This window comes from Segetibacter koreensis DSM 18137 (assembly GCF_000374045.1).
GTDB lineage: Bacteria > Bacteroidota > Bacteroidia > Chitinophagales > Chitinophagaceae > Segetibacter > Segetibacter koreensis.
This window is the reverse complement of the sequence record NZ_KB893315.1, coordinates 173,015-230,685: the sequence shown is the minus strand read 5'-3', so window position 1 is coordinate 230,685 and position 57,671 is coordinate 173,015. Positions and strand designations below refer to the sequence as shown.

Genomic DNA, 57,671 nt, shown 5'->3' with positions numbered 1-57,671 from the left:
TATGTAAATACTTATGGAACAGCGAAAGTTAAATTGACGGATGGAGAAATAGCAAAAAAGGTTGAACACATTTTTGATATGCGTCCATATTTTATTGAACAACGCCTAAAATTAAGAGCACCTATTTATAGCGAAACAGCGGCTTACGGACATATGGGCCGTGAACCGGAAGTTAAAATAAAGCAATTTACTACCCCCACAGGCGAAATTAAATCTATAGAGGTTGAGCTTTTTACTTGGGAAAAGCTGGATTATGTAGATGCAATAAGGACGGAGTTTGGAATAAATTAAGTATAATTTTAAGCAATCTCAATATATTACAACCTCCTGCTTTATGCGGAGGTTATTTTATTTTTAAGACATGGATGAAAAACATAATCTGTGGAAAGTCCTGGCAGAAAGAAAAATCTACGACAATCCCTGGATAAACGTCACAGAGTTTGATGTTATTAATCCTTCCGGCGGAAAGGGTATTTATGGAAAAGTTCATTTTAAAAACCTCGCCATAGGTATTATTCCCCTTGATGAAGATTTGAACACCTACCTGGTCGGCCAATTTAGATTTACTTTAGACCAATACAGTTGGGAAATACCAGAAGGAGGAGGACCTCATGGTGTTGATATTTTAGAATCTGCTAAACGTGAGTTGAAAGAAGAAACCGGTTTGGTGGCAGAAGAATGGACAAAAATATCAGACTTTCATCTTTCGAATTCCGTGTGTGATGAGCATGGTGCCATTTTCCTGGCAAGAAAATTAAAACAGGAAGAAGCTATGCCGGAAGATACAGAGCAACTTGTTGTAAAAAAAGTGCCTTTCGAAGAAGCTTATCAAATGGTTGAAAAGGGAATTATTACAGATTCACTTGCAGTAGCTGCTATTTTAAAAGTAAAGATCTTATTACTTGAGGGAAAATTAAGTAAAGCGGGCTAAACATAAAATTAAGTATCACTGTCGATTTTGGTTGTCATGTCTTTGACTTTAGTCAATCTGAATTTTTTAACCTATTGAATTATAAAAATAATTGCTCCTAATATAATCTCTCACTTTTAATTTGTTACTATGAATTTTCGAAACCAGCAACATAAGCCTCGCCCCAAAAAGAACACTTTAATAGTCGGTCGTAATAAAGTGATTGAAGCAATACAACAAGGCAAGCAGTTAGAAAGAATTTTCCTCGTTAGTACCATACATGGAGAAGTGATTGAGGAAATAAAAAAACTGGCTGAGGAAAATAAAATACCCATAAATAAAGTACCTGTTGAAAAATTAAATGGCTTCAACGTAAGTAATCATGAAGGTTGTGTAGCTGTAATATCGAAAATTCAATACCACGATCTGCAAGAGATAATATCTTTCGTTGTAGATAAAGGAGAAACTCCACTATTCTTAATTTTGGATGGTATAACAGACGTACGGAACATTGGGGCACTGGCAAGAACTGCCCTTTGCACTGGTGTTCAAGCTATCATTATTCCTGATAGGGGGGTAGGGGCTTTAAACGAAGATGCCATCGCAACATCTGCAGGTGCTTTGGAAAAAGTGGCAGTTTGCCGGGTGAATAGCCTGATGAAAGCTGTTGACGAATTGCATTTGAACGGTATAAAGGTATTTGCCAGCGAAATGAAAGCAGAAAAAAACATTTTTGACCTAAGTTTTGCAGAACCGTGTGCAATTGTAATGGGCAGTGAAGACAAAGGGATTTTTCCTGCATTAATAAGAATCTGCGATGAGCAATTTAAAATACCGATGAAGGGAGATTTCGAATCTCTGAACGTATCGGTAGCGGCAGGAATGATTTTATATGAAGCAATGAAGCAAAGAATGATTTAAGATGTATAACTAAAAAAAAGCAGTAGCTATACTGTCTGCTCTTTGGTAATCAACCTGGATATTTTGAAGAATAGTGTTAGCATACGCTTTCACATTCATTTGCTGGCCATTTTTCACTTCATCGGTAAAAAGGTTCATGAAAGCCTTTTGCTCCAGCAGTTGAGTATGAATATAGGTTGAGTCAAGACTTCTTCCTGTTAATGTATCTAGTTGCCCAATAATTGTTTGATGAGCAGCGTCAATTGAATCTCTAACACTAAACCCAACTACTGTACCCATAATCTTAAGATCACTTTGTGCATTTGTATGAGTAGTAAGTAATTGCTGGGCAAATGATAACACTACAGAGTCCCTAGTTTTTGAAACTGCAATCTTTGCCGACTGTATCTCGAACGAATTACTATTACTGGCCACCACAATAAAATTCTTATCAGCATCATTTAATTGATTGTTGAGGTTAATATTATTTTCTTTTTTGCACGACAAAATAGTTATAGCAGTTATAAGAGATGCTCCTAACAGTTTTGCAATATTCATGGGGCTTCGTTTAATGGAAAGATAATGATTTTCAAAAATCGGGTAATGAATATTAATTGAAGAATTTTTTCTGATTCCAATTTTACAGAGAAGCTCATACTTTAGTTTGTCTTTTTATAATTGTTGTAATTCATTCAAAAAAATCCTCCACCAATTCTGTTTTTACTTTTATTATGTCAAATCCAGAAAGCCTCAATAAATATGTAATAACGGTATATAGTAAGTATATCTTTTTCGAGCTTATTCCTTTCTGATCACCACTTGTTAGCGGTTAAAAACATTAGAGGCGAGATGTTTTTTTTTAATGAATTTTTCTTTAAAATTCTTTTTATGTATTCGTTTTATCCCTAAATACTTTCGCTGACTACATAAAGACAAATCCATACCCGCAAAGGTCATCATTGGTTTTTTAGGATAATAAAATTTTTATTGGAACGCTTATATCACTGTAATCCAGTATTCAAGCTTCATTAATATATCCAATACAAATTTTATGAAAAACCTTTTTACACTATTATTATTTGTCTTCTTCTTACATTCTGCGAGGGCAACTAATTATTATTTTTCAACAGTTTCCGGTGATGATTCCAGAACTGCAGCCCAGGCACAAAATCCTTCCACTCCATGGAAGACAATAGGTAAACTAAACAGTTATTTCAGCAGCCTTCAAGCCAGTGACTCTGTTTTATTTAATCGTAGTGAAACCTTTTACGGGTCAATTACTGTAAATAAATCAGGAACTGCAAGCTCACCAATTGTTATTGGTGCTTATGGTACAGGTGACAAACCGGTTATAACTGGTTTAACTACCCTAACTAATTGGGTTTCTGTTGGTAATGGTATTTACGAAAGCTACAATGCCTCTTTAGGTTCAAATCTTAATCTTTTACTTTTAAATGACGAGCAGCAGCCGATGGGCCGTTATCCTAATACAGATTATTTAACCCTTGAATCTCATTCCGGCAAAACATCTATAACTGATAATGAATTATCATCTGACCCGAATTGGACAGGCGCTGAATTAGTAACACGTCCTGCACATTGGTTATTAAACAGGTCTGTAATTACATCTCATTCAGGAAACACTCTATATTATTCAGGTATTTCAGAACCTAACAATAACTTCGGTTATTTTATTCAAAACAGCATTAAAACCCTCGACCAGTTTGGCGAGTGGTATTATGACAAAGCCGCTAAAAAAGTAAGCGTTTACTTTGGAGAAAAATCTCCCTCATCTTGCAAAGTTACCGCCAGTGCCATTGACTACGTTATATATTCATCTAATAGAAGTTATGTTGTAGTTAACAATTTAACTTTAAAGGGTGGAAATAAAAATACCGTGGACATTAATAGTGGTAACAATTTTCAGTTTAGCAATTGTAATGTTTTATTTTCAGGAATAGATGGGGTAAATGTTTCAAATCATTCATATTTCAAGATTGAAAACTGTGCTGTTTCAAATTCTTATAACAATGGCATATCAGTGGGTACTTCAAACCCTTATGCTATTGTAAGAAATAATATCATAAGAAATTCATATGCTGTACCGGGTATGGGTCAAAGCGGCGAGGGACAGGGTGCAGGCATCAGGGTTAATAAAAGCTCAATCGCAGAATATAACCAGGTTATTAATTCCGGTTTCATTGGCATACAAATGGGCGGCGATTCTTGCATAGTTAAGAATAATTATATCGATAGCTTTTGTTTTGTAAAAGATGATGGAGGCGGAATTTATACCTATAATAACTCTGATGTTACAAATTACGGAAGAAAAGTAACAGGCAATATAGTATTAAATGGTATAGGAGCGGGGGCAGGTGCAAATACAACTAATTCTTCTGCTGAAGGCATTTATATGGATGGATTGGTAAATGGGGTAGAAATTGCCGGTAATACTATTGCTAATTCTAACAAGGGACTTTTTCTAAATAATGCGAGGGATGTTATTGTAAAAAACAACACTTTATTTAATAATGGCCACGGGCAGCTTCATATGCAGCATAATATACCCAGCGGCTTCAGAAACAATACAATTACTAACAATATATTCTTTTCTAAAACATCAAACCAGCCGGTTTCTGCTATTGTAAGTAAATTTGATAACAGTGATATAAATAGTTTAGGGAGACTCGATAGTAATTATTATGCTAGACCAATTGATGATAAAACCGTTATTTCGAATACTATTTATGCTAATTCGTCAGGTGAGACTTTAGTTAACCTTGATCTGGAGGGATGGAAAACACAATCTAGCCTTGATCCGGCTTCAAAACGAAGTGCTAAGCAGATTTCTCCATATACATTTAACTCTCTTATAGGTTCAAATAAGTTTCCTTATGGAAGTTTTAGTGCCAGTACTGATATTAAAAAAGCATTTCCAAACAGTTGCACTTTAACATGGGGAAATTCTGGATTATTAGATGGAGGCTATTTAGAGGTTGCACCATCAGCGAAAAGTTCTTCTATTGTAATGGGGGTAGGAACTCTTTCTGCTAATAAAAATTATATTTTAAAATATAGCTTAAAAGGTTCGTCCAGTATGAGTATAGGTGCCTATTTAAGAGCATCATCTACTGGTTCTTATAAGCCTCTGACGACAAACCAGATCAGGACGGTAAGCATAGCGCGAAGCGAAAATGAAATGGTATTTACTCCTTCACAAGATGAGGCAAACGGCTCTGTAGTGTTATTTGTCGATGCTCAAAGTTCTTACTACCTTGATAATATACAGTTATTTGAGGTAGAAGCTACTGTAACAAATCCTGATGACTCGATAAGGTTTGTATTTAACCCAAACCCGGTAAACAAAATTGTTCCTTTAGATGGAAAGTACGTAGATGTGAAAAATAATAAATATTTAAGCAGTATCAAACTGCAGCCTTACGAGTCGGCAATATTGATTAAAGATGGCAAAGCTCCGGTTGTAAGTCTAGCCATCCCCGCAGCTTATACAAACTTCGCTTCGACTTCATCAGTTACTTTCAGTGCCGCTGCCGTTGACAGTGATGGTACAGTAAGTAAGGTAGATTTTTATAATGGCGATACATTGTTAGGAACTGCTACTGCAAGTCCTTATACCTTCACCTGGAGTAAGGCTCCAGCCGGAACCTACTTTATCATAGCAAAAGCAACTGATAATGACTCACTTGTTGCAACTTCTGATGCTGTTGCCGTATCTGTATACGTTCCAAATGTTGCACCTTCTGTAAGTCTTACAAGTCCTGTTGCTAATGCAAGTATTGGTGCACCTGCATCAATTACTCTTAGCGCTGATGCCGCTGATACAGATGGTACAGTAAAGAAAGTTCAATTTTATAATAATGATACTCTGCTTGGAACCGCAACTGTAAAGCCTTATACTTTTACCTGGAACAATGTACCTAAAGGAAGATATTCTATCACAGCAAAAGCTACTGACGACAGTTCAGCTGTTACTACTTCTACAGCTATTGCCTTTTCTGTGTACAATCCAAATGTTGCGCCTTCTGTAAGCCTTACAAGTCCTGTTGCTAATGCAAGTATCGGTGCCCCTGCATCAGTTACTATTAGCGCTGACGCTGCTGACACAGANGGTACAGTAAAAAAAGTAGAATTTTATAATAATGGAATTTTGCTTGGCACNGCTACAACACGACCTTATACTTTTACCTGGANNAGNGTACCNAAGGGNACNTATTNTATCACAGCAAAAGCTACTGACGACAGTTCAGCTGTTACNACTTCTACAGCTATTGCCTTTTCTGTGTACAATCCAAATGTTGCGCCTTCTGTAAGCCTTACAAGTCCTGTTGCTAATGCAAGTATCGGTGCCCCTGCATCAGTTACTATTAGCGCTGACGCTGCTGACACAGANGGTACAGTAAAAAAAGTAGAATTTTATAATAATGGAATTTTGCTTGGCACGGCTACAACACGACCTTATACTTTTACCTGGAACAGTGTACCCAAGGGGACCTATTTTATCACAGCAAAAGCTACTGACGACAGTTCAGCTGTTACCACTTCTACAGCTATTGCCTTTTCTGTGTATAATCCAAATGTTGCGCCTTCTGTAAGCCTTACAAGTCCTGTTGCTAATGCAAGTATCGGTGCACCTGCATCAGTTACTATTAGCGCTGACGCTGCTGACTCAGATGGTACCATTAAAAAAGTAGAATTTTATAATAATGGAGTTTTACTTGGAACTGCTACAACAAGACCTTATACTTTTACCTGGAACAGTGTACCCAAGGGGACCTATTTCATAACAGCAAAAGCTACCGACGACAGTTTAGCTGTTAACACTTCTACAGCTATTGCATTTTCTGTATACAATCCCAATGTTGCGCCTTCTGTAAGTCTTACAAGTCCTGTTGCTAATGCAAGTATCGGTGCACCTGCATCAGTTGTTATCAGCGCTGACGCTGCTGACTCAGATGGTACAGTAAAAAAAGTAGAATTTTATAATAATGATACGCTTATTGGCACCGCTTCTGCAAAGCCTTACACTTTCAACTGGAGCAATGTTAAAGCAGGAAACTATTCTATCACAGCAAAAGCTATTGACGATAGTTTGGCCGTTACTGCTTCTGCCCCTGTTGCCTTCTCTGTTACAGTTCCTAATATCGATCCTACTGTATATCAATCTTATGACACGCTTTCGCCTATTGCTGATGCTTTTGTAAGAAACGGAAATTATTCTTCTATCAATTATGGCAGCGATTCAAATTTAGTTGCAAAAAATTCTGCTTCCAGTGGTTATACCCGCGCATCTTATCTTAAATTTTCTCTTAATAACCTGACTGCCGTAAGCTCAGCAAAAATTCGCATCTATGGTCGTAATTCAGAAAATACATCCAATATTACTATTTCAGCATACAGTGTAGATAACGATTCATGGAATGAAAATACTATTACCCTAAATAATGCGCCTGACACTAGCTCATCTGCTTTAAGCTCTACAGCTATTAATAACGTAGCTGCATATTATGAGTTTGATGTTACCAACTACGTTAAGGCTCAATTTGCAGGAGATAAAGTTGTTAGCTTTTTAGTAAAAGATGCTTCAAACCAAAATAAAAGTATAGTATTTAACAGTAAAGAAAATTTAAATAACATTCCTCAATTAGTCGTTACGGCTCCAATTCCTGATTTAACTGTGCTACCTATAGCAGATGCATATATTCGTGATGGTGGTTATGCTGCAACCAATTATGGCAACGATACTTCTTTAGGTGTAAAAAGCACTACTGCTGCCGGGTATGGTCGTTCAACATATATTAAATTTCCTCTTAACAATGCAGTTAGAGTGGGTTCAGCAAAACTGAGGATATTTGGTCGGAATACAGAAAATACAGCAACTATAAATGTTTCTGTATATAATGTAGATAACGACTCATGGACGGAAAATACAATTACCTATAATAATGCTCCTACAACTTCAGGGTCTGCATTAAGCACCACCGGAGTTAATAACCAGGCCAGGTATTACGATCTAGATGTTACCGATTATGTTAAGACTCAATTTGCCGGGGATAAAATCGTTACTTTCTTAGTAAAGGATTCTGCTAATCAAAATAGAAGTCTTGTTTTCAACAGTAAAGAAAACACTCAAAATCCGCCACAATTAATCATTGGAGCATCTGATATCGTAAAAGTAGCAAGCAAGAATACAGCGGCTTATAATGCTACCTATAAGACTCCAACTGTTAGCCAGTCTATAGCTAATAAGGATACAGCTTCTGTTATAAATAACCTTCATGCTCTAAATGTAAATACTGCTAACACAAGTGTTGGAAGTGCTGCTGCTTCTACTGTTAAGGTTTACCCTAACCCAGCGGTAAATAAGATACAAATAAGCGTGGATGGCATACAAACAAACAGTCAGAAAGCAAACATGTCTATAACAAACTTATCGGGAATGATTATTAAAAACATCCCTGTCGTTTTAACCGGCAAAACTCTTGAAGCTGACGTCACTTCACTTACCAGTGGTATGTATATTGTTACCATTGCTGGTGATGATTTTAAAATCAGTAAGAAGTTTTTAAAGAATTAAATTGCTTAATTGGCTACTAATTGTTTAAATGAGAAAAATAACAAGCGCTTTTTAAAGTATTATTTAGAATATGAGGAACAGTTAGAACTCATAAAATTGTAAGTACTTTAGTTGTAAACAAAGAGGCTGTCTCAAAACTGATTTTGAGGCGGCCTCTTTCATTTATCAGCAGTGATTTAAGTGAGTCGAAATCTTTATTCGAGAAATTGCTTGTAACACTAACAAGCCTCCTAATGCTTTAAATATTTTCAACAAGCTAAAATGGAGCATCGAATTCACTACCACATCCTGTTATCTAAACCCTCGCGGTAGCAGAATAAGTTTACCATTGTTTAAAGCAGTGCATGCACCAGTATTTGAGATTTTAAAAATCTTTTCAAAAAAATCTAAAATTAGTTGAAGATATAAAAAATCAATCGTAATATTGCGATATAATTATGGGCGCAACAAAATCATTGGAATTTAGTGCAAAGGAAAACAGGCTAGCAAAATATGCTAAGGCATTGGCTCATCCTGCCCGTGTGGCAATCCTGCAATTACTGGCAAAAAAACAGGCGTGTGTATGTGGAGATATTGTAGATGAGCTTCCATTGTCGCAGAGCACAGTCTCTCAGCATTTAAAAGAATTAAAAGATGCAGGGCTGATAAAGGGCGATATAGAAGGAGCAAAAGTTTGCTATTGCATAGACGAAAAAGAATGGAAAGCAGCACAATCATCGCTCAACCAGTTATTTGATTCTTTCAAAAGCGGCAGCAATTGTTGCTGATTTTTTTTTAAGTATGTCCATCGTTATTTTACGATAATTATTTAAAATTAAACAAAATGGAAACTCAGGAAAATGTAAAAGAAATGGTAAGGCAGAAGTATTCTGAAATCGCCTTACAAGATAAAGAAAGCAACCAGGTCTCCTGTTGTGGCTCGGGCTGTTGCAGTACAGAAGTATATAACATTATGTCGGAAAGTTATGACGAGTTGGAAGGTTATACCCCTGATGCTGATCTGGGCTTAGGATGCGGCTTGCCGACCCAATTTGCCAGAATTAAAAAAGGTGACGTGGTAATTGATTTAGGCAGTGGTGCAGGTAACGATGCTTTTATAGCGAGGCACGAAACAGGTGAAACAGGAAAAGTTATTGGTATCGATTTTACACCTGCTATGATTGAAAGGGCGCGGCTGAACGCTGAAGTGAGAGGTTTTAACAATGTGGAATTCAGGCAAGGCGATATTGAAAAAATGCCGGTTACCGCAAATACTGCAAACGTAATAGTCAGCAATTGTGTTCTTAATCTTGTACCAAACAAAGATGGGGTTTTTAAGGAAATTTATAGAGTATTAAAGGCTGGTGGTCATTTCAGTATTTCAGATATTGTATTGCAAGGCGAATTGCCAAACCCGATTAAAGAAGCAGCCGAAATGTATGCAGGTTGTGTTGCAGGTGCAATTCAAAAAGAAGTGTATTTGGAATTGATAAAAAGCAATGGGTTTACTAATATCACTATTCAAAAGGACAAACCAATTATCATTCCCGATGACATTCTTAACAACTATTTGTCAGCAGACCAGATTGATGCTTTTAAACAATCGGGCACAGGCATTTTTAGTATAACAGTCTATGCAGAAAAGCCATTGGCAGAAAAAGAGGATTGTTGCGAAGCCGGTTGTTGCAATTAAATAAGTTTTCTACTATGATTTCTTTAGAATTTAGAGAGAAAATATTTAATGGAAAGACAAAGTAAAATAACCGGTAAGTAAATAATATAAAGAATGTCTGCAAACAATTGTGCTCCTGCCAACGAAAGAAAGAAACTTAGCTTTTTAGACCGATTTTTAACGTTTTGGATATTTTTAGCCATGGCAATTGGTGTTGCCGTAGGCTACTTATTTCCTTCATCATCAACTTTTATAAATTCTTTTTCAACAGGCACTACCAATATTCCTTTAGCAGTAGGTTTGATATTGATGATGTATCCACCTTTTGCTAAAGTCAGGTACGAGAAACTAAAGGAGGTATTTAAAAATTTAAAAGTATTATCGGTTTCATTATTACTTAACTGGGTAATTGGTCCAATACTAATGTTTATACTTGCCATTGTCTTCTTACATAATTATCCGGAATATATGGTAGGTTTAATTCTGATAGGACTTGCACGCTGTATCGCCATGGTAATTGTATGGAATGAATTAGCAGAAGGCAGCAGGGAATATGCAGCAGGACTTGTTGCATTGAACAGCATTTTTCAGGTGTTGTTGTACAGTGTTTATGCTTATATTTTTATAACAGTGCTACCCCCATTATTTGGCATTAAAGGATCTGTAGTAAATATAACAATTGGCCAGATTGCAAAAAGTGTCGCTGTCTACCTCGGCATTCCTTTTTTTGCCGGGGTGATTAGCAGGTATGCATTGATTTCGCTGAAAGGTGAAGAATGGTATCAAAAAACATTTATTCCTGTAATCTCTCCCATAACATTAATAGCGCTTCTTTTTACTATTATTGTAATGTTTAGCTTAAAAGGTAAACTGATTGTGCAAATACCAATGGATGTAATAAGAATTGCTATCCCACTGGTTATCTATTTTATTATAATGTTTTTAGTCAGTTTCTTTATCGGTAAAAAAATGGGTGCAGATTATTCAACCAATGCCTCTATTGCCTTTACTGCCGAAGGAAACAACTTTGAATTAGCAATTGCAGTTGCCATTGGTGTATTTGGTATTAACAGTGGACAAGCGTTTGCAGGTGTTATAGGTCCATTGGTTGAAGTGCCGGCATTAATTGCACTCGTTAATGTCGCTTTTTGGCTTAGAAGCAAGTATTACACTAAACAACGTTTACAGACATTTTAAACCAATTTATGAAAATCGCATTATTCTCCGATATACATGCAAATCTTCCTGCCTTGCAGGCATTCTTTAAAAATGTGGAGCAAAAAAAAACTGATGCTATTTATTGCCTTGGAGATTTAGTAGGTTATAACATTTGGCCCAATGAAGTAATCAATGAAATAAGAAAAAGAGGCATCCCGACCATCGCCGGCAATTATGACCAGGGAATTGGTTTAATGAGTGATGAATGTGGCTGTTCTTATAAAACAGATACCGAAAAGGATATGGGAAAGATTTCAATCTCTTATACTAATTCGCTTGTAAACCCAGAAGAACGTAACTATCTGAGAACATTACCCGCCCATATTAAAAGTAGAGTTTCAGTTAAACAATGATAAGCTACATCTCTTATTGGTACATGGCAGCCCAAGAAAGATTAACGAGTATTTGTTTGAAGACCGGGATGAAAAGAGCTTATTAAGAATAATGGAACAGGCCGATGCAGATATTATGTGCTTTGGTCATACACACAAACCTTACTATAGGGTATTACCAACAGAATCTGAGAATAACATTCATTATCGGCACGCAGTAAATATTGGTTCAGTAGGCAAACCAAAAGATAGTAATCCTAAAGGATGTTACGTAATACTGACAATAAACCGCGATAGCTCAATAACAAATAGGGAGGCAGTACAGGTTGAGTTTGTACGCTTTGATTACGATGTAGAAAAGGCTGCAAAAGCAGTTGAAGACAGCCCTTTGCCAAATGAATACGCCCAGATGTTAAGGCGAGGGTTTTAGAAAGTCTACAGTACGTTGTTCCTCACCATAATAATAAATTATTGATTAGTAGATAACTTAGCTAAATACTGATCAAACTGATCTCTGTATAAAATCTCTGTATTCCATCCTTCCTCTTTTGCGACTTGGGTAAGTTTCTTCCTGTCAATGTATAACCAGGTAAACCAGTCTGTTTTTTGCTTTTTATATTCATATTGGTACATTATCTCACCATAATAATTTTTCATCTTCGGCGGCTTTCCTTCATATAAATATGCAACGTCTGATGAATCGAATAGTAATTGTCCGCCCGGATTCAGTAATTTTTTTGCATGTTGAAAAAACTCTTTTAACCTGCTGATGTTCCCCGTTAAGCCAATACCGTTCATTAGCAATAGCAAGGTATCAAAACCGCCTGTTTCAAATTCAAAAATATCTTTTTCAACAATTGATTTTACGCCGCGTTGTTTCATTACTGCTGCTGCTGCAGGTGATATTTCAAGGGCAGTCACATCTACACCTTTTTCCTGTAGCAATATTGCATGACTGCCCGCACCTGCACCTATGTCTAACACTTTGCCTGTGCAGTTTTGTAAAGCAATTAATTCATGATCAGGAAGAGTTGATTCTTCCCGGAAATAAATGTGAACAGGCATTTCTTCTTTAGGGCCGTATTTGTTATGTATCCATAATTTACCTGGTGGCGCTTTTGTGTAATAATCATATAAAGCCTGGCCTAACACATCATTCATACAAGTTATTTTGCTTTTAGTTGTTTCAAAATATCCTCCAGATAATCAGCTTGTATTTGTTGAATTTCCATAAGCCTCTTATTCTGGTGAATAAGCAGGTGATCAACTTTTTCGTTCAATATTTTTATTTCAAGTTCTGCTTTAAGGTTTATTTTATAATCATGTTCGCTCCTTATCCTGTCTTTGTGTTCCTGCCGGTTTTGGCTCATCATAATTATAGGAGCCTGTATTGCAGCAAGACAGCTTAAAATAAGATTGAGTAAAATAAAAGGATAAGGATCGAACGGTTTGGTAGTGAGCAGCCAAATATTTACAGCCATCCAGATAAGTAAAAAACTAAAAAAGATAATAATGAATATCCAGCTTCCGCCAAAAGATGCTATATGATCTGCAACTCTTTGACCGAAAGTTAGTTTTTCTTCTATATCGTCCTCAATATTTTCAGATAGTATTTTGCTTGATGAAATTGCTTCAACAACTTCTTTTTCCAGCGAGTTAAGCTCCCCGTTTTCTTCGTTTATTAACTGGGCAAGTTGCTTATTTCTGTATGTGTTCAACGCATCATTACTTATGTAACTGTCATTGGAGAAGTCTTTATGATCTTGTTTTATAAGGTTAAACAGAGATGATCTAAGCTGGTCAGCTTTCTGAGCATCGTTTTCGTTTATTTCCTTTTTTGTAATGTGGCAGGTAACTTTTTCCATTACTTTTTTTTAAATTTATAACAAACCTGAAAGTGAAATAATACTTCCTCAGGTAAAAGCAGGAATTATTTTTAATGTGCCAGATTTTGCAAAACAATAATGATTATTGCAGGCTTACAGAAAAGCATAACGCTTTTATACAGCCAGAACCTAAAAATTAAAATAGAATAAAAAAGAGCTTCAAATAATGAAACTCTTTTTATAGGTAATTTACTTATCTATAAAATCAGCATAGCATCACCATAGCTGAAAAAACGATATTTGTCTTTTATAGCTTTTTTATATGCTTCCATGGTAAGGTCGTAGCCTGCAAAAGCGCAGGTCATTATAAGAAGGCTTGTCTTAGGCAAGTGAAAGTTTGTAACCAAAGAATCTGCAACATTAAAATCATAAGGTGGATGAATAAAAGTATTGGTCCATCCTTCACTTGGTTTTAATAGTTTTTGTGCTGTAAAACTTGTTTCCAGCGCTCGCATGGTTGTTGTACCTATAGAGCATACGTGGTGACCTGTTTCTTTGGCCTTGTTAACAATTTTACTGGCGGTTTCATCAACCTGATAATATTCTGCATCCATTTTGTGCTTGCTGAGATCTTCGACTTCTATGGGTCTAAAGGTGCCTAAGCCTGTATGAAGCGTAATTTCGGCAAAACGAATACCTTTTATTTCGCAACGTTTTATAAGTTCTTTACTAAAATGTAAACCGGCCGTTGGTGCCGCAACTGCTCCTTCATGCTTGGCGTAAACGGTTTGATACCTTTCCCGGTCCTCTTCGTCAGGTTTACGTTTTATATACCTGGGAAGAGGTGTTTCACCAAGCGCTTCTAATTGCGCTTTGAAAGAATCATCATCCCCATCCCATAAAAAACGGATGGTACGACCGCGGCTGGTAGTATTGTCTATTACTTCAGCCACCAGCTCGTCTGCATCGCCAAAATACAATTTGTTGCCCACCCGTATTTTTCTTGCCGGGTCCACAATTACATCCCAAAGGCGGTTTGGCTTATTTAATTCCCTCAGCAGAAAAACTTCTATTTTGGCACCTGTTTTTTCTTTGCGGCCGTACATGCGTGCAGGAAAAACCTTTGTATTATTAATTACAAATACGTCTTTGTCATTAAAATATTCAAGAATATCGCGAAAATGCTTGTCCTCTATCTGTCCTGTTTTACGGTGAACAACCATCATGCGGCTGTCTTCTCTTTTTTTCGCTGGATTTTGTGCAATTAGATTTAGTGGAAGATCAAATTTGAATTGTGTTAATTTCATGTGCTATTGATTCTTTTTTTTCTCCAAGGGAGTACTGTCTACAATGGTCACATACAGGTTGCCGGGTTTCACCTTAACTATGAGCTTGTTATGGCACGATTTTAAGGTGGGTGAAGGTAAGAACAAATTATTCATTTATTTTAAATTGAGAACAAAATATGGTTGTTTTTTTAAAGGCTATAATAAATCCTTTACTCTTTTAAGAAAAAATATTTACTTGTAAATTATCCATTTTTTTATAGCTAATAGTTATTGATCTTTAGAAATATCATTTTCCAATAAATTCATATCTTACATTTTAAATTGTGACTTTTCCTCATTTAAAGATAACTTTTTTAGGTACGGGCACCAGCACTGGTGTTCCCATGGTTGCCTGTACGTGCGAGGTTTGCACTTCGACAGATTCTAATGATAACCGGCTTCGCAGCAGCATAATGATACAGTCTGCTTCTACCACTATTATAGTAGATGCTACACCTGATTTCAGATACCAGATGCTAAGAGAAAATATAAAGCATATTGATGCAATACTGATCACTCATTCTCACAAAGACCATGTTGCGGGAGTAGACGATACCCGGCCATTCCAATTCTTTTCTCATTTGCCCACAGAAATTTATGGCAATAACATGTCACTTGAAGGTGTGAGAAATGAAATTCCCTATGCATTCGATACTACAAAATATCCTGGTATTCCCAAAGTAAATCTTCATGAGGTTTCTTTAGATCCTTTTGTAATTGGCGATATTCCTGTTATTCCCATTTTAGTCTGGCATTATAAAATGCCTGTTTATGGTTTCAGGTTTGGCAAGTTTACCTATATAACGGATGCAAACCGGATCGATGCTAAGGAAAAGGAAAAAATTGTAGGAAGTGAAATTCTTGTATTAAATGCTTTAAGAAAAGAGCCACATATTTCGCATTTTACACTGCAGCAGGCAATAGAACTGGTAAAGGAATTAAAGATTCCACGAGCCTATTTTACACACATAAGTCACCAGCTAGGATTGCACAAGGCCGTAAACGATCTCTTGCCAGGGGGAATACAACTGGCATATGACGGTCTGAAAATTGAGATCTGATTCGGTAAAATTCATTTTAAAATTATTGCAGATGAAATATTGGTGGCGAAATGTTGTAAACGACTATTTTACTTTTTCTGCAAAAGAGAGAAATGGGTTGATAATAATGGGCTTGATCGGGGCATTAATTTTTATTTTCTCAAGATACTTTACCGTAAAAGAAGCTTCAGTAAGCAAAGATGCTTTCCAGCAGGAGCTTGCACAGCTAAAAATTATAGTGGATAGTTCGAATAATAAAGCAGGATATCAGCGGGATGAAAATTACGTTGATTATTACCGGCCAATGCAAAATGAGAATGTAAGATATTCTAAAGGGGTATTATTTGAGTTTGACCCCAATACCCTGGATGCTGATGGATGGAAAAAATTAGGCGTACGTGAGAAAACAATAAATACTATTCAAAAGTTTTTAGCGAGCGGCTATAAATTCAGAAAGCCAGATGATATAAGGAAAATATACGGACTGCAAACTGAGGATGCAGGAAGGCTTATTCCTTATATTCGTATTGCTAAAAAAGAAGAATCTTCTGCAAATAATTCTTACGCCGATAAAGCAAAAATAGCTTCTACATCTAATGCTGTATCAGAAATAAAAAGAACAAAGATTATAGACATCAATACAGCAGACACATCAGAATTTATTTCTTTGCCCGGCATTGGCAGTAAGCTTGCCACACGAATTGTAAATTTCAGGCAAAAGCTTGGCGGATTTAGTTCAGTTGCGCAATTAGGTGAAACTTATGGTATAGCAGACAGTACTTTTGAAAAAATTAAATCTCGTTTGCAGTGTATAAATCCAATCTTAAAAACTATTAATATCAACACTGCTGGTATAGATGAGTTGCGGGCTCATCCTTATCTTAGATGGAATATTGCCAACGCAATTCTTAATTACCGCCAACAACATGGTAACTATATATCTGTAGAAGATATTAAAAAGATTGATATAATAACTGAAGAATTGTATAATAAGATAGCTCCTTACCTGGTTGTACGAGGATAATTAAAAACATCGATTAAATCTTTTTATCAGCTAAAATGCCTCCGGTAATTTTTTTAACGAAAGATAATGAGCGGTTTAACAATAAAAGTAAAGTGTCTAAATCTTTCCATAAACGAATTGACTTTACGGTTTTAAAGCCTTCACAATGACCTTGAAATTATGCTGGCCCAACCTTTGCCATTACTTAAGAAAAATATTTTATGAGATACTTTTCAATAATGCTAATCGTTTTGTTCTCTGCCACTTTGCAGGTAGATGCGCAAACAACAAGTGGCACAACAGGTGGACAGAATAAAACAGCGATAAATAAGCAGGAAAAAAAACGATTGCAACGAGGTGCCAGCCAATATTACGGAAAAAAGATACTACGCCAGGCAGCCCAATGGGTACAGGTGGTGCAGGTGGAGATATGAGCGGCTCGCCGGCAGCATCAGCGATTGAGACAAACGACCAGACAAGTAAAGCAGATGTTAATAAGGATAGTAATAATGCAGTAGGGGATACCAGTAGTATAAATGATACTACACAACAAAAGCCTGGAATTAAGAAAGCAGGAAGTGTGCGCCATAAGAGCAGGAATTTGTGATGAACGTGTGGCGTAGGTACAACAAACCGTCACCATTTCTCAGATTTTGATTTTTTATCAATTTTTAAATTTTTATGATGAATAATGAAACTCCTTCTCCTGCTGACAGAAGTAACTCGGCCGAGGATCAAAAAAATAAAGAACAGCAACCGTTGCCTTTTCATAATCCTTTAAAGGCAGATAACAACGATAAACAGGTGACGCAAGAGGATATAGAAAACGAACAAAAGTATAAAGAAGCTCTATCAGAGAGGGATTAATACAGAGAAGTCAATTATTTTAAAATTTACTAAAGATGATGTTGAATCATCTTTTTTTTGCGACATTCTTAATTTACATAGTAACCGACCAAAAACTTCTTTTACTAAAGCTCTTTTATTCTAATATTTTTATAAGACGCTTCGGCTTTTCCACCTCCATGTATTTGGAGCGCGATAAGTCCCTTTTGCTCTATTTTTTCATCTTTTTCAATATAGTCAACCGTATTAACTCCGTTAAGCCAAATTCTTATTCTTTTTCCTTTACAACGAATCCGGTAATCATTCCAGTCGTTATTTTTTAAAACTTTGCTTACGACAATTGAATCGGGCTTTACGAGAGTAGTATTTCTTCTTGATTCGTCATACAGGCTTGCCCAATATCCTTCGCCGAGATCCGCCTGGTACCCACTCATTTCGTAATCCGGATTTTGTAATCGTTTACTTCTAAACTGTACACCCGCATTTACAAACCCTGTTCCGGTCAATTTAAATTTAAGTTGCAGATCAAAATCTGCGTATGCCTTTGTAGTTGCAAGAAACATGTTGTGAGGTACTTTTTCTGTCAGAGAACCTCCGACTAAGGCTACATCTTTTATTTTCCAGGTTTGTACAGTATCTCCTTCCCATCCTTTAAATGTCTTTCCATCAAAAAGAGTTTTGATTTGTGTTGCAGGTTGAGCAGACGAGCTTATAAAAAAGATTATTGTAATAAAACTGGTAATAAAAATTTTCATAGCGGTAAGATAGAAACTTATTGCGCTTCAACAAACTTCTGTGATGATGTTTATAAAAAAGAGGAGTAACACTAAGCAAGTAACGTCATATTCTTTATGCTCTCTTTTTATAATTAATTACTGCCCACGTGTTTAAAACAAAAGCAAATATGAGAATGATACTGATGTGTGGAAGAATATCACTAAGGGTGCTTCCTTTTAAAATTACCAGCCGCATCACTTCTATAAAATATGTTACCGGGTTAAATTTTGTAAACCATTGCGCCCATACGGGCATACTGTCGATGGGTGTATATAAACCGCCGAGAAGAATAAATATCATAAACAGAAAAAAAGTCACCAGCATTGCCTGTTGCTGAGAATTAGAAAAAGTAGAAATTAATAAGCCAAACCCTAAAACGGCTAAAAGATAAACGGCCGCAAAAACATAAATTGTAAATAAACTCCCAACAGGAACAATACCATACAGCAACCAAGCTATGAACAAACCGATGGTTAAAATAAATAGACCCAATATCCAAAACGGAATAAGTTTCCCTAATATGAAATGATATTTCTTTACCGGCGTAACATTTATTTGCTCAATGGTGCCTATCTCTTTTTCTTTTACAATGTTTAGTGAAGTAAGAAACGACCCGACTATGGTTACGAGCATTACCAAAATACCGGGAACCATAAAAAACTTATAATTCATTAGAGGATTGAACCAATTGCTGGAACGTACATCAATGTTTATTTCGGGACTAAAGCGTGGAATTTGTATCCATTCAGTTCGTACTTGATTATTAAAATCGCGGATAATGCTTTGCAAATAAGACGATGCCAAACCCGCCTTTACTCCATTAATAGCATTAATGGCAAGGAATAAAGTAGCTTCATTTTCCCGTACCAGGTTTTTTTCAAAGTTTATCGGTATTTCTACTACTACATCTGCTTTATCTACTTCAATTTCTTTTAATGCTTTATTATATGAATCGGTGTATTGGTCTAATTGAAAATACCCTGAGGCTGTTACCTTTGAAATTAATCTCCGGGCATAGTCGCTATGGTCATGATCTACAATGGTTAGTTTTATGTTTCGCACTTCATAATCGGCAGCCCACGGCAGCAATAACAATTGCAATACAGGTACAACAAAAATGACCCGCAATATTGCCGGATCGCGAAAGATCTGCCGGAACTCCTTTTGCAATAAAAATTGTAGTGTTCTCATGCCAGCCTTGTTTTAAAGTTTTTTAAGCTTGCCATCAATAAAAAAACAGTCATGCCGGTTAAAATAAATGTTTCTTTCCAGACAGTGATCAAAGGCAAACCTTTAATCATCACTGCCCTCACAATCTGGTAATACCATCTTGCAGGAACAATGTTTGACACTACTTGTAATACCATTGGCATATTTTCAATAGGAAATAAAAATCCGCTTAGCATAAGTGTAGGTAAAAACAATCCTGTCAATGAAATGAACATCGCCATTTGCTGGGAGTCAGTTAAAGTAGAAATGAGTAACCCGAATGATAAACAAGTGATAGTAAATAAAATGCTTTCACTTAATAATAAAATCAAACTGCCTCTTATGGGAACGTCCAATACAAAAACGCTTAATAACAAGATGCTGATAATATTTACTATTGAAATAAGCAAATAAGGAACAGCCTTTGCCAATATGACTTTTATTGGCTGTACCGGTGAAACCAACAACACTTCCATAGTTCCGGTTTCTTTTTCCCGTACAACCGTAATAGCTGTCATCATGGTGCAAACCAGCATTAAAATCATAGAGATAACACCAGGGACGAAACTATACGTACCCTTCATTTGCGGATTGTACAACATGCGTACCTGTGTGTTAATCGTATGGGGCAACTTCCTGTCGTGGGTTACCCGCTTTTGATAATCCATTATGATAGTAGTGGCATAGCCGGTAAGCGTAGTGGCAACATTAGGGTCAGAGGCATCAGCAATAATTTGTACCGGCGCTGTATTAAAATGCTGCAAATCACTTTTAAATGATGGAGGAAAGACGATGATCATTTTTGCTTTGCCTTTATGAAATATTGCTTCAATATCCTGGTATGTATGTAATGCCGCCACCAGGTCAAAATAGCGACTTGCATTCAGTTCATTAATAATTTCTTCGGTAGCAGCATCTTTTGAAAAATCAAGCACGGCAAATTTTGAATTCTTCACTTCGGTAGTCAGAGCAAAGCCAAAAATCATAATTAAAGCTATAGGCATGCCCAACAGTATGAGAAGTGTTTTTGTATCTCTTAAAATATGTAAAAACTCTTTTTTTACAAATGATATAAATTGTTTCATAATTCAAATTGTTAGAAACCGGTAGTCACATTAAGATAGAGGAAGACTGCTATTTCCTGAAAGGGAAGCGATACAAAGACTCTAAATTGTAAGAACTTCTGGGTTTCACAATAATCTTGTAAATCTCATTTTATCCAAGTTCAGACCTCTGCGCTTTCCTTGCCAATTGCAAAAACACATCGTCCATTGTTGTTGCAGTATAAGTTGATTTTAAAACTTCAGGTGTATCTAATGCTTCGATCCTTCCGTCTACCATAATTGCCACCCGGCTACAGTATTCGGCTTCATCCATATAATGTGTTGTCACAAAAATTGTAATGCCTCTTTCAGAGGCCTCGTATATCATGTTCCAAAACTCTCTTCGTGTCACCGGGTCGACCCCGCCTGTTGGCTCATCTAAAAAAACAAGCTGAGGCTCATGGAATATAGCTACAGAAAAAGCCAGCTTTTGTTTCCATCCCAGTGGCAAATCGCCTACCAGTTTATCTGCCTCTTTTTCCAGCTTCAACTGGTGCAACAGTAAAGCGGCTTTCTCTTTAATGAAGATGTTGCTCTTTCCATAAATTCCACCATAAAAACGAATGTTTTCTTTTACGGTTAGATCTTCATACAAAGAAAATTTCTGGCTCATGTAGCCGATATTCTTTTTGATTTTTTCTGTTTGCCGGTATATATCAAAGCCGGCGATGGTGGCTTTGCCTGCAGTTGGCTTAGAAAGACCGCATAACATTCTCATAGCCGTGGTTTTACCGGCGCCATTCGCACCCAGAAAACCAAATATTTCTCCTTTATTTACAAAAAAAGAGATGGCGTCTACGGCTACAAAATCAGCAAAACGTTTTGTAAGCTTCTCTGTTATTATAATCTTTTCTGTATCCATTAGCTCTGCATTAATTGCATAAAACAATCTTCAATGTTTGGTTGTGTTGGCTTGATTTCTACATCAGGATGTCCTTTTTCTACCAGGTAATTTTGTAATTGCTCTTCGCTAAATTCTTTTTTCATAACCGCATGATGATATTCTCCAAACGAATAGCTGTCTTCAGTTCCTTGCCACGCCTTTAAATCACGTAATAGCTGGAACATTTTTTCTGACTTTACTGCCAGTATGGTGTTGTTGAATGCATTGATAATGCTTGCAGGTGTACCTGCTGATAGTATTTTACCTTTTTGCATAAGAGCAACCCGGTCACACAATGCTGCTTCATCCATGTAGGGAGTAGAAACCAGAATGGTAATTCCCTGTTGTTTGAGCCTTTTCAACATTTCCCAAAATTCTTTGCGCGAAACTGCATCAACACCGGTTGTTGGTTCATCTAAAAACAGAACAACAGGCCTGTGAATAAGGGCACAGCTGAGAGCAAGCTTCTGTTTCATACCGCCAGACAGTTTCCCTGCACGTCTTTTCTTAAAAGGCTCTATCTGTACATAAATGTCTTTTATTATATCATAGTTTGCCCCGACAGTAGTATTGAAGATGGTAGCAAAAAAGTTTAAGTTCTCTTCAACAGTTAAATCCTGGTAAAGTGAAAACCGGCCCGGCATGTAACCCACTTTCTGCCTTATGGCTTCATAGTCTTTTACAATGTCAGAACCATCAACGGTTGCAGACCCACCGTCTGGTAATAACAAAGTGGTAAGCATACGAAACAGCGATGTTTTGCCTGCTCCATCAGGGCCGATGATACCAAACAACTCACCTCGTGCCACATCAAAAGAAACATGCTGAACCGCATCGATAGTTTCTTTTTTTGTTGCATACACCTTAGAAAGATTATTTACTGCTACTGCTGTCACTTTTATCTAATTTACTTTTTACCCCATAAATCTTGAAAGAAATAAGTCGGAACTATTCACTTTTATTTTTAAACTGTACTTCACCAAACATTCCGATTTTTAAATAGCCATCGTTTTTTACTTTTATTTTTATTGCATAAACAAGGTTGGCTCGTTCTTCTTTTGTCTGAATAGTTTTAGGCGTAAATTCAGCTTTGTCTGATATCCATGTAATAGTTCCATTGTAAGTTTTGTAGTCTTTTGCACCATTATCAATTAATACATGTACCGCTTGATTTAATTTTATTTGGGGAAGCTGAATTCCCGTTACGTACGCACGCAATGTCATCACAGATAAATCTGCAATTTTATACAAAGCTTTTCCAGGTGAAGTCACTTCACCTTGTTCAGCATATTTGGTAATAACGATTCCATTTACCGGATTTATAATTTTTGATTTTGATAACTGCTCTTCTAATTGTGCGGCCTTTTTTTGAAGAGGTTTTCGCTCACTCATAATACTTCGGTTCGATGTAGATGTTGTAGTTCTTTGAACATTTATTTGCTGTTCGGTTGCATTCATTTGCTTGCGGATAACATCAATTTGAGCATTTATGTCATCCAGCTGTTTTCCGGTTGCGGCATCAGCTTTTACAAGTCGTTCTGTTCTTTCTTTTTCATGTATCAAGTTGTCTAATTGCGATTGTTGCACAGCCAACTGGTCCTGTAATAACTTTATCTGTGGGGTTACATTGTATGTTTTTTCTGAGAGCGCCTGTATACTTGCTTCTACCTGGGCTTTTTGTAAATCAAGGTTATCAGAATTAATAGCTCCTACCACTTGCCCTTTTGTTAAAGAATCACCTTCATGCACACTGAAGCTCAGTATCTGGCCCCCCAGTTCAGATGATACAATAACCTCATCTACTTCAAAACTGCCTGATGCATCAAATGTGCCATTTTTTGAATGACAGCCGGTAAAAACAATGATTACAAATAATGATAAGAATCTACTTCTCATAAAAAGTCGTTTATAATTTACCTGTTGTAAGTTGATAATTTACCTGTGCCTGTAACAATTGCAATTGGTGCGTTGCCATTGCCTGCCGCGCTGCATCTTCCGCATTTATTTCACGTAAATAATCATTGGCAGTAATCACGGCATTTTCCAATTGTGCTTTAGAAGCTTCTGTTATCTTGCTTCTTAGTTCTATAATTTCCTGGTCAGATGCTACAAGCTGAGTAAATTTTGCAATCTCTGCCCGTTGCTGTTTTAGTTGTGATTGCGTATTTAACAGGAATGTTTCCTTTTGTATTTCGACCGTGCGCCTGTTAATATTTAGCAGGCTTTTTTCTCTTTTCGATGTGTAAAAGTTTCCTAATGACCAGTTTAACCGAAGACCTGTGATATAGAAAAAATCAAACTTGTCAGACAATAGATTTAAACCCGGCCTCCCATATCCACCTTGTACAAAAGCATTTGCTTTTGGCAAGTTTCGCGAATCGATTAAATTTCTTTGTTCTTTGAGTAACTCTGATTGATCATCGTATAACCTCATCTCAGGTCGCGCAATAGATGTGTCCAAACTTATTTCTACTACCGGCGTTTGCAACTGTCCTGTTTCATCAACTGGTTGATTAATAAATAAAGAAAGCGCATCAATTAATCCTTTTTTTGTATTTCGGATTTCTATGGCCCTTTGTTGGGTTTGCAACATCTGAACCTGCAAAACCTGTAGGTTCGACCGTAAAACGGTACCATTATTTACCTGTTGTTGTACTTTAGTTATACCTATTTGAATATTATTTAATAAAAGCTCATTTTGCTTTAGCAACTTATCCTGGTAAAGAATATTAAAGTATATCTGGTTAATTCTGTTTTTTAAATTATATAATTCCACTTCCACTTTTCTTTGCTCAACAGCAGAATTTAGTTGCTGAATATTTTTTTGTTCTTTTATCAGTCCACCATCATAAATAAGCTGGTTTGCTTCCGCAACTACTCGGTACTGGTCCTTACTTTGAGAAGGAACTTTAATATTTGGAATTGGAATATCTACCCTTGTAACATCTGACTGATAAGAGGCCTGCCCATTGACAGCCAATTGAGGAAGAAAACCTGTGTTTAGGTTTTTGAGCGAAAGGTTTTCTGTCTCCTGTATCAAACCTTTTTGCTTTATAACAGGATAATTCTGTTCGGCCAACTGGTAGACTTCCTGCAACGATAAATACTTTTTATCCTGCGCATGTACATAAAAACATGACAATAATATAAAGAAAGTCATACATAATTTAACCGTACTATTTAACCGTTTAGTTAACCACTGCATAAAAAATTTATTTCTTTATTGAGTCAATAATCAGCTTTGGAACTTCTTTTTTTCGTTGTTCGATCATTGTATTAAACTGGGTTCTGTCCATCCCGGCAATCAATTGTATCACAGGGCGTGCAACAAAAGGAAAAACACAAAGCGATAACATGTTTAGCAACAATTGTAATGGGTCGACTTTTTTAATAATTCCCTGTTTTTGTTCTTTTTCCAGTTGTTTTATAATCTTGCCAACTGGGGGCATTTTATTGCCAAAAACCTTTTTCAAAAATTCTTCAGGATGTCGGTTGATTTCGTTTAAAATAAAGATGGGCACATAGGGCGTTTCATTAATCTGGTTTATATATTCAATGCAAAAAGTTTCAATCTTTTTAAACACCGTTTCCTCCGATTCAAATATGGCCAAAACTTTTGGCAGGAAGTGCCCTGCCACTTCTGCGAAAATCTGTTCAAACAATTTATCCTTACTTCTAAAATAGTAGTGTAACATGGCTTTGTTAATGCCGGCTTCGTCGGCTATATCCTGCATGCGTGCCCCATCTAATCCTTTCGTTAAAAAAATCTTCCTGGCTGCTTCCAGTATTTTTTGCTCCGTCGTTAAATCTTTCTCTTTACCCATTTAGTTTAACCATTTGGTTAACAAAAGTACGTTTAAAATCAATATTTCAAAAAAAATTCAGTAGAAAAATGACGAGTGGTAAAAAAAATATTTAAAAGGATTTGGTTAAGAAAATGACTTTTTCCAATAAATATCAATACTTGTTTGTTAGGTAACGGTTACATCGAACAAGAATTTTTGGCATGCAATTTTATAAGAACGCAACTTGTTTTTTCCTCTCTGCACTTCATTAAGTAAAAAAAGCAATTCATACGTATATGGCTTGAAAAGGTTTATTGCAGCTTCTACTTTAGCAGTAAAATGTAAACTAGTTATAAATAAAAAAGTATGAAATATATTTCATCGATACAACCGGGAACAAAAATATTATTTGCCAATTTCCCTGCCGATGGTCACTTCAATCCGCTGACAGGATTGGCTGTTCATTTAAAAAATATTGGGTGCGATGTGCGTTGGTACACTTCAAAGACATATGCCGAAAAAATTGCCAGGTTAGATATACCTTTTTATGGTTTGCAAAGAGCCGTAGATGTAAGTGCCCATGCGGAAATCAACGACGTTTTTCCCGAAAGGAAAAAATACAAAGGCCAGGTAAGCAAGTTGAAATTTGATATGATAAACGCCTTCATTCTGCGCTCTACGGAATATTATGAAGACATATTGGAAATATACGAGGAATTTCCTTTTCAGTTAATGATTGCTGACATCACTTTCGGCGCTATTCCTTTTGTAGAAGAAAAAATGAATATTCCGGTTATTTCCATCAGCGTTGTTCCGCTTCCCGAAACCTCAAAAGATCTGGCTCCCTCCGGCCTTGGTATCACCCCTTCTTATTCGTTTTTTGGCAAAATAAAACAGAGCTTTTTACGCTTTATTGCCGACGAATTACTTTTTGCGCAACCCACTAAAGTAATGTGGGGCCTTTTGGCCCAACATGGAATTGATGCGGGGAAAGCCAACATATTTGACATACTTATACAAAAATCAACACTGGTACTACAAAGCGGCACTCCGGGTTTTGAATACAAGAGAAGTGACTTAAGCAGTCATGTGCATTTTATTGGTCCGCTGCTGCCTTACACAAAAAAGAAAGAAAGAGAAAGCTGGTACAATGAAAAGTTAAGCCACTACGATAAAGTTATTCTTGTAACACAAGGCACAATTGAAAAAGATATTGAGAAGCTTATTGTGCCAACTCTTGAAGCATTTAAAAACTCCGATTGCCTCGTTATTGCTACTACTGGCGGTGCCTATACTGAAGAGTTGAGAAAACGTTACCCCGAGGAAAATATAATTATAGAAGATTTTATCCCTTTTGATGATGTAATGCCTTATGCAGACGTATATGTTTCAAACGGGGGATATGGCGGAGTTCTTTTATCTATACAACATCAACTGCCTATGGTAGTGGCTGGTGTACATGAAGGAAAAAATGAGATTAATGCAAGAGTGGGATATTTTGATTTGGGCATTAATCTTAAGACCGAAAGACCTACCGTACTTCAATTAAGAAAAAGTGTTGACGCAGTCTTACAAAGTGATTCATACGCGAAGAATGTAAAACGGCTTGGTAAAGAATTCAAACAATATGATCCGAATGAAATATGTGAAAAATATGTAGCGCAACTGCTGGAAAATCAAATTTCTTATAAAGAAAAAGCAAATAGCTACCAGGCCGAAGTTTTGGTTTAAGCATTTATAGTAAAGCTTGTAGTGTTATATTTGGTATTCAACTATGTAATGTAATAATTCTTTGCACCGGCTCTTATGGTATCTCAACTATTCCTTTTTACAGGGAAAAGTTTATTGGGAGAAGAATTGCCGTTTGTACCTTTCCTAAGTGCTTATGTGTTTATTTACATCAAAAGGAAAGGTAGTAAGACTGTTTTTAATGAGAGCGTTTGTATTAATAGCCTTTTTGGCACAGCCCGGCCTGTATTGGTAGGGTTAAGATGTCATTTGATATAGTGGTTTATTTGTTTGTTTTAAAATGGCCGGGGTTTTCCCCGGCCATTTTTACAAAGGGTAGAAATATCGCAAGGCGATCTCACACTTTACCACAGAAAAATCTCGTCTGGTGACCCTACTTTAAGGTTAAATATTGCAACTTTCCAAATGCAATTGTCATCATAACTCAAGAACATTTTCTAATACATCTTTTTATAGAAATCATTCAATTATTAAAATTTTAATTCCTTCGATGAAAAGAAATTTACGTCTGCGATATGTTCTATTAATGCCAATTATTTTGAGTTTAATAGTAGTAAGTGGATGGGGGCAATTGCAAATTCCGTACGTAAGTGCCAAGCCTTCTGTTATTCCAGACTTTGGCAATGTATATGTCAACAGCACTTCAGATTATAAATATTTTACCTTATTTGGAATTAATGTAAGCTCTGACGTTACAGTAGGTCCGCTTAGTGGTTATGTTTTTTCTCTAACTCCTGATGGCACATATTCTCCTTCAGTTACAGTTAGCCCAAACAGTGGCAGGATCACGCAACTTATCTATATTAAATTCTCTCCTGATTCAGCTAAAGTCTATAATAGTAAGATTCCTGTAACCGGTAGCGCTATGTCTTTTAATGTAGAGGCAACAGGCACCGGAATAAACAAGTTAAACCCGGCTCTAACTAAATTATCTGTTCAGTTGTTGACAGATGAGGGGGACCGACAAATTTCACTAGACGGGCTGACGGCAGTGTTTGGAAATAACTATTCAGCAGCTATTGGTGATGAAGATGCTTTTAAAATTTCCAATGGCGCTGAGGGGGTTGCCATTAACCGAAATGGAACAATGCTAAGTATTGAAGGCAGACCCATGGTAACTGCAAACGATACCTTGCCTTTACAAGTGTTACGGTTAAAGCAAAAACAATACTACTTAAAATTGGTAGGTTCTAATTTCTCACCTTTGGTATCAGCAACATTGAGAGATTTATATTTAAATACTGAAACTCCGGTTGATCTGTCATCCATCACGCTCATACCTTTTACAAACAACATACAACCTGTTCCTTCCGACCGTTTTTCTATTGTCTTAAAACCAGCCGGTTTATTGCCTGTGACGCTTACTAATGTAAAAGCTTCCCAGAAGGACAAAGGCATACAGGTAGATTGGAATTCGGAAACGGAGACAAACATAGATAGATATGATGTAGAAAAATCTATTGATGGGCAGCAATTCAATAAAGCGGCGAACGTACGGCCAAAAGGTAATAACGCTGTTACACAAAGCTATACCTGGTTCGATGGTAATGTACACTCGGATAACAACTTTTATCGTATAAAGGTAACAGAGAAGTCAGGAGCTGTAACGTACAGCCAGGTAGTCAAAGTAATAAACAATAAAGGCAACAGCCGTATAACCATATTTCCAAACCCGGTAAAAGGAAATGTTATTGGTTTGCAGTTAAGCAACTTCGATAAAGGAAGCTATGCGATAAGTCTTTACAATAACGGGGGGCAAAAGTTATATGCGGGTTTCATAAATCACGACGGCAGCTCCGCAACATACAGTATCTTAACAGGCAAACAATTCAGCAGGGGAATTTACAGGCTACAGGTACATGAAGGAGGAACGGTGATAAATAAACTGGTATTGGTCGAATAGAAATTTATTAGAAATTTAATTATTTGTAATTGAAAAAACTATTCTAATTATTAAAACCCAAAAAGGTCTCACACCCGTAAAGTTTTTTACGGGTTTTTATGTTTATTTCATATTTAAAAGAGTTCCTTTTAAAAGATTAAAACCATCCGCATTTTAAATTGCTAAAAGATCTTTGCCTAAAATTTTTATTATAAAAACTATTAGAATTCTTCAGGTTAAAGTCAAAGCCTTTCCTTTCTTCGCAGAAGGAAATAATCTTGTGCTTTTTTTTGCTTCTGTTATTTTCAATTAAAAATAATTATTTAATACAATTTTTATTTTTGTTCGCATAAACACAGGCAAGTGCTAACATATACTAACATATAAAAGATATGATAAAATAAATGGTAGTTATTTAAAATTCTGTAATTTTCCCATTTGCTTCCATTTGAAAAAAATAAATCAATGTCAAATCGTAGAAAATTTTTACAAAGTTCTGCCACTATGGTTGGTGGTGGCTTATTAGCTTCAGCAGTGAACAACCAGGCTTTTGCCATATTTAAAAATCGTATCGCGCCAAGCGATCAATTAAATATTGGCGCCATTGGTGTAAACGGAATGGGCTGGTCAGACGTAACTGCAGCCTTAAAAGTACCCGGTGTAAACCTTGTGGCTATATGCGATATAGATAAAAATGTAATCGATAAGCGATTAGCTGATTTAGGTAAGATGAATGTTGATGCCTCAAAAGTGAAAACTTACGGAGATTATCGTCAATTGCTGAATCAGAAAGATGTGGATGCCGTTATTATCGGTACGCCCGATCATTGGCATGCACTGATCATGATGGATGCCTGTGCAGCCGGAAAAGATGTATATGTAGAAAAGCCTGTAGGTAATTCAATTGGTGAGTGCCGGGCCATGGTAGCTGCACAGCAACATTATAACAAAGTGGTGCAGGCAGGCCAGTGGCAACGCAGTCAACAGCATTTTAAAGATGCGGTTGATTTTGTACAAAGCGGCCAGTTGGGCAATATTCGTACTGTTAAGGTATGGTGTTACCAGGGATGGATGAAGCCTGGCCCAGTTGTTCCTGATACAGCGCCACCTGCCGGAGTGGATTATGCTACATGGCTAGGTCCCGCGCCTAAACGTCCCTTCAATTCCAGCCGTTTTCATTTTAATTTTCGTTGGTTCTGGGATTATGCGGGAGGTCTTATGACTGACTGGGGCGTACATCTTTTAGACTATGGTTTATTAGGTATGAAGTCGCCTGTGCCTAAATCAGTTTCCGCACTTGGGGGACGTTTTGCTTACCCCGATTTGTACGAAGAAACACCTGATACACTCACTACACTGTATGAATTTGACGGCTTTAATATGGTTTGGGATTCGGCGATGGGTATCGACAACGGCTCCTATAACCGCGATCACGGTATTGCCTACATTGGCAATAATGGAACATTGATATTAAATCGTGGAGGGTGGGAAGTAATAGAGGAAAAGCAAAGTAAGAGCAAGGTAAGTAAGCCATTCGAGAAATCTTCTGATAATGGGCTTGATAAACACTGGGAAAATTTTGTAAGTGTTGTTAAGTCACGTAAAATGGAAGACCTTCACTGTCCTATACAGGCAGGTGCGCACGTAGCAACAGTAGCGCAAATGGGAAATATTGCTTTCAGGAGCGGAAAAAAATTACAGTGGGACGATGCAAATCATGCTTTTACAGATAAAGATGTTAACAAGCAATATATGATAAAAGAATATCACAACGGGTATAAATTGCCTAAGATAGTTTAATTTAATTTTGATTCATATCCCTCTCTAAGCATTTGGCGACAATACAAGGTGTTAGAGGGAAACGCCTTGTATTGCTTACTCAGATACTAACTGCGAATGACATTTTTAATAATCTTCTTCTGTATCGCGTGCCTTGTACTTTTAATTTCATGGGCACAACTTAGTCCATTGCTTGCCTTTTTAATGATTTCAATCATTGCAGGGCTTTTGCTCGGAATACCTTTTAATAACATTATGGGTTCTGTGCAAAAAGGAATTGGTGATACACTAGGTTCATTGGTTATTATTATAGCATTAGGCGCTATGCTGGGTAAATTAGTCGCTGACAGTGGTGCCGCACAAAAAATTGCCGCATTTATGATGAATGCATTTGGCAGAAAATATGTTCGATGGGCATTGGTAGTTACAGGATTTATTATAGGAATACCTCTGTTTTACGGAGTGGGCTTTGTACTGATGGTTCCTTTGATTTTTTCTGTCGTTTACCAGTATAAGCTTCCAGCAGTTTATATTGGTTTGCCTATGTTGGCTGCATTATCTGTTACGTTTGGGTTTCTTCCTCCTCATCCATCACCTACAGCTTTGGTGGTACAGTTTCATGCTGATATAGGTCTTACCTTAATTTATGGACTCATCCTGGCTGTTCCGGCTATAATTATTGCCGGCCCTTTATACTCCAGAACATTAAAAAATATAAAGGCGTTGCCTCTGCAAACCTTTCAGCCGCCGTCTTTATCGGCTGACCAATTACCTGGTGCCGTAACAAGTCTTTTGTCAGCACTGTTACCGGTTATACTTCTTATGGTCACTACTTTGTTACCATTTATGTTTTCATTGTCTGCAGGTATAAAACAGGTTGTTTCTTTTTTTGCTGACCCGGCTATTGTTATGCTTATTTCTCTTGCCGTAGCAACATATACTTTAGGCATAAAAAGGGGAAAATCAATGAAAGAAGTGATGTCAATTTACGCTGAAGCGGTAAAAGAAATCGCCATGATTTTGCTGATAATTGGCAGCGCAGGTGCTTTAAAACAGGTATTAACTGACAGTGGCATAAGTGATCAAATCGCAGGGCAATTAAATGGCTTTCATATACAACCACTTATTCTCGCATGGTTAATCGCAGCAGTCATTCGGATATGTGTAGGATCAGCTACTGTTGCAGGTTTAACAACAGCAGGCATTGTAGCACCACTGATAGTGCAGACGCATTCAAATCCTAATTTAATGGTATTGTCTATCGGTGCCGGTAGTTTAGCTTTTTCACATGTAAACGATTCTGGTTTTTGGCTTTTTAAAGAATATTTTAATTTAAGTATAAAAGATACCGTTAGGTCGTGGACTGCTATGGAAACAATTGTAGCGGTGGTAGGATTAATTGGAGTGTTGATTTTAAATGTTATTATATGATCATAGTTTTAGATTTTTAATTTATTTTAAAAAATTTTCATGGAAAATATAAATGCAGAACAGCGATTTGCGGAAACAGTGTTAGTTCTTCCTCCTGCGCCTTCACCTGTAGGCGTGTATAAATCTTACCTTATTGATGGGAAATATCTGTATGTTTCTGGTCATGGCCCTGTGCAGGCAGACGGGAAATTAATAATTGGTCGAATAGGCGCTGATTTGGATATGGAACAGGGTAAATTAGCTGCACGCCAGGTCGGCTTAACAATACTTTCAACCATTAAAACCAATCTTGGAAGCCTTGATAAAGTTAAGCGTGTTATAAAGGTATTAGGCATGGTCAATTGTGTGCCTGATTTTGGAAAACATCCTTATGTAATTAATGGCTGCAGCGAACTTTTTAAAACTGTTTGGGGTGAAGAAAATGGAGTAGGGGTGAGAAGTGCAGTAGGTATGGGATCATTGCCTGATAATATTCCTGTGGAAATCGAAGCATTGTTTGAGTTGTTTTAATGTACATAGATGAACAGTAAAAACGAATCTGAAAAAGAGTGGTATTTCATTAATAATATTGATACAGTTGATTCTCCTGCGTTGGTAATATATTGGGAAAGAGTAGTCGAAAATATTCGTCTGCTTACAACAATGATTGATGATGTAAAAAGATTGAGGCCTCATGTAAAAACGCATAAATCAAAAGAAGCTGCATTGCTAATGATGGAAGCCGGAATTAGCAAATTTAAATGTGCTACTATAGCAGAAGCCGAAATGCTTGCAATGGTAAATGCTCCTGATGTATTATTAGCTTATCAGCCTGTTGGCCCAAAACTGAAGCGTTTTATTGCATTGATCAAAAATTATCCGGCTACTACATTTTCATGCTTAGTTGATGATTATGAGGCTGCAAAAAGTGTTGCTAAAGATGCGGTTGAAAATAACCTTGAAATTGCCGTTTATATCGATTTGAATGTCGGCATGAATCGTACCGGTATTGCTGCCGGTAATGATGCAGTAGAACTGTACAAAGGATGTGTAAATTTAAAAGGCATAAAACCTGTGGGATTACATGCTTATGACGGACACATTCGTATAAAGGATTTTGAGCAAAGAAGTGAAAAGTGTAATGAGGTTTTCAAATTAGTTGAATCTACTCGAAATGAACTAATAAATCATGGTTTTCCAAAACCTGTTATTATTGCCGGAGGCTCACCAACTTTTCCGGTGCATGCAAAGCGAAGAGATGTAGAATGTAGCCCCGGAACTTTTATTTATTGGGATGCCGGTTATCAACGCATTTGTCCTGAGCAGCCTTTTTTAACTGCTGCACTGGTTATTTCACGTATTATCTCTTTTCCAGGAAAAAATATTATATGCCTCGATCTTGGTCATAAATCAATAGCCGCTGAAAATGAGTTGGCAAATCGTGTAACTTTTTTAAATGCTGCGAATTTAAAATTTGTAGGTCAGAGTGAAGAGCATTTGGTAGCAGAAGTGCCCGAAGGCCATTCTTACAAAACAGGGGACGTATTATATGGATTACCGGTACATATTTGCCCTACCGTTGCGTTGTACGAGCGGGCATTAATTGTTAAAAATCGTGAGGTGGCAGAGGAATGGAAGACAATTGCAAGAGATAGAAAGATTAATGTGTAGTTGTAGATATTTGTATTTGTTCTTTCTGAACTTTGACCCTTCGTGTCTTATAACAACTAAGACATTTATATAACAGAATTTATAAAATCTTCTCAATAAAAATTTACAGCGATTGCCTATATGTTTATAATAGATGCACATCTTGATCTTAGTATGAATGCCCTTGAGTGGAACCGTGATTTAAGAAAGCCGGTTAGTGATATCAATGAAAGGGAGAAAGGAATGAGGGATAAGCCTGACCGTGGAAACGCAACTGTTTCATTGCCCGAATTACGAAAAGGCAATATAGGTTTGGTAGTAGCTACACAAATTGCGCGCTATGTATCACCTGACAATTCTTTACCTGGTTGGCATTCTCCAGAACAGGCATGGGCACAAACACAAGGCCAACTGGCCTGGTACAAGGCAATGGAGGAAGCAGGTGAAATGGTACAGGTACACAATCTTACTTCGCTCAATAGCCACATAGAGTTATGGAATAACAACCAACCTAATGATGCAAAACCCGTCGGTTACATTTTAAGTCTTGAAGGTGCCGACTCTTTAATAAGTGTCAGAAATCTGGAAAAGGCCTGGAACTATGGTTTGCGTGCTCTTGGTCCTGCTCATTATGGCCCGGGAAGGTATGCAAATGGAACAGATGCAACAGGCCTTATGGGAGCAAACGGAATAGAGCTGCTGAAAGAAATGGAACGTTTAAATATTATTTTAGATGCAACCCATTTGTGCGATGACAGCTTTTGGCAGGCACTTGATCATTTTAATGGCCATATTTGGGCAAGCCATAATAATGTTCGCTCAATTGTAAACCATAACCGGCAATTTAGTGATGATCAGATTAAAGCATTGATACAGAGAGGATCTGTTATTGGCGGAGCACTGGATGCCTGGATGATGGTGCCTGGCTGGAAAAGAGGAGTTTCGTTGCCTAAAGAAATGAAATGCAATCTTGAAGTAATTATAGATCACATAGATTACATTTGTCAGCTCGCAGGTAATACGTTGCATGTTGGTATTGGTTCTGATCTAGATGGAGCATATGGAAGAGAGCAAGCTCCTTATGATCTTGAAACAATTGCCGATCTGCAAACACTTCCTGCAATGTTTCTTAGACGTGGGTATTCACAGGAAGATGTAGAAAATATCATGCATAATAATTGGCTGCGGTTTATAAAAAACGCATGGAAGTGACAGGTTTCGGAATTCTTTAATAATAATTAGTATATCTTAAAAAAGCGTTTGTTTTGAAAAAATGTTTTACTCTTTGTTCCTTTATAAAGATTGTTTTTGTTCTGTTTTTTGTTTTTTTAAATTATTTCTCTTTAAAAGCTCAGAAAAAGAATGAGCAATTCCAGATACATGTCACCAGGGCTTCTTCTCCTGTTAAAGTAGATGGCATAATGGATGAAGAAACATGGAGAAATGCAGAGGTTGCCAAGAACTTTTATATGGTGTTGCCGATGGATACCGGGTCAGCTAAAGCGCATACCGAAGTACGTATGGCCTATGATGATCATAATCTTTACCTCATCGCCGAGTGCTTCCAGTCAGTTCCCGGTCCTAATTACGTGGAGTCATTGAGGAACGACTGGGTCTTTGGTAAAAATGACAATTTCCTTATGTTTATGGATCCTTTTGATGACCAGACAAACGGTTTCGCATTTGGCACTAATTCAGCAGGTGCCCAATGGGATGGAATGATGTACGGAGGCGGATCAGTAGATTTAAATTGGGATAATAAATGGGTGTCAGCAGTAAAAAATTATAATGATAAATGGATACTTGAATTGGCAATACCTTTTAAAAGTATACGCTATAAAAAAGGCATTACCAGGTGGGGAATTAACTTTAGCCGCTTAGATTTAAAGACATCAGAGAAAAGCTCATGGGCACCTGTGCCAAGGCAATTTCCAACTGCTTCTCTTGCTTATTCAGGCATACTTATATGGGACCAGCCGCCGCCGACTGCCGGTTCAAACGTATCACTAATACCTTACGCATTGGGAGGATTTACAAGGAACCATGAAGAGAACAAACCGGCGAATTATAGAAAAGATATTGGTGTCGATGCAAAGATAGCGCTGACCTCGTCGCTTAATTTAGACCTTACAGTTAACCCCGATTTTTCACAGGTGGAGGTGGATAAGCAGGTAACAAACCTCGACAGGTATGAATTATTTTTCCCGGAAAAGCGCCAGTTTTTTCTTGAAAACGGAGACCTCTTTGCCAACTTTGGGTATGCTTCCATCCGCCCTTTTTTCTCAAGGCGTATTGGTCTCGGAGTTCCGATACAGTTTGGTGCGAGATTAAGCGGAAAGCCTGATAAAAACTGGCGATTGGGCGTCATGGATATGCAGACAGGAAGTGTTGATAATACGGGGTTGCCAGCTCAAAATTTTACTGTCGCTGCGGTTCAACGGCGGGTTTTTTCACGGTCTAACATTGGCTTAATCTTTATAAATAAGCAATCTTTAAATTACTCACCCGGCAAAGACACAACAAAACCTGTCTACAGCGATTACAATCGCACCATAGGGCTCGAATACAACCTTGCCTCTCCCAATAATAAATATACAGGCAAAGCAATGTTTTTGAAGTCTTTTTCTCCCGGAAGATCTGGCGATGATATTGTACATGCAGCTCATATTCAGTACCTCGGGCGAAAGTTGCTCTTGTTTTGGCAACATGAGTATGTAGGCAAAAATTATAATGCCGAAGTGGGCTATGTGCCAAGGCAGGGTTATATAAAATTAAACCCGCAGGTGGGCTATACATTTTTCCCTTCGGGTGGTATGGTGTTGAGCCACGGACCAAGTGTTATGTACTATTCGTATTTCAATACTTCCTTTAAGAAAACTGATGATGAAGGAGTATTTAATTATTTAACTACTTTTAGAAAAGGTAGTACTTTTTCTGCCTGGGTTAGCCACGATTATGTGAAGTTACTGCAGCCTTTTGACCCCACTAATTTTACCAAAGATACCCTTGCCCGGGGTACCAAACATAGCTGGAATGCATGGGGAACACAATTTGTTTCTATGCCACAAAGTGTTTTTACTTATGGTTTTTCTACCCGATATGGTGGTTATTATGAAAATGGAACACGCCTTAACCTGACTGCAGATTTAGGCTATAGGTTTCAGCCGTATGTAAGCATTGCGATGAGCACGAGTTATAACAATATAAAGTTACCGCAACCCTGGGGTAACCGTTCGTTTTGGCTGATTGGGCCAAGAGTTGATGTAACGATGACGAATAAATTATTTTTTACAACTTTTGTTCAGTATAACGATCAGCAAAAAAATATCAATCTCAATACTCGATTGCAATGGAGGTATAAACCCGCTTCCGATTTGTTTTTTGTTTATACTGACAACTATTATCCGGCGCCTTTTTCCGTCAGAAACAGGGCAATGGTACTAAAATGGACTTACTGGTGGAATTTATAAAAATCAATTTTTAAGTAACCCAATTAAAATTTCTGAATGGATTTTCATAATTTCCGCTTTTGGTGATTATGGTAAAAATGTACAAGAGTGCGACGCAACAGGCGCTAAATAGGAGCAATAAAGCTGGTTTCACAAAAAAATGAATCAATTGAACCGGGTAAACATGAGCTTACAATAGAATATCATTAATAATAAAATTTTTTATAAATAGATTGTTATCACACTTCTATTTAATTTTAGCGAGCTAATAAAATAAATATGTCAAAAACTTCTAACGAAAATTCACGGCGCTCTTTCATTACAAACCTTACAAAAGGAGTAGTAGGAGCATCTATGATTCCTGCCATTGTAACTGCAAAAGACCGGCAACGAAACCTTGAAGGACTCATTCGGGAAGGTCAAAAGTTTTCAGCTAATGACCAGTTGCAAATTGCTTTAATCGGAGCCGGCGGTATGGGCACTGCGGATACTAATACAGCTATTACAGTTCCTGGAATAAAACTGGTAGCTGTTTGTGATTTGTATGATGGACGTCTTGCCGATGCAAAAAAGAAATGGGGCAACGATATCTCAACAACGCGTGATTACAAGCAAATACTTGAAAGAAAAGATATAGATGCTGTTATAATCGCAACGCCCGATCATTGGCATAAAGACATTTCGGTTGCCGCAATGAACAGTGGCAAGTCGGTGTATTGTGAAAAACCAATGGTTCATGATATTACAGAAGGGCCGGCTGTAATAGCAGCGAGAGATAAAAATAAAGTTGTAATGCAGGTGGGCAGCCAGGGATTGAGTTCTTTAGGGAATGAAAAGGCAAAACAGCTTTTAAAAGATGGCGCTATTGGTAAATTGAACTATGCTGAAGGGTTCTGGGCTCGCATGTCACCGACAGGTGCATGGCAATACCCCATACCTGCAGATGCTTCGCCACAAACTGTCGGTTGGGATACTTTTGTAGCCAATACCAATAAAAGACCATTCGATGCCACAAGATTTTTCCGGTGGAGAAACTACCGAGATTATGGTACAGGAGTATCAGGCGATTTATTTGTTCATTTGTTCTCGAGCCTGCATTTCGTAACCGGGTCATTGGGGCCGAATAAAATAATGGCTACAGGTGGCTTACGCTATTGGAAAGATGGCAGAGAGGTGCCTGATGTTATGCTGGGTATGTTCGATTATCCTGAAACACAGGTTCATCCTGCTTTTAATCTATCATTAAGAGTAAATTTTGTTGACGGCACAGGCGGTACAAACTACTTGCGCATGGTAGGCAGCGAAGGTTCAATGACTGTTGAGTGGGATAAAGTAACACTTTACAGAAACAGTGAACACATTGATGAAAATGACCCTTTGGCAAAAAGTAACGCGGCTGCTAATGGTGGTAAGGAGTATGTGTACGATCGTAAATCAATGTCGTTGGTACCCCCTGAAAAAACAGAATATGCCGCAGCCGCAGGTTATAAAGGTGCTCACTTCGACCACTTTTACAATTGGTCCAACGCTATCCGCAATAAAGGTACTGTAGTGGAAGATCCCGTATTTGGCTATCATGCTGCAGCTCCTGCCTTGTTGTGCAACGATAGTTATTTCAATAATAAAATAATGCAATGGGATCCTGTTAATCTTAAAGTAATAAACAATAAAGCATAATTATGAGAACAAAAGTTTTTCTTGTTGGGGTTTTAGTAGCTGCGATAGCATTTTCCTCTTATACCTATAAAATGACAGCTGACAATACGTTGTCTAAAGCCGAAAGGCAGCAGGGGTGGAAATTGTTATTTGATGGAAAATCAAAAAATGGCTGGCGCTATTATCAAAATAAACCTTCTAAATCCTGGGAAGTAAGCAACGGCACGCTTCACAGTAAAGGAAGTGCTGCGAACTATGGGTCAATAAATGCTGATTTAATGACCAAAGAGCAATACGATAATTTTGAGTTATCAATTGACTGGAAAATTTCTCCCAAAGGAAACAGCGGCATTTTATACCTGGTAACAGAAGATAATGAAAGCTCATATTTGAGTGGTCCTGAATACCAGATCATTGATGATATTAACTTTCCTGAGAAAATTGAAGACTGGCAAAAAACGGGAGCTAATTACGCACTGAATCCTGCCCCTACTGCTGAGCCAAATCCAGTTGGCCAGTGGAATCATACTAAAATTGTAGTAAATAAAGGTCATGTAGAGCATTGGTTAAATGGAAAAAAAATAGTGGAGTATGAAATTGGAAGTGAAGAATGGAAAAAGAACAAAATGAATGGGAAATTTAAAGATGCAGCAGGATACGGTATGGCTAAAAAAGGTTATATCGCACTGCAGGATCACGGCAGTGAAGCGTGGTTTAAGAACATTAAGATAAAGCAATTGTAGATTTTTTTTAAACAGTCCCGATATAAAATCGGGACTGTTTAATTATATTATTTTATAGCCGAACCTTATTACAGGCTCATAATTTTTTTGTACAGAGCCCTCTCCCTTGGAGAAAGTAATTAACGTAATTATTCAGTGGAAAACATCAGATAGATTAAGTCACTATTAGCAGTTATCAACTTTCCTAAACTCTTTTCTTTTATGAAATTTATATTTCTGTTTCTTTTTACGATCTTGGTTTTTAGTTGTGAAAACAATTCGTTTGAGAGGGATAAAAGACAATTGATTGCTAAGAACATGATAAGGGAAAAATTAAAGAATATACAAGCTTTCGATATTACAGCTTTCAAAGAAGATACTTTACATGAGGCGCCCGATGCAGAATTTAAAAATCCTATCAGGTATACATTAGATATTACTTACAAAGATTCTACAGGCGCCTTACAAAACAAAGAAGCATTTGTAGTATTTACACCCGATGGAAAATCTGTTATTAGCTCTCAAATAAACAATTAACTACAATCAATTTCTTTTATGAGTACCCAACGCGAGCGGTTTCTTTCATTGGATGTATTTCGCGGTATGACTATTTGCTTTATGATTATAGTCAATACGCCCGGGAGTGGCGCCATACCATTTAGTCCGTTAGAACATGCTGCATGGCATGGTTTTACCCCAACTGATCTTGTTTTTCCATCGTTTTTATTTGCCGTTGGCAATGCAATGAGTTTTTCGCTTGACAAATACAGGCAAATAAGCAACTCGGCTTTTCTTGCAAAAGTATTTAAGCGTGCGGCCCTCATTTTTCTAATTGGTTATTTAATGTATTGGTTTCCTTTTTTTCGTTTAGACAATGCAGGTCATATCACAAGTGCTCCGATTGCTAATACAAGAATCTTAGGAGTTTTGCAAAGAATCGCTCTTTGTTACCTTTTTGCTTCTTTGATGATCCATTATCTATCAACTAAGGCTGCAATTATAACCAGTATACTATTGCTAATCGGCTATTGGGTCTTGTTGCTCATTTTCGGTAATCATGCACAGCCTTTCAGTATGTTGGGTAATGCCGGGATTTATATTGATAAATTTTTGTTGGGAAACAATCATATCTATCACGGTGAAGGAGTTCCTTTTGAGCCGGAAGGGTTGTTAGGAACTTTGCCCTCAATCGTAAATGTTTTTATTGGCTATATGGCAGGAAGATTCATTCAGCAAAAAGGTAAGGGATTTGAAACTATTTCAAGATTAATGCTTACCGGTGCCTTGTTGATTTTTCTTGCGTTATGGTGGAATATGATTTTTCCTATTAATAAGAAACTTTGGACAAGTTCTTTTGTGCTGGTTACTACAGGCATTGACCTGCTCCTGATTTCGGCATTAATTTATATCGTTGAAATACAAAAAATAAACACGCTCAACTGGACTAACTTTTTTGTTGTGTTTGGTAAGAATCCTTTGTTTATTTATATCTTATCTGAGATTTTAGTTACTATATTATATATGATCCGTATTACTCCTCAGCAGAGCTTTTTCAATTGGATTAACGATATCCTTTTCCAGGTTGTTGCTCCTGGTGCAATCGGTTCATTTCTCTTTGCCATTTGTTATATGCTCCTTTGCTGGAGCGTTGGATGGTGGTTAAATAAAAGGAAAATCTATATTAGGGTTTAGCAAAACCTGCTTGATGAAGAGTATAATCAGCATGATGATTAAGATGAACGTTTCATCATCAATATATAAAACATAGAAAAAACGTTTATTACAAATAAAGCTTTTAAATTAATATTCCTTCAATAATTTCACGGTTTACTACAACGATTATTATTTTTTTAAATTAGTTTGTTTCATGAAAAAAAGATCCGGATTCTTATTTTGCTTATTTATTTCTGTTATAGCATTTGGCCAGGACAATAAAAGCGGCCTTGCTATCATCCCCGAACCTGTTAATATAGTAAAAAATACAGGTGTATTCTTCTTGCCAAAAAACATTACCATTGAGGCAGGTTCTCAACCCGAATTAAAACAGGCGGTAGGTAATTTGAAAAATCATTTATCAGTACCTACCGGTATGCATGTTACAGTCACTAGTTCTGCACCTGCAGCTACGGTCAGGCTGGTGTTGAATAAAACTGAAAATGCTGAAATTGGCAAAGAAGGTTATCAGTTGTCGGTTTCACCAAAGCAAATTGTGATAAAGGCAAATCAGCCTGCAGGCATATTTTATGGAGTTCAAACCCTTGTGCAATTGTTTCCTAAAGAAATTGAAAGTGATACTATTGCAAAAAATGTAAAATGGGAAGCGCCTTGTGTTCAGATCACTGACTATCCAAGATTTGGATGGAGAGGTTTAATGTTTGATGTATCACGTCACTTTTTCACCAAGAATGACGTGAAGAAGTATATCGATGATATGGTAAGATACAAGTTTAACCTGCTTCACATGCATCTTACTGATGACGAGGGATGGCGTATCGAAATTAAAGGATTGCCCAAGTTAACTGAAGTAGGCGCATGGAATGTAAAAAAGGTAGGCTATTTCGGAACCTTCTCACCCCCAGCTCCGGATGAGCCTAAAAATTATGGTGGCTTTTATACGCAGGACGATATAAAAGAACTGGTACAATATGCTAAAGAGCGATTTGTAAATATTTTGCCTGAAATTGATGTTCCTGGCCACAGCCTGGCAGCAGTTGTGTCATATCCGGAATTGTCCTGTACACAAGGCGCAGATAAATATCATGTTCGTTCCGGTGAAGAAATTATGGACTGGTCGCATGGTGCGCCGCCAATAGCCTTGGTAGATAATACACTTTGTCCTGCAAATGAAAAAGTGTATGATTTTTTAGATAAAGTAGTGACACAACTGGCACAACTTTTCCCTTTTGAATACATGCATCTTGGCGGCGACGAATGTCCTAAAAACTTTTGGGAAAAAAGTGATGCGATTAAAGCTTTAATGCAAAAGGAAGGATTGAAAAATATGGAAGAAGTGCAAAGTTATTTTGAAAAAAGACTTGAAAAAATCGTGACTTCAAAAGGCAAAAAATTTATTGGGTGGGATGAAATACTGGAAGGTGGCCTGGCACCAAGTGCTGCGGTTATGAGCTGGAGAGGAATGAAAGGCGGAGCAGAAGCAGCTAAAATGAAACATAATGTTGTAATGAGCCCAACCACTTTTGCTTACCTCGATTATATGAACGGGGATCCTGCCATTGAGCCGCGTATTTATGCAACACTTCGTCTGAGTAAAGCTTACCAGTTTGAACCTGTTCCTGATAGTGTAGATGCGAAATACATAATAGGTGGGCAAGCAAACCTGTGGACAGAACAAGTGTACAATATGCGTCATGCGGAATATATGACCTACCCAAGAGCTCTTGCAATATCAGAGTCTGTCTGGTCTCCCAAAGCAAAGAAAAACTGGGACAATTTCTCTCAGAAAGTAGAAAAGCATTTTGGCAGGCTGGATGAAGCTGAAATAAAATATGCTCCCAGCATGTACGACCCTATTGTTAATGTAAGCAGCGCTGCAGATAAGCAAATTAAAATTGAATTAAGTACAGAGGTAAAAGGACTTGATATCTATTATACTTTCGATAATTCTTTTCCTGACAGGTTTTATCCTAAATACACCGAAGCCTTGACTCCGCCGAAAGATGCAGTTATGCTGAGAGTAATAACCTACAAAGGCGATAAGCCGGTTGGTCGCATGATGACACTACAAATTAAGGACCTGCAACAGAGAGCAGATAAAAAGAGCGAGTAGTAAAAAGCGGCTGTTGCAACTTTTCAATTAAATATACACTCTATGTAATTGGTTTTTCATAGAATATTGGATTAAAAACAGGGCTGGATTTCTATCCTGGCCCTTTTTTGTTTTTTAGGTGTGCCACTATTCAAATTAGTTTACTTTCCTTACCTTTGCTAATATTTTTAGTATTCATGTTAACAGATGCAGCAAGAAGGATGGCAGATGAGGCAAAGCAAAAGGCATGTGGTTATACGACCAGCGTATAAGAAGTGGTATTCACCGGAGGACTTTACTTACTCCGTGCCAAAGTACAGGTAAAGGCTACTTTAGTAACCTCTGCTATTGTCCATTGTTCTTTTCAACCAATAGCAATTACAGGCAGCCAATGATTAGGTATTACTGCATGAAGTAAACCGATAATTAAACTGCCTGTAATGATTGAGTACATTCTATTAGTTGTTTACAATCTAATTTTTATACCACCGTTTACTACAAACCCGTCAACAGGTGCATATATGTCTCTGAATGTTGGGTTCGTAATTGTGCCGGTGTAGATGGTATCAAACTTTGTCTGCCTTGTATCTGTAATGTTTTCTAAGTTGACGAACAAGGCGAAGTGTTTCCAGGTCTTTTCACCCATTAAACCAAAAGTCCAGTAAGATTTACCAATAGCACCATCATTTAGTTTTTGAGGACTGAAGAAATAGCCTTCTGCACCTATCTTTAATTTGCCTTCTTTCTCGTACATCAACACATTATTAAGCCTGTGCTTTGCTGTTAACGGAAACCAGCTTTTGGTGTTATTGAAATGGCTGTTTACATCTGCATAAGTATAACCGATAAACAGTTTCAAATCATCGTAAGTAAACCGAAGGTTTGTTTCCATTCCCTTGGTGTCTATATGACCATTCGTGTTTATAAACTCATACTGATTGGTAGGTGTAGTGGTTAATACTAAGGGTCTGTTTAATCTTGTATAGAAAAAAAGTTGATTAGCTGCTAAACCTACTTCACCAATTTTTGTACGATAATTTATATCAAAGTTTCCACCTGCCGAACGTTCGTTGCTTGCTGTATTTTGATTGATTGGCAGAATGTTTTGAAACTGTATTTTTTCTGCATCTTCATTAAATACTGTCGGTGTTTTGTAACCTAAACCACCTCCTAACCTTGCTGTAAGTTTTGGGGTTACTTTAAGCATAGCTGAAACTCTGGGCAGCAGTTCAAAACTATATTGCTTTACATAATCTCCTCTTAATCCTGTCTCTAAAGTAAATTGCTTTGTTGGTAACCAGGTGTTTTGTACGAATGCTCCTATTGTATTGTAGTGATAGTTTCTTAAAGCATTGTTGCTTTGTTTGTCTTCTGCAAAATCATCTGTCAACAAGTTTGCTCCGATAACCCATTGTGCTTTTTCTCCTTCGTTGCTATAGGTAGCTTCTGAATATGTGGATTGCTGTAAACCTTTAAAAGCATAAGATGGAATTTGAATAAAGCGATTGAACCTGCTATAGCTGTTCTTAAAATTCATTTGTGCCTTATCATTTATCTTATGTGTTAATTGAGCCTGGGTAGTAAAGCGTTCTGTATTGTTCTTTTCAAAATAACCAGTTGAACCTTTCTTAATGTAATCCGTGCTGCCACCTAAACGGTCTTCTGAGATGTAACTAAAACCAATGTTTGCGGTTGTCTTATCTCCGTAAATAAACAGTCTTGGATTAATTGTATAACGGTCAAATTTTGGGATAGCTGTTAACCCAATTTTAGCCGGGTCGTACGGTCTTCCTGTGTTTCTTGAACCAAAAACAGTTATGCCAATCTTCTCAAACTTCTGGCTGTAAAAACCACTAAGGTCAAGCCCCCCTGCTGAAGTACCATTGCCTAAGAACGTTAATTCTTTTTTGGCAGTTGGTGTCTTTGAAACAAGGTTTACTAAACCTGCGATTGCTCCACCACCGTATAAAGTAGATGATGAGCCTTTTATAACTTCAATCTGCTTTAAATCAAGTGGTGTTACCTGCATTAAACTTAAACCTCCTGAAAAGCCTGAATAAAGTGGAAAACCGTCTCTTAGTATTTGTGTGTACCTGCCATCTAAACCTTGTATTCTTATACTGGAATTATAAGATGTTGCGGAAGTTTGCTGTGTTTGAATGCCCGTACTTTCATTAAGTAACATTCTTATATCTCCGGGCTTCATGTTTCCTTTTTCTGCTAATTCTTCTCCTGAAATCGTTTCTACTCTTGTAGGAATGTCGCTAATGGTCCGGCTTGTTCTTGTTGCAGTTACCACAACTTCATGTTCATGTTCTTCGCCTTCCTGTAATAATACTTCTAATGGTGCTTCTGTTGGTGTTGGAACTGTTACGGAAATCTCTTTTTCTGCTAACCCTACATAAGATATTGTAACCTTAAATGTACCTGCTGCAAGATTTGCAAACGTTGCAATCCCTGCGCTGTCTGCAAGTGCTGTTTTATTGATTGATTTTATTATTGCTGTAGCTCCTGCAAGTGGCTGCTTTTCTTCCCTGCTTTTTATTGATAGTCTGATTGTATGTTTTGCATAAATGCCGGTACTGGCAATTAGCAGCATACATAATGATAGTATATGCTTCATAATTCTATTGAGAAATGAAAAAAATAAATGAATAGTTGACCATAATATGAAATATTAAGCAACTCGTGGGGGCTGTAACTGGGAAGGTGTGTAAGTAGAAAGCGTTAATGAAATTACCCTGGAACGATGTACTGGCTTTGCTAAAGTGATTAATGGAATTTCAATCACTTTAGCTGCCTCGATAAAGCCGAAGCAAGTGCCACAGGTAACGAAAGGTGAACAGTTGCCTTCTGATTTATGATTGTTGTGATTAGCTGTATTGGCGGCGAATTGGTCGTTGCAGCCATCGTCCTTGCTACAGCAAGGATAGAACGTTGCAGCCATGGTGACTAATAGCAAAAGAAATGTTAACCTCTTTTTCATTCGGGCGCAAAGGTAGCTGAAAAGAAATTACTTCATTTAATTGGAAAAACAATGTCAAAAAAAAGCCCTAAGGCTTAGAAAGTTAACTCTGGTACGCTGGAGCAACCAATACATATACCAAACAACGACTTGAACTCCAGCTCCCCCGGGTAGGAAAAAGTTTTGGAAAGGGAACGTCATATCGTTATCAATTAATGTCCATGGATATTATGTTTCCATTTTATTGGAATCACTGACTTGCTGAGTTAATTGGTTTTGCAATTTGAGAAATGTATTATCTTTAAAGAAGTAAAGCGAGATGGTTGCACATCCCGCTCTTTTCGGGCTTTTTTTATACTGGCCATTGTTCATGAATCGCCTGTTTTGTCAACCTTGTCCATATACTAACCGTGCTAAAGTCCTTCTCGTCCTGTATAGGCGGTATTTTCGATAGGAAAGCTGATCCCTACACGTACAAGGTCTTCTCCTGCTACCAGAGCCAGGTTGCTACTGATATGAAAACCAGGGCAGGACTGTAGGGATGAAGCAGTTGCATAAAGATTTCCCCGCACGCTATTCTATTGGTCTCTCACCCATAAATATTTCAGCTTTGGTAACGGCTATTATTTAACGAATAGCTGGGGCGATCCGGTTGCATCATATTGGAAGCCTAAATTCAAAAGATGGTTCAAAGAAAATATTAATCCGGAATACTTGCCTGAGTACAATCAGTCACGGATTTATTTAGAAAGTATTAAGGGAGAGCACGAGTTCCCATCCTCCCACATCTATGATGCTTATTTAAGACGGTATTATGCAGGTGTTGCTCCACGGGCTTTAGCTGACAAAGAAGCGCTCAAAGAGGCTCTTGTGCGAGACGTGATGGAAGTGGCGAATAAACTGGTAGCTGAGCTAAGATTTAAAGAAACAACAGGCCATCTATAAATCCTGCTCTCGATAGGAAACAAGGTGATAGGCAATGGATAGTACGCTGGAGCCATGGGGGAAAAATCGGATGCTATCATTAGAAGCATCAAGTCGGTCATCACTCAGATTAACATATAGATCAGCCGGTCTTGGCACTTAGGCGCGCTGAAATGAGTCCTCGGCAGGACAAAGGAATATTATGTATTAGAATGCTTTGAAAGTAGAAATATTAAAAGTATATTTCATCACGCTTTGCGCAGCTACAATTTGAAGAAGCCAAAAGAAGGAGATTGATTATCATGAGCTTCTTAGGTTGGGGTTGCGGCAATAGGAGCGTTAGCCCCAACAAACGACACATCTAAATTAGCAATAAAACAATGAGAACTATTTATCTTTTACTTTTCGCTATGCTACTATACACATTCTTTGGGACGATAGTTGATACATTTATTGCTTCAAATACTTCTTCAAGATTGTTAAATATAAAGGCAAAGATTTTCTTTTATACATTTGTTGCTCCAATCATATTTTGTATAGCTTTCTTTGTTGTACTATTCACACACAACACGACACTTAATATATTGTATTGCATTTTACTTACCCTCCCAGGTATTATAAGAATATTTTTTGCTAGAAGAAGGTATCTAACAGAGTTTCGAATTGACAATAAAAAATTAACCATTACTTATCTGACGCATTTTCTCAAACCTTATTCCATACAGTTTGATCTTATTGACATTACAGATTTTGACATAACAAAAGCCAACTGGTTGGCTGAATATCCAGCTACTGTAAACGTCAGGCATAAAGGAGAGTGGACAACTTTTGAAATCATCAACAAAAAATTGAAAGCTGAAGTTAAGAGTGACATTGTAGCGGCTAACATCTGCATTAGCAAAAGCGGGGCAGAGGGATGAAATATCAGCTATGGATCAACATCAACATTTGTTTCAGCAGGACATGGTTAATGTAGCTTTTAGTTGTTAACTTCAACAACAAATTTTCAATAAGCAGTGGCTCCTGTCGGGACCTCATCAATTGCCCCGCCTTCGCTAATGCAACCACGTTGTGTGTCATTCCCTCTTTTTTTCGTGAAAATAAATTCCTAAGTTAACTGGAGATACGAAAAATTTAAAAACAATAAGACATTGAAAATCAATAAAAAGTTTTTACGTTAGTCAGAAGTACTCTGCTTGTGCATCGTCTTCTTGCATTAGCCTATGTGCCAAATCCCGACGGGAAGCCTTATGTTAATCATATTAACGAAATAAAGACCGATATAAGACCCGAGAATTTGGAATGGAGCACTCATCAGGAAAATGTGCTTCATGCCTATAGAACTGGTTTAATAAGCAAAAAGAGCCAGATGAAAATCGTAGTAGACAGGTGCACAGGGGAAACATTTCAAAGCGTAAAAGAGGCGGCACAAGCCCGCTCAATTCCCTATAGCACTTGTAAAAACTATTTGAATGGACGCAGGCCCAATATTACCAGTTTACGATATGCCGCCTAAGTATATTAAGATAATGTATTATCCAGATTCTTTAGTCTTTCGTTCTGGCGTTCCTGCTCTCCCACAGCGTAAAATTTTCTGGTAACGTTTACAGACGTATGTGAAGCCATAGCCGAAGCATCAGCTAAGGAAAGGAGTGCTGCAGTTTCGTCAAGGTTTGAATGCTTTAGCGAGTAAAAATCCCCTTTTATCTTCAGTTTCTTTTTAATATGCCTCGACCACCTCTTGGTTACCTGATCTGTTCTTATAGGCTCATCTCCGGGGATTAATCCTTCAGAAAAAATATACTGGCCAGGAGCAGCGTTTTTAATCGCTTCAATCCAAAAGGGAAGAGCAACGTTTTTAATGGGCTTTAAAACCTCTTTTTTTGACCTGCCTTTGATAACAATAACCTTAAAAGTCTGCTTAGCTATATTTACATCATCAAGGCGGACTTTCATAAGCTCAGTGAGCCTTGCCCCTGATTGAAAGAAAATATGTGTGAACACCCAAAAGGCCTTGTCATGTTCCCGCAGATAATTGTCAATTACAGCCCTTTCCTCTAAGGTTAAAACGTTTCGTAACAATTTAACTCCATTCTTCTTTGATACTTCCCTGACTGGATTATAGTCAATTGCTTCCAGCTCCACCAGTTCCTTAAAATAAGATCATTAAGTAGCTGCGGATTTTATTATACCTGTGATAACTTTCTCCACTCGGAGTCTTCTCAATCTGTGCCAGCAATAATTTTAGGTGCTTTCGGCTAATTACACCTATATTAAGATTGTCAAATTGCGGCTGTGCAGCTGCTGAACTCACAAAACCTAAAATACTTTTAAGTTCTCTTTTTGTAGATGGAGATGCGGATATGGTGGAACTAAAAAATTCTAGGGCCTGCAGAAAGGGAGTAGTGGGGTCAACAGTATTAATATTAACAGGTGCTGCAATATCCCCAACGATAGGGTTGAATCCCTGCTGTAATTTTTTAACCTCATCCTCAAGAAGCTGCAAGGTTGCTCTTCTTCTGTCCAGTAAAGTTTTGAAATGGTTCATACCCTGCACTCTGACTAATTTTCCTTTCGGATACAGTTCTCGATGTCGTGCATCCTGACCGTAGAATCTATAGTATATAAGCCAGTCATTAGCTATCTTCTTTAATGTTCTCCAGTTTTTTGGATTGACTTTTAATTCAGAGCAATAACAGTTGTTCGGTAGGGAAATCATGGTGGTAGTAATTTAGGTGTTCCGGAAAGTGTTCCGGGTTGTGGATTTACTACCAGCAATGACTATAAACAAAAAAGCCCAAGTAATTGAAATCAATCTTGAGCTTTTGTAGCGAGGAGCAGACTTGAACTGCCGACCTTCGGGTTATGAATCCGATGCTCTAACCAGCTCAAGCCTTGCTAGATAGGAGTTTTAGAAATTGTGTAAGAAAGTGCGCCATTATATGCGTCACTAATCTTCACTTATGTACACAGATCCAGAAATTGTCTTTACAGGTAATCCCGCTACGAGGGCATATGTAAAAGTATTTATCTCAGGTGCACGACACCGATTTTACAATGGTAACCTTCTCAACATACACTGTTTTCCCAACAGAGCAGGAAATACTGTAGAGAAGCTTCGGCTTTTAAAACAGCTGCAGTACGAACTTAAAAAGAAGCTGGAAAAGGGTTGGAATCCAGAACATGAAACGAATAAATACAAGTTACAATCACTCACCCTCAAAGAAAGTATTAATCTTATCAGGAAAGAAATTGTAAATGAAGATATTAGCGATAGATACCGTAGTGACTTACAACGAATATGTAAAGAGTTTGATCAGTTTAGTAGAGACAAGAAGCTTACTAACGTTTCTATCCAAGCCGTTGACCATATACTCATTAATGACTTTCTTAAATCTTATATGTCATCTGCAGCATATTATATGACTAAGCGTAGCACTCTGTCAGGCATATTTACGCGAATAGTTCAAAAGGGAATGATAACTGACAATCCCGTCAGAAAAACAAGCAGGAAAAAGGTTGTACCTCTGCTTAATAGCGTTTATACTAAAGAACAGCTTAAGGCACTTATAAACTTTTTGAAAATACACCATCCAAATTTACATCTATGTACTCTACTAATGTACGGATGTTTTCTACGTCCTCATCGAGAAGTGCGACTATTGAAACGTAAACATTTGGATGACAATTGCAGTATCATCACTTTAGGCGGGGATGAAAACAAAGGTAAGCGCATACGTATTATAAGAGTACCTTCCTACGTACAGGAGGAACTTTTAAAGCGAGACGTTTCGTCTTTTGGCCTTAATACCTACATTTTTACCGGAACAGAAGATAAGTTTAACAAGGACTACTTTAAAACAGCTTGGGGGAGAATAAGACGTCTGTTGATGGGTGAAGGTTTGTTAAAAGAAAACCAGACCATTTATAGTTTTCGTCATACGGCTGCAGTAGAGGTATATTTGAAAACAAAAGATCCATTCCGGGTACAAAAAGCAATGGGTCATTCCACTTTATCAGTAACCCTTACCTATCTTAGGAGTTTGGGTTTAGGTGATAATTCGTATAATGATGATGCTCCAGAATTATAAATGGTGTAAAAGTTATATCTATCTCCTTAATCAAACTATAATATTTATCAATGGGACTTTCTCCATTACGTTGTGTGGATAAGTAATATCAAAAGTTTTCTTCTGAATCAACGAGAAACGCTGTCCAGACAGAATAACTATAGTAAATGGTCGGACGGACAGTTTGAAAAAATACTGTGTTTCATTCCAAAAAGGGAGATATGGCAGCTAATCCACAATGGTCTGAAGGAGTAACACAATTACTTGCGGGGGAACCGTTTGTCTTACCGGATGAAACATGTTTTTAGTAACTTATATAAGTTTTAGAATGGCAAAGATGTGCCGGATTACCGCCAGTAACGTCAGAAACAACCTTTACCAAAAAATAAAGAAGGTAGAAACTAAAGGTATTTATTTCCAATTACTCCTTATATTGTCATCCCGAAAAAAACAGGTTGAAAATCTTGCATTACTTAATTCCATAATACATTATTTCAAATGAATAATTTTTTACAAAACCAGTATTCCCGCGAGTTCAATGATCAAATAGTACAATATTTCATTTTTGATACTATTGGCGAAGGTCATGGCGATGTTGATTTCATTCAGTATGGATATACTAAGGAGAGGTATAACCTTCCCAAAGAAGGGGACTTATTTATATACAGGCGCCCACAAAAATACTCTCACAATAATCAGTTTTTCTTTTTTGGCTGCGGTCAAATATCAAACATAGAGTATGATGAGAAAGTTGAAGGCAATACAAGAGTAAGAGCAAAAATTACTAAACCTATTCTTTTTGACAACAATGTGTATCAAAGTGATATTTTAGATTATAACTGGATCTGGAAGGAGAAAAGGAATCATTCATATGAGCAGTTTTTTAGTAACTATGGAATGAATAAAATTCCAAAAGAAGATTTTATAAACTTATGTAGTCTAGGCATTGATGATAGCTTCGAGAAAGCTGAAACTAACAAGTTAGAGGTCGAATTGAATGAGCAGTATGATAAAGGGAACTTTATGATTGATGACAAAACTGGAATAACTAAAATAAGAGGTGCGGCTCAGAAAGTATTTAGTAATAAATTAAAAGAGATATATAATAATGAATGTTGTATTTCAGGTATTACGACTGTATCAATGCTGAGAGGCTCACATATTATTCCTTGGAGTAAGAATAAAGAAACTAGATTAAATCCTACAAATGGGCTATTATTATCTGTTTTTTGGGATCAACTTTTTGACAAGGGATTTATAACAGTCGATAGCGACTTTAAAATACTCATTAATGAGGCTGCAAAAAATGATGAAGTGCTATATAGCCTAATAACAGATTATGAGGGTAAGAAAATTAAGCTTCCGTCTAGTAAACATTTTCGTCCTAACCAAGAGTTTTTAAAGTATCACAAATCTGAAACATTTGATAAATTAAACCGCTCCTAAGAGCAAATTTTTGTAAAGAACGTCAGCAACTACAAAAGTTAGAAGATTTGTGAAACGAGGTTAATAGCAAATAAACGGTTGCATAGATATGCGGGAACAGCGGCAACCCGATGAGAAAAATAAAAACAATAGGCAGTAAGACTCTTGGCTGGTATTATGCACTTTAGTAAATTAAGATCAATTAGTGTTGATAAAATTTTAGGTTTATCCTCAATTTTAATGACTTTAATTTTTGGTTTATGGGGAATTTTTTTAACCACTTCAAGTAATGAGTTGAATGAAAAAATGTATCAGCTTTCAAGGTCCCAGCTTAAATTATCTGAAAAACAAGATTCTACTTCTATAAATATTGACCAATTTAGTCTACTATTAGGTAAAACTGATACTGTAATAAGAGAGCTCACTAACCAATTATCTCTACTAGAAAAACAACAAAAAACAGCTAACGAAAATGCACAGCTAGAACATCTTAGCAACGAAGGAAATTTTTACTTTTCCGCTCAACGTCTGGATATGACTTTAATAGAAGTCGTGAATCATACTAGCAATCTATTAAATTTAAATTTAGAAGAAAGAGCCGTTTTTTTAGAGAAGGTCGACGCCATATTATCAACGCAGCTAAATAATCGATTTTTAGCATCCCAAAAATATATGTTTAGAGATTGGATTGCTGTTCATGATACAATTCAACAGTACAAGTTAGAAGTGGAGAAATCCGTATATTATCCTAAAGAAACAGTAGAAATACAAAATAAGGTATGGCTTAACGCTTTTTTTTCAGTAGTAGCTTTATCAAAAAACACCAATGTGTATATGAAATACTACAGGTCTACTAAGCCCAAGGTGCACCGCGCGGATGATTACCTGAAGATAGTAAAACTAAACAGCAAAAACGATTAAAGTATCGCCAACTGGCCGGCAGAAGTTAAAAATTTTATACTAATCTTATTATCCAATTACTTAGGTTATTGTACATTGTAATGTACTCGACCAAATGACGCCTACTCCGTTAAACTCATGCTTCACTCTGAAAAATTACTCAAGCTGTATATACCGCTATTGATACTTCCTGTTAACTTCTTAAAACCACATTTAAATATACTGAAAGCAATACTTTCTCAAAAAACTACTTCTGTAAATATAGTTGCTAATATGGGTAGCCCAGAACTAATTGCTACTGCATTTACAAACTAAAAGTCTTGCCCTTAGATAATTAATTTTTAGACTGTTTTTTCTTAAATTAAAAAATGTCCGAAGAATAATATTTCAATTTTTTTTATCTTGGTTAACACAATTCTTTCTATAAAACGACTTGCACGTCCCAATTAATTCTTGAAACAAGTGTCTTTAAATCGTATTTAAAATTGCCTTGGTTACACTTAAACAGGACATTAACCTTATTGAGTAAAGAAGATTTGAATCTATCAGCAATGACTACTCGGATCCAGTTGTTAAGGTTACATAAATCGTAAGTAAGATTGCTCATTGTCCGTCCAAATAATACTGGAGGAATAATTGGACGGACACCAGTAAATTTTACATCGATAAGTGATCTCTTTCTTCCTGCCGTTCAAACATAACTTCTTGATCATTTATATCTACCTGTATTTTGTGGCTACATATAAATACTAGCAGTTTAGGCTGAAAATTTAATTCTTCGCCTTTATATATAATCAGCTTTAAAACAGCTAATCGATGTTCTAACTAATCTTTATCCTTCGCTTTAGATTGCTCCCACGCTTGCCAGTTATATGCCGGCATAGAATCCTCTTCGCCCCTATAAAAAAGAAAGTCGTAAATGTTATCGAAAAGGAAGATATGCTGTTTCATTCTGTCGTAAAAGTGTTGCTCCTCATCCAAATAACTTAAGAAGTTTTTTAGGGTAATTGAGATACTAATACTACCGATGAATAGCGCTATGACGCAAAACCCCAAAAAAGAACCGATGTCACCATTGAGATCATGTGAAGGAATTAGGGCCATCAACATAATTATTATAAAAGGTAAAAAAATAAATGTTAGCAGTTTTACTACATACTCTTTCTGATTTGGTGTTGCTCCTTTTGACGTTAAATAATTATCGGCCAAGGCTGGAAGATATCTATTCTTTTCAGAAAAGGTCTTGCCGGCAAATATGAGAAATTTGAGATTAACGTCGGGATTAGCTGAAAGAATTTGGTGGTACACCTTGTATGTCTCTGGATCTTTTAGCCTTATTGGTTTGAACTTAAATTTGTAGTATGTGATTGTTGCTCTTGCTAACATAGCGAATCTAAATTAATTTTTTCTGTTATGATTAAACACGCTCATTTTAAAAATTCCCTATTAGATTATTTCCCTCTTCGCCTACCGAGACTGGTCGGCTAAGACGTTTCCTTGAGCAGTTAACGTTTTGATATGAACAGGTAATAAAAGTTGTTAAAATTGCTTTTATTTTAAACGATAAAGTAACGTTTTTTATTATGATGTCCCCAACTCAGTAGTGTATGACACAAGTATGTTGAAAGCATGAGGAGAAGGAGGTTTTTGAGTCAGAGTCAAACATCGGTTGGCTCCCTTTACTATTATCCTATCACACAGCCTGGCCGGATGCCTCGCACTGGTATTATTAAACCTTCCTTAATGAATTCTGCAAGAACATTTCTCAATTGAATTGATCTTTTGCTTTCCCAGCCAATATCAAAGAATATTTCCTTTTCTGTAAAATCATCCCAGGAGATTTGCTTGTGTTCCTGAAAACCCGTTAGTACTGATTATTTGGTAATTTCTTGCATTAAGCCGATAAAAGTATGAAATTGAAGTAAGGAAAGAAAGCAAAGGCGTAAAAAGGTTAAATTGCTTCAAATTAAAAGAAGTTAGTGGAAAAGTGTCCGATTTGTAAAACTAATGATGCCGATAAAAAGAATGTTCATCTTATACCTTGGTTTTTAATAAAAAATTATATTACAGAAGGAGGCACTGGTGAAAGAGATAGGGAATTATCTTTTTCAATAAGTTTAGACGGGTTTACAAAAATATATGCAGGTAGAAGTATTTTGCCAGAGAAAATTGAAGAGTTTGGCGAATTAAATGATCTGCAAAAAGAAAAAGAAAACCCGTACAGTAGAAATAATATAATTTGTTCTGAATGTGAAAGTAAGTTTTCAAGGATTGAAGCCATTTTTGCTTCCCGATTTAGCAATAAAAGGTTGACATCAGAATACGACAGTAAAAATACAATCACTATAAATGGAAATTCAATTTTTATTGATAATAATTACGCTTCTTCCCTGTTCGAATTATCAATCCAATCTATTTTCTATAGGTGTTCAATTGGCCGCTTTAAAGGTTTTAAACTTCCCTCAGATGTAGAAAAAAAAATTGAAGAGAACATAAGGCTCGCTTTTTCATCTCTCGGTTTTAAGACGATAAGGTCTACCGAACAAATTAGTGTTCCTAATAAATTTCCAATTATCTCATCGGCTTTTTTCGCGCCTGAAGGCGAAGACAATAGTAATAATTTTATAGTGTTACACCATTCAAGAATTCCATATTACCTGTTGACGGGAAAATGGGTGTTTCAACTTTATGAAGCTGAAAAATGTATAAAAAGTTCCAAAGAATGGATTTACGGCCTAAGGGATAAACTAAAGCCGTTGGATCTGTATCCGTATATTAAAGAAAGGTCGCACGTAGTTATGTTGGCACCTCAAACTAGTAAGATGATTTCTCAAAACATCATAAATTTATTTGTTCATAAAAAGGTAATTGGAATTAAAAAAAATATTCGTGCCTTCTATTTTTACTTGTATAAAGACAAACCGAGTAGAACTTCCTTTGAATACATTTGCAGCAGATATTTTTTTCATCATGGAAAAGGTAAGACAGAGGTGGACTCAATGATGCATGCTTTCAACGATTTTAAACCCTCTATCCTTCCGTTAAATTGAGCTACTTGTTTTAACTTTTCACCAACTTGTGTCTTGTTACTGCAAAAACAAAAAATGTAAAAACTATTGGTTGTCCAGTTGTTATGATAATAGTATTGTTCCAGTCTTGGCCACAAATGTTTGTTGCAATATGGCAGCAATATTATAAATTTTAATTGTAATATATTAGTTGAAAAAAGGCTAAGATGTACTTAAAGGAAGATATCATAAAAGCCCATAGTAGAAGTATCTCCGGACGGCCAATAATATAGCAAAGTTATGGACGGACAGAAGGGCACTCTTTCTCCACTAAGTTTATATACTTATTATAAAATGGCTAGGAAAACCGATTTTTAGGGTGGAGACATTTTTTTATTTATTACGACTAATTTTTATTATGTGGATTACTACGTTGTCTAAAACTGCAAATACTGTTGAAAAAATTTGACTTCGCATAGCTACAAAGACTATAAGATCTTGTATGAAGCATCTGCCTAATTGTCCGTCCGGGTTCCTTTATAAGAAACATTTGTACGGACGCTAATAATTCGCGGGTTTACTTACTTAGTGTATGCTCTTGTTTTTCAACTACAACCTTAAATGAAACTTTTTACGCTAAGAAAAGTTCTGCCCCAGATTTAAACATTCAAAATCAACAAAACAATTTTATTCAAGTAAAACTTAACCATAACTAAGAGCGAAAAAAATCACTCAACTTTGGTGGTGTGTGATTATCACCTGACAATAATTTCCTTGATGTTTTAGTAGTGATCCTATTGTCAATTTCCAAGGGTCAATCATTTTTCTTTGTTTTAACAAAATAAGGTTAATCACAAAATGAGAAAGCCTGTTACGGACAACAACAGGCTAACAACGATGAAAAGTAACC

Annotated in this window: 52 protein-coding genes and 1 tRNA gene (1 of these 53 cut by a window edge); 34 read left to right on the top strand and 19 right to left on the bottom strand. The window is 36.9% G+C overall.

What is annotated here, in order from left to right:
* The 3 genes from metK to rlmB all read left to right on the top strand — a co-directional run.
* A protein-coding gene (gene metK / locus B154_RS0103605; protein WP_018611956.1) for a methionine adenosyltransferase crosses the window boundary here: on the top strand, window positions 1-291 show its final stretch. The gene continues 963 nt to the left of window position 1, outside the view; 291 of the gene's 1,254 nt are visible here — the last part of the coding sequence; the start codon falls outside the window, past its left edge; its stop codon occupies window positions 289-291.
* A 70-nt stretch (window positions 292-361) separates the two neighbouring features.
* A complete protein-coding gene (locus B154_RS0103600) occupies window positions 362-931 on the top strand; it encodes an NUDIX domain-containing protein (RefSeq protein ID WP_018611955.1) in 570 nt (189 codons plus the stop codon).
* Window positions 932-1,060: 129 nt separating this feature from the next.
* Window positions 1,061-1,831 (top strand): 23S rRNA (guanosine(2251)-2'-O)-methyltransferase RlmB, encoded by a 771-nt coding sequence (gene rlmB, locus B154_RS0103595; RefSeq protein WP_018611954.1) that lies wholly within the window; start codon window positions 1,061-1,063, stop codon window positions 1,829-1,831.
* Between the two features lie 9 nt (window positions 1,832-1,840).
* On the opposite strand, the gene B154_RS0103590 is transcribed toward rlmB, so the two are convergent.
* Window positions 1,841-2,368 carry a DUF4142 domain-containing protein gene (locus tag B154_RS0103590; RefSeq protein ID WP_018611953.1) on the bottom strand — a complete coding sequence of 176 codons (528 nt, stop codon included), beginning with the start codon at window positions 2,366-2,368 and terminating at the stop codon, window positions 1,841-1,843.
* A 493-nt stretch (window positions 2,369-2,861) separates the two neighbouring features.
* Between B154_RS0103590 and B154_RS33275 the strand changes: the two genes are divergently transcribed.
* From B154_RS33275 to B154_RS33565, 6 genes are all read left to right on the top strand, one after another.
* Window positions 2,862-8,405: an Ig-like domain-containing protein gene (locus tag B154_RS33275; RefSeq protein ID WP_018611951.1), complete on the top strand. Its 5,544-nt coding sequence runs from the start codon at window positions 2,862-2,864 to the stop codon at window positions 8,403-8,405.
* A gap of 437 nt (window positions 8,406-8,842) precedes the next feature.
* The gene (locus tag B154_RS0103580) at window positions 8,843-9,172 is read left to right on the top strand and encodes an ArsR/SmtB family transcription factor (protein ID WP_018611950.1); all 330 of its coding nucleotides are present in this window, start codon (window positions 8,843-8,845) and stop codon (window positions 9,170-9,172) included.
* 56 nt (window positions 9,173-9,228) lie between these two features.
* Window positions 9,229-10,077 carry an arsenite methyltransferase gene (locus B154_RS0103575; RefSeq protein WP_018611949.1) on the top strand — a complete coding sequence of 283 codons (849 nt, stop codon included), beginning with the start codon at window positions 9,229-9,231 and terminating at the stop codon, window positions 10,075-10,077.
* 93 nt (window positions 10,078-10,170) lie between these two features.
* Window positions 10,171-11,253, top strand: coding sequence for an ACR3 family arsenite efflux transporter (arsB, locus tag B154_RS0103570; RefSeq protein WP_018611948.1), 1,083 nt, complete (start codon window positions 10,171-10,173; stop codon window positions 11,251-11,253).
* Window positions 11,254-11,261: 8 nt separating this feature from the next.
* Complete coding sequence (locus tag B154_RS33570; protein WP_281166843.1) at window positions 11,262-11,627, top strand: metallophosphoesterase family protein; 366 nt, start codon at window positions 11,262-11,264, stop codon at window positions 11,625-11,627.
* A 16-nt stretch (window positions 11,628-11,643) separates the two neighbouring features.
* Window positions 11,644-12,036 (top strand): metallophosphoesterase family protein, encoded by a 393-nt coding sequence (locus B154_RS33565; protein ID WP_281166842.1) that lies wholly within the window; start codon window positions 11,644-11,646, stop codon window positions 12,034-12,036.
* A gap of 38 nt (window positions 12,037-12,074) precedes the next feature.
* On the opposite strand, the gene B154_RS0103560 is transcribed toward B154_RS33565, so the two are convergent.
* The 3 genes from B154_RS0103560 to queA form a co-directional block, all read right to left on the bottom strand.
* Window positions 12,075-12,767 carry a class I SAM-dependent methyltransferase gene (locus tag B154_RS0103560; protein WP_018611947.1) on the bottom strand — a complete coding sequence of 231 codons (693 nt, stop codon included), beginning with the start codon at window positions 12,765-12,767 and terminating at the stop codon, window positions 12,075-12,077.
* Window positions 12,768-12,772: 5 nt separating this feature from the next.
* On the bottom strand, window positions 12,773-13,471 hold the full coding sequence (locus B154_RS0103555; protein WP_018611946.1) for a DUF1003 domain-containing protein: 699 nt from the start codon (window positions 13,469-13,471) through the stop codon (window positions 12,773-12,775).
* 218 nt (window positions 13,472-13,689) lie between these two features.
* Window positions 13,690-14,739: a tRNA preQ1(34) S-adenosylmethionine ribosyltransferase-isomerase QueA gene (gene queA / locus B154_RS0103550; protein ID WP_018611945.1), complete on the bottom strand. Its 1,050-nt coding sequence runs from the start codon at window positions 14,737-14,739 to the stop codon at window positions 13,690-13,692.
* Window positions 14,740-15,044: 305 nt separating this feature from the next.
* On the opposite strand from queA, the gene B154_RS0103545 reads away from it, so the two are divergent.
* The 5 genes from B154_RS0103545 (at window position 15,045) to B154_RS0103525 (ending at window position 17,670) form a co-directional block, all read left to right on the top strand.
* Window positions 15,045-15,821, top strand: a complete 777-nt coding sequence (locus B154_RS0103545) for an MBL fold metallo-hydrolase (RefSeq protein ID WP_018611944.1) — start codon at window positions 15,045-15,047, stop codon at window positions 15,819-15,821.
* 31 nt (window positions 15,822-15,852) lie between these two features.
* Window positions 15,853-16,824, top strand: coding sequence for a ComEA family DNA-binding protein (locus B154_RS27595; protein WP_018611943.1), 972 nt, complete (start codon window positions 15,853-15,855; stop codon window positions 16,822-16,824).
* 218 nt (window positions 16,825-17,042) lie between these two features.
* The gene (locus B154_RS0103535; RefSeq protein ID WP_169337640.1) at window positions 17,043-17,237 is read left to right on the top strand and encodes a hypothetical protein; all 195 of its coding nucleotides are present in this window, start codon (window positions 17,043-17,045) and stop codon (window positions 17,235-17,237) included.
* On the top strand, window positions 17,207-17,410 hold the full coding sequence (locus B154_RS0103530; RefSeq protein ID WP_018611941.1) for a hypothetical protein: 204 nt from the start codon (window positions 17,207-17,209) through the stop codon (window positions 17,408-17,410). Before B154_RS0103535 ends, B154_RS0103530 begins: the two co-directional genes overlap by 31 nt.
* A 74-nt stretch (window positions 17,411-17,484) precedes the next feature.
* Window positions 17,485-17,670, top strand: coding sequence for a hypothetical protein (locus B154_RS0103525; protein ID WP_157580440.1), 186 nt, complete (start codon window positions 17,485-17,487; stop codon window positions 17,668-17,670).
* A 104-nt stretch (window positions 17,671-17,774) separates the two neighbouring features.
* On the opposite strand, the gene B154_RS0103520 is transcribed toward B154_RS0103525, so the two are convergent.
* From B154_RS0103520 to B154_RS0103485, 8 genes are all read right to left on the bottom strand, one after another.
* Entirely contained in the window at window positions 17,775-18,404 is a 630-nt protein-coding gene (locus B154_RS0103520; RefSeq protein ID WP_018611939.1) for a 3-keto-disaccharide hydrolase, read from the bottom strand.
* Between the two features lie 94 nt (window positions 18,405-18,498).
* Entirely contained in the window at window positions 18,499-19,617 is a 1,119-nt protein-coding gene (locus tag B154_RS0103515) for an ABC transporter permease (protein WP_018611938.1), read from the bottom strand.
* Window positions 19,614-20,720 (bottom strand): ABC transporter permease, encoded by a 1,107-nt coding sequence (locus B154_RS0103510; RefSeq protein WP_018611937.1) that lies wholly within the window; start codon window positions 20,718-20,720, stop codon window positions 19,614-19,616. Before B154_RS0103510 ends, B154_RS0103515 begins: the two co-directional genes overlap by 4 nt.
* A 130-nt stretch (window positions 20,721-20,850) precedes the next feature.
* The gene (locus B154_RS0103505) at window positions 20,851-21,600 is read right to left on the bottom strand and encodes an ABC transporter ATP-binding protein (protein WP_026259932.1); all 750 of its coding nucleotides are present in this window, start codon (window positions 21,598-21,600) and stop codon (window positions 20,851-20,853) included.
* Window positions 21,600-22,517 (bottom strand): ABC transporter ATP-binding protein, encoded by a 918-nt coding sequence (locus B154_RS0103500; protein ID WP_018611934.1) that lies wholly within the window; start codon window positions 22,515-22,517, stop codon window positions 21,600-21,602. The genes B154_RS0103505 and B154_RS0103500 overlap by 1 nt, the downstream gene beginning before the upstream one ends.
* A gap of 52 nt (window positions 22,518-22,569) precedes the next feature.
* Window positions 22,570-23,517, bottom strand: coding sequence for an HlyD family secretion protein (locus tag B154_RS0103495; protein ID WP_018611933.1), 948 nt, complete (start codon window positions 23,515-23,517; stop codon window positions 22,570-22,572).
* Window positions 23,518-23,527: 10 nt separating this feature from the next.
* The gene (locus tag B154_RS0103490) at window positions 23,528-24,826 is read right to left on the bottom strand and encodes a TolC family protein (RefSeq protein ID WP_245542541.1); all 1,299 of its coding nucleotides are present in this window, start codon (window positions 24,824-24,826) and stop codon (window positions 23,528-23,530) included.
* Between the two features lie 7 nt (window positions 24,827-24,833).
* Entirely contained in the window at window positions 24,834-25,445 is a 612-nt protein-coding gene (locus B154_RS0103485; RefSeq protein ID WP_018611931.1) for a TetR/AcrR family transcriptional regulator, read from the bottom strand.
* A 327-nt stretch (window positions 25,446-25,772) separates the two neighbouring features.
* Between B154_RS0103485 and B154_RS0103480 the strand changes: the two genes are divergently transcribed.
* From B154_RS0103480 to B154_RS0103415, 13 genes are all read left to right on the top strand, one after another.
* Window positions 25,773-27,137, top strand: coding sequence for a glycosyltransferase (locus B154_RS0103480; protein WP_018611930.1), 1,365 nt, complete (start codon window positions 25,773-25,775; stop codon window positions 27,135-27,137).
* Window positions 27,138-27,645: 508 nt separating this feature from the next.
* On the top strand, window positions 27,646-29,058 hold the full coding sequence (locus tag B154_RS0103475) for a T9SS type A sorting domain-containing protein (protein ID WP_018611929.1): 1,413 nt from the start codon (window positions 27,646-27,648) through the stop codon (window positions 29,056-29,058).
* Window positions 29,059-29,502: 444 nt separating this feature from the next.
* Window positions 29,503-30,837, top strand: a complete 1,335-nt coding sequence (locus tag B154_RS0103465) for a Gfo/Idh/MocA family protein (RefSeq protein WP_018611927.1) — start codon at window positions 29,503-29,505, stop codon at window positions 30,835-30,837.
* Between the two features lie 96 nt (window positions 30,838-30,933).
* A complete protein-coding gene (locus tag B154_RS0103460; protein WP_026259929.1) occupies window positions 30,934-32,247 on the top strand; it encodes a gluconate:H+ symporter in 1,314 nt (437 codons plus the stop codon).
* Window positions 32,248-32,286: 39 nt separating this feature from the next.
* A complete protein-coding gene (locus tag B154_RS0103455; RefSeq protein WP_018611924.1) occupies window positions 32,287-32,757 on the top strand; it encodes a RidA family protein in 471 nt (156 codons plus the stop codon).
* A gap of 9 nt (window positions 32,758-32,766) precedes the next feature.
* Window positions 32,767-33,897 (top strand): D-TA family PLP-dependent enzyme, encoded by a 1,131-nt coding sequence (locus B154_RS0103450; RefSeq protein ID WP_018611923.1) that lies wholly within the window; start codon window positions 32,767-32,769, stop codon window positions 33,895-33,897.
* Window positions 33,898-34,017: 120 nt separating this feature from the next.
* Window positions 34,018-35,088 (top strand): dipeptidase, encoded by a 1,071-nt coding sequence (locus tag B154_RS0103445; protein WP_018611922.1) that lies wholly within the window; start codon window positions 34,018-34,020, stop codon window positions 35,086-35,088.
* Between the two features lie 53 nt (window positions 35,089-35,141).
* The gene (locus tag B154_RS0103440; protein WP_018611921.1) at window positions 35,142-37,346 is read left to right on the top strand and encodes a carbohydrate binding family 9 domain-containing protein; all 2,205 of its coding nucleotides are present in this window, start codon (window positions 35,142-35,144) and stop codon (window positions 37,344-37,346) included.
* Window positions 37,347-37,604: 258 nt separating this feature from the next.
* On the top strand, window positions 37,605-39,002 hold the full coding sequence (locus tag B154_RS0103435) for a Gfo/Idh/MocA family protein (protein WP_018611920.1): 1,398 nt from the start codon (window positions 37,605-37,607) through the stop codon (window positions 39,000-39,002).
* A 2-nt stretch (window positions 39,003-39,004) separates the two neighbouring features.
* Entirely contained in the window at window positions 39,005-39,724 is a 720-nt protein-coding gene (locus B154_RS0103430; protein ID WP_018611919.1) for a 3-keto-disaccharide hydrolase, read from the top strand.
* 201 nt (window positions 39,725-39,925) lie between these two features.
* Entirely contained in the window at window positions 39,926-40,240 is a 315-nt protein-coding gene (locus B154_RS0103425) for a hypothetical protein (RefSeq protein ID WP_018611918.1), read from the top strand.
* Between the two features lie 18 nt (window positions 40,241-40,258).
* Complete coding sequence (locus tag B154_RS0103420; protein ID WP_018611917.1) at window positions 40,259-41,395, top strand: acyltransferase family protein; 1,137 nt, start codon at window positions 40,259-40,261, stop codon at window positions 41,393-41,395.
* A 175-nt stretch (window positions 41,396-41,570) separates the two neighbouring features.
* Window positions 41,571-43,490, top strand: coding sequence for a beta-N-acetylhexosaminidase (locus B154_RS0103415; protein WP_018611916.1), 1,920 nt, complete (start codon window positions 41,571-41,573; stop codon window positions 43,488-43,490).
* A 445-nt stretch (window positions 43,491-43,935) separates the two neighbouring features.
* Here the strand turns inward: B154_RS0103415 and B154_RS0103405 are convergent, their stop codons facing one another.
* From B154_RS0103405 to B154_RS32150, 3 genes are all read right to left on the bottom strand, one after another.
* Entirely contained in the window at window positions 43,936-46,092 is a 2,157-nt protein-coding gene (locus B154_RS0103405) for a TonB-dependent receptor (protein WP_026259927.1), read from the bottom strand.
* A gap of 54 nt (window positions 46,093-46,146) precedes the next feature.
* Window positions 46,147-46,416, bottom strand: a complete 270-nt coding sequence (locus tag B154_RS0103400) for a hypothetical protein (protein WP_018611910.1) — start codon at window positions 46,414-46,416, stop codon at window positions 46,147-46,149.
* Window positions 46,417-46,847: 431 nt separating this feature from the next.
* The gene (locus tag B154_RS32150; protein ID WP_018611906.1) at window positions 46,848-47,006 is read right to left on the bottom strand and encodes a hypothetical protein; all 159 of its coding nucleotides are present in this window, start codon (window positions 47,004-47,006) and stop codon (window positions 46,848-46,850) included.
* Window positions 47,007-47,148: 142 nt separating this feature from the next.
* Between B154_RS32150 and B154_RS0103390 the strand changes: the two genes are divergently transcribed.
* The 3 genes from B154_RS0103390 (at window position 47,149) to B154_RS27590 (ending at window position 48,874) form a co-directional block, all read left to right on the top strand.
* On the top strand, window positions 47,149-47,379 hold the full coding sequence (locus B154_RS0103390; protein WP_018611904.1) for a hypothetical protein: 231 nt from the start codon (window positions 47,149-47,151) through the stop codon (window positions 47,377-47,379).
* A gap of 359 nt (window positions 47,380-47,738) precedes the next feature.
* A complete protein-coding gene (locus B154_RS0103385) occupies window positions 47,739-48,278 on the top strand; it encodes a hypothetical protein (protein WP_018611902.1) in 540 nt (179 codons plus the stop codon).
* Window positions 48,279-48,556: 278 nt separating this feature from the next.
* Window positions 48,557-48,874: an HNH endonuclease gene (locus B154_RS27590; protein ID WP_018611900.1), complete on the top strand. Its 318-nt coding sequence runs from the start codon at window positions 48,557-48,559 to the stop codon at window positions 48,872-48,874.
* Between the two features lie 5 nt (window positions 48,875-48,879).
* Here the strand turns inward: B154_RS27590 and B154_RS0103375 are convergent, their stop codons facing one another.
* The 3 genes from B154_RS0103375 to B154_RS0103365 form a co-directional block, all read right to left on the bottom strand.
* Window positions 48,880-49,503, bottom strand: a complete 624-nt coding sequence (locus tag B154_RS0103375) for a tyrosine-type recombinase/integrase (protein WP_018611898.1) — start codon at window positions 49,501-49,503, stop codon at window positions 48,880-48,882.
* A gap of 7 nt (window positions 49,504-49,510) precedes the next feature.
* Window positions 49,511-50,077 (bottom strand): hypothetical protein, encoded by a 567-nt coding sequence (locus B154_RS0103370; protein WP_026259926.1) that lies wholly within the window; start codon window positions 50,075-50,077, stop codon window positions 49,511-49,513.
* A 109-nt stretch (window positions 50,078-50,186) separates the two neighbouring features.
* Window positions 50,187-50,258 (bottom strand) — tRNA-Met (locus tag B154_RS0103365).
* A gap of 63 nt (window positions 50,259-50,321) precedes the next feature.
* On the opposite strand from B154_RS0103365, the gene B154_RS27585 reads away from it, so the two are divergent.
* The 3 genes from B154_RS27585 (at window position 50,322) to B154_RS0103340 (ending at window position 53,774) form a co-directional block, all read left to right on the top strand.
* Complete coding sequence (locus B154_RS27585; protein WP_018611894.1) at window positions 50,322-51,449, top strand: tyrosine-type recombinase/integrase; 1,128 nt, start codon at window positions 50,322-50,324, stop codon at window positions 51,447-51,449.
* Between the two features lie 477 nt (window positions 51,450-51,926).
* A complete protein-coding gene (locus tag B154_RS0103345) occupies window positions 51,927-52,874 on the top strand; it encodes an HNH endonuclease (RefSeq protein ID WP_018611890.1) in 948 nt (315 codons plus the stop codon).
* A gap of 144 nt (window positions 52,875-53,018) precedes the next feature.
* Window positions 53,019-53,774, top strand: coding sequence for a hypothetical protein (locus tag B154_RS0103340; RefSeq protein ID WP_157580434.1), 756 nt, complete (start codon window positions 53,019-53,021; stop codon window positions 53,772-53,774).
* Window positions 53,775-54,578: 804 nt separating this feature from the next.
* Here the strand turns inward: B154_RS0103340 and B154_RS0103330 are convergent.
* Window positions 54,579-55,139, bottom strand: coding sequence for a hypothetical protein (locus tag B154_RS0103330; RefSeq protein WP_018611885.1), 561 nt, complete (start codon window positions 55,137-55,139; stop codon window positions 54,579-54,581).
* Window positions 55,140-55,732: 593 nt separating this feature from the next.
* On the opposite strand from B154_RS0103330, the gene B154_RS0103325 reads away from it, so the two are divergent.
* Window positions 55,733-56,803, top strand: a complete 1,071-nt coding sequence (locus B154_RS0103325) for a hypothetical protein (protein WP_018611883.1) — start codon at window positions 55,733-55,735, stop codon at window positions 56,801-56,803.
* Window positions 56,804-57,671 lie beyond the last annotated feature (868 nt).

Excerpts from the sequence above, each read along its gene's own strand:
- B154_RS0103455 (WP_018611924.1), top strand. The coding sequence starts at position 32,287 with ATGGAAAATATAAATGCAGAACAGCGATTTGCGGAAACAGTGTTAGTT.
- B154_RS27585 (WP_018611894.1), top strand. The coding sequence starts at position 50,322 with ATGTACACAGATCCAGAAATTGTCTTTACAGGTAATCCCGCTACGAGG.
- B154_RS33570 (WP_281166843.1), top strand. The coding sequence starts at position 11,262 with ATGAAAATCGCATTATTCTCCGATATACATGCAAATCTTCCTGCCTTG.
- B154_RS0103520 (WP_018611939.1), bottom strand. The coding sequence starts at position 18,404 with ATGAAAATTTTTATTACCAGTTTTATTACAATAATCTTTTTTATAAGC.
- B154_RS0103575 (WP_018611949.1), top strand. The coding sequence starts at position 9,229 with ATGGAAACTCAGGAAAATGTAAAAGAAATGGTAAGGCAGAAGTATTCT.
- B154_RS0103535 (WP_169337640.1), top strand. The coding sequence starts at position 17,043 with ATGCTAATCGTTTTGTTCTCTGCCACTTTGCAGGTAGATGCGCAAACA.
- B154_RS0103430 (WP_018611919.1), top strand. The coding sequence starts at position 39,005 with ATGAGAACAAAAGTTTTTCTTGTTGGGGTTTTAGTAGCTGCGATAGCA.
- B154_RS0103525 (WP_157580440.1), top strand. The coding sequence starts at position 17,485 with ATGATGAATAATGAAACTCCTTCTCCTGCTGACAGAAGTAACTCGGCC.
- B154_RS0103445 (WP_018611922.1), top strand. The coding sequence starts at position 34,018 with ATGTTTATAATAGATGCACATCTTGATCTTAGTATGAATGCCCTTGAG.
- queA (WP_018611945.1), bottom strand. The coding sequence starts at position 14,739 with ATGAAATTAACACAATTCAAATTTGATCTTCCACTAAATCTAATTGCA.
- B154_RS0103495 (WP_018611933.1), bottom strand. The coding sequence starts at position 23,517 with ATGAGAAGTAGATTCTTATCATTATTTGTAATCATTGTTTTTACCGGC.
- B154_RS0103435 (WP_018611920.1), top strand. The coding sequence starts at position 37,605 with ATGTCAAAAACTTCTAACGAAAATTCACGGCGCTCTTTCATTACAAAC.
- B154_RS0103475 (WP_018611929.1), top strand. The coding sequence starts at position 27,646 with ATGAAAAGAAATTTACGTCTGCGATATGTTCTATTAATGCCAATTATT.
- B154_RS0103460 (WP_026259929.1), top strand. The coding sequence starts at position 30,934 with ATGACATTTTTAATAATCTTCTTCTGTATCGCGTGCCTTGTACTTTTA.
- B154_RS0103330 (WP_018611885.1), bottom strand. The coding sequence starts at position 55,139 with ATGTTAGCAAGAGCAACAATCACATACTACAAATTTAAGTTCAAACCA.
- B154_RS0103450 (WP_018611923.1), top strand. The coding sequence starts at position 32,767 with ATGAACAGTAAAAACGAATCTGAAAAAGAGTGGTATTTCATTAATAAT.
- B154_RS0103485 (WP_018611931.1), bottom strand. The coding sequence starts at position 25,445 with ATGGGTAAAGAGAAAGATTTAACGACGGAGCAAAAAATACTGGAAGCA.
- B154_RS0103510 (WP_018611937.1), bottom strand. The coding sequence starts at position 20,720 with ATGAAACAATTTATATCATTTGTAAAAAAAGAGTTTTTACATATTTTA.
- B154_RS0103580 (WP_018611950.1), top strand. The coding sequence starts at position 8,843 with ATGGGCGCAACAAAATCATTGGAATTTAGTGCAAAGGAAAACAGGCTA.
- B154_RS0103480 (WP_018611930.1), top strand. The coding sequence starts at position 25,773 with ATGAAATATATTTCATCGATACAACCGGGAACAAAAATATTATTTGCC.
- B154_RS0103385 (WP_018611902.1), top strand. The coding sequence starts at position 47,739 with ATGAGAACTATTTATCTTTTACTTTTCGCTATGCTACTATACACATTC.
- B154_RS0103420 (WP_018611917.1), top strand. The coding sequence starts at position 40,259 with ATGAGTACCCAACGCGAGCGGTTTCTTTCATTGGATGTATTTCGCGGT.
- B154_RS0103415 (WP_018611916.1), top strand. The coding sequence starts at position 41,571 with ATGAAAAAAAGATCCGGATTCTTATTTTGCTTATTTATTTCTGTTATA.
- B154_RS0103515 (WP_018611938.1), bottom strand. The coding sequence starts at position 19,617 with ATGAGAACACTACAATTTTTATTGCAAAAGGAGTTCCGGCAGATCTTT.
- B154_RS0103345 (WP_018611890.1), top strand. The coding sequence starts at position 51,927 with ATGAATAATTTTTTACAAAACCAGTATTCCCGCGAGTTCAATGATCAA.
- B154_RS0103490 (WP_245542541.1), bottom strand. The coding sequence starts at position 24,826 with ATGCAGTGGTTAACTAAACGGTTAAATAGTACGGTTAAATTATGTATG.
- B154_RS0103600 (WP_018611955.1), top strand. The coding sequence starts at position 362 with ATGGATGAAAAACATAATCTGTGGAAAGTCCTGGCAGAAAGAAAAATC.
- rlmB (WP_018611954.1), top strand. The coding sequence starts at position 1,061 with ATGAATTTTCGAAACCAGCAACATAAGCCTCGCCCCAAAAAGAACACT.
- B154_RS0103530 (WP_018611941.1), top strand. The coding sequence starts at position 17,207 with ATGGGTACAGGTGGTGCAGGTGGAGATATGAGCGGCTCGCCGGCAGCA.
- B154_RS0103590 (WP_018611953.1), bottom strand. The coding sequence starts at position 2,368 with ATGAATATTGCAAAACTGTTAGGAGCATCTCTTATAACTGCTATAACT.
- B154_RS0103400 (WP_018611910.1), bottom strand. The coding sequence starts at position 46,416 with ATGGCTGCAACGTTCTATCCTTGCTGTAGCAAGGACGATGGCTGCAAC.
- B154_RS0103560 (WP_018611947.1), bottom strand. The coding sequence starts at position 12,767 with ATGAATGATGTGTTAGGCCAGGCTTTATATGATTATTACACAAAAGCG.
- B154_RS0103370 (WP_026259926.1), bottom strand. The coding sequence starts at position 50,077 with ATGATTTCCCTACCGAACAACTGTTATTGCTCTGAATTAAAAGTCAAT.
- B154_RS0103555 (WP_018611946.1), bottom strand. The coding sequence starts at position 13,471 with ATGGAAAAAGTTACCTGCCACATTACAAAAAAGGAAATAAACGAAAAC.
- B154_RS0103425 (WP_018611918.1), top strand. The coding sequence starts at position 39,926 with ATGAAATTTATATTTCTGTTTCTTTTTACGATCTTGGTTTTTAGTTGT.
- B154_RS0103505 (WP_026259932.1), bottom strand. The coding sequence starts at position 21,600 with ATGGATACAGAAAAGATTATAATAACAGAGAAGCTTACAAAACGTTTT.
- arsB (WP_018611948.1), top strand. The coding sequence starts at position 10,171 with ATGTCTGCAAACAATTGTGCTCCTGCCAACGAAAGAAAGAAACTTAGC.
- B154_RS0103465 (WP_018611927.1), top strand. The coding sequence starts at position 29,503 with ATGTCAAATCGTAGAAAATTTTTACAAAGTTCTGCCACTATGGTTGGT.
- B154_RS0103405 (WP_026259927.1), bottom strand. The coding sequence starts at position 46,092 with ATGAAGCATATACTATCATTATGTATGCTGCTAATTGCCAGTACCGGC.
- B154_RS27595 (WP_018611943.1), top strand. The coding sequence starts at position 15,853 with ATGAAATATTGGTGGCGAAATGTTGTAAACGACTATTTTACTTTTTCT.